We start from the raw sequence: 57,671 nt of genomic DNA on the forward strand, positions 1-57,671 counted from the left end.
CCAGGTGCTGTTCCTGCTGCTACACTTATTGCTCCGGTAGTCGTGTTTAAACTAATTCCCGTTGGCCATGTACCGCTTTGTGCGATTGTAGAGTTGGCTGTTGTACTTGCAACGCCATTGGTTGTGTCATTCGATAATACAGTAGTGATCGCAATTCCGCCAGTTGCAGCGATGCTTCCACTTTCTGTTATCGGTGTGACTACCGATGTTACCGTTACATTGTCTGTTACTGTAGCACAGGTTTTTGGTGTCAGTTTATCACATAACTCGTAAGCAACTGCATATACGCCAGGTGCTGTTCCTGCTGCTACACTTATTGCTCCGGTAGTCGTGTTTAAACTAATTCCCGTTGGCCATGTACCGCTTTGTGCGATTGTAGAGTTGACTGTTGTACTTGCAACGCCATTGGTTGTGTCATTCGATAATACAGTAGTGATTGCGATTCCGCCAGTTGCAGCGATGCTTCCACTTTCTGTTATCGGTGTGACTACCGATGTTACCGTTACATTGTCTGTTACTGTAGCACAGGTTTTTGGTGTCAGTTTATCACATAACTCGTAAGCAACTGCATATACGCCAGGTGCTGTTCCTGCTGCTACACTTATTGCTCCGGTAGTCGTGTTTAAACTAATTCCCGTTGGCCATGTACCGCTTTGCGCGATTGTAGAGTTCGCTGTTGTACTTGCAACGCCATTGGTTGTGTCATTCGATAATACAGTAGTAATCGCAATTCCGCCGGTTGCAGCGATGCTTCCACTTTCTGTTATCGGTGTGACTACCGATGTTACCGTTACATTGTCTGTTACTGTAGCACAGGTTTTTGGTGTCAGTTTATCACATAACTCGTAAGCAACTGCATATACGCCAGGTGCTGTTCCTGCTGCTACACTTATTGCTCCGGTAGTCGTGTTTAAACTAATTCCCGTTGGCCATGTACCGCTTTGCGCGATTGTAGAGTTCGATGTTGTACTTGCAACGCCATTGGTTGTGTCATTCGATAATACAGTAGTGATCGCGATTCCGCCAGTTGCAGCGATGCTTCCACTTTCTGTTATCGGGCAAACAACGTTACCTATTTCTACTACTGATCCATTCGAAGTACAACTTCCTAAAGTTGCCGTTACTGTATAAGTCCCCGCAGGTGCAGTAATTAGACTCCCTGATCGAGTAACTCCTACTGACGGAGTTGTGCTATAAGTATAAGCAGCATCATAATTAGAAATCGCAATACTTCCCGTAGTTTTTACACATGTTGGTTTCGTTACAAGACCAAATGTTGGAACAGGTGGGCATGGTACCGGTGTATTGGTTGATGTGTTATTTCCTGGCGTAGGATCTATTGTGGTGCTGCTTACCGTTGCTGTATTCACATAACTACCTGTTGCTTTTACTGTCGCTACGATATTCAATGTTGTAATACCTGAATTAGCAAGGTTACCTATAGTCCATACTCCCGTGGCTGAAACATAAGCTCCGGATCCATTATCGGATACATAAGTATAACCGCTAGGTAACAGATCTGTTACTGATACTCCCGTCGCTGCACTTGGTCCGTTATTCGTTACTTTCAAAGTGAAGGTTACATTGCTTCCTACATTTGGTGTAGCATTGCTTACCGTCTTAACGATTGCTAAATCTGCTTTTTTAAAAGTAATGGTAATAGTTGCCCGATTAGATATATAATTTTTTACATCTTTAATACTATAACTTATCGGAGTTGGGTCACTTCTAAAGGTAGCTAAAGGAGTAAAAGTTACAACACCCAAAGAATTAACAGTCCAGGTTCCTTGCCCTTGAACAATTAATTGATCTAATGTACCATTGGCATCTGTATCCGTACCTCCTACAAAACTAACAGAACTATAATTTATATCATTATTAGAATCAGTGTCGTTTGTTGTTACATTTAAACTTACTGGTCCGAGATTATTTAATAAACTTTCATCATTATTTGCTACAGGAGCATTATCAAATTTCACTTCTCCAAAACTGATTGAACTTTGCCTATTTGAACCAACTATTCTTCGTCCTATTCTAAAAGTGGCAACATTTACATTAGTAAAACTCACAGTGACTATATATGGAGTATCTGTCAATCTAATAGGATCTACTGAACTAGAAGGACCTTGGAATCTTGTATAAGAACCAACCATTGAAGCAACTAATAGTGTTGGACTGTTCAAGGTGTAGTAATTTGGAGACGCTATAACCGTATCAAAAAACTCATCACCATCGATATCTAATGCTTCTAACACAAAAGAATTTAAGGTAATTAACTCACCTGTTAATGTCAATAAGTTATAAGTACCCGCTTTAAAAAACTCAATTCTCCATTCTACATATCCCCCTGCAGAAGTTGTGTTTTGTACAGGCTGAAATCGGTTTATCAAACCGCCGCCACCATTAGTAGGATTATCGACATCTACAATTACCGCATTAGAAATTGAAACAATAGTCACTACTGCATCTACACTAAAACCATTGGCATTTGTTACATTGTAATATATATATTTGGCCCCAGTAGTTTTATTCGGAGCGCTTGCCGCAATATGAGTTGGATTACTAAATACAGGAGTTTGCGATTGAATAGTAGAGCTATTAAGCAAGAATGAAAACAACAAAATCATTAAATAAATGACATTATTATTTTTACATCCCTTTCTAATAAAGAGAGGAGTAAAGTTTAGTCCCATGGATAATAATTTAAGTAATAAATGGTGGAATTTTGATAAGGAAAGAAAGAAATTGTTTTTCATGAAATAACATAAGAAATGCACATTGATACTTGTTTTTAGAATAATTTAGCATCAATCAAAACTGAATATTCTTATTAAAAAACTCTTAAATAATGCACAAAAGTAATTTTAATAACGCCAAAATTAAAATTTATCCGATGAAACAACTCTTTTACTCGACTAAAACCAATTATTTTTAAAAACCAATTAAACTTAGCCCCATAATTAGTACAAATTGAAAACTTAAAACAATTAACAGTGCTAAAGTTCAGTTATGGCCCTAATTTTAATTCAAATTAATAATTTAAAGGTTTGGTAATACAAAGTGTTTCTTTCCAAAACCTTAGTTTGTGTACCTTTCCCAAAAAAAGCAACCATGTCAATACCGAAGGAGATTAACAATACCCCGAAAACTATTTTGGTTGCGCCATTAAACTGGGGCTTAGGACATGCAACCCGCTGCATCCCTATAATAAAGGCATTGCAAGAAAGTAATCATATACCCATAATTGCATCTGATGGAATAGCTCTTGCTATGTTACGCAAAGAATTCCCTTATCTACAAACAATCGAATTGCCATCTTACCAAATAGAGTATGCTAAAAATGGGAAGAATTTCAAATGGAAGTTATTACAAAATGCTCCAAAAATGCTGAAAGCCATTTCGAATGAAAAAAAACTGGTTGCCTCATGGATTAAACAATACGATATCGACGGAATTATCTCAGACAACCGCCTAGGCGTTTTTAATAAAAATGTACCCTGTGTATTCATAACGCATCAGCTCAATGTGATGACCGGAAATACAACTTGGTTAACGAGCAAACTACATCAAAATATAATTAAAAAATATACAGAATGCTGGGTTCCTGATGTTCCCGGCCAGCCAAATCTGGCAGGGGAATTAAGCCATTCGAACAACTTGTCCTTTACACCTAAATACATCGGCCCACTAAGCCGCATGCATAAAAAAGAAACCCCAAAACAATACGATCTGATGGTTATTCTGTCCGGCCCAGAACCGCAACGAGAACTATTGGAAACTATCCTAAAAACCGAATTAAAGCGTTATCGAGGCGATGTAGTATTCATCAAAGGAATTGTAGAAAAGGAACAAAAAAAGGAACAACTAAAAAACATTACCTATTTTAACTTTATGACTAGCCGTCAACTCGAGCAAACTTTTAATGAAAGTGACATTGTTCTAGCACGTTCGGGTTACACAACGATTATGGATCTGGTAAAGCTGGGTAAAAAAGCCTTTTTCATCCCCACTCCTGGGCAATATGAGCAACTATATTTAGCCAAAAAATTAAAAGAAGACGGTATGGTTCCTTACGCCGAACAAGACGATTTTAAAATAGACAACTTACCAGAGGTGAAAAAATATAGCGGCTTACAATGCTTTAACAACACTCCCGATTGGAAAAAATTATTTGGTGTCTTCGAAATTTAAAAACAGTACCGCATTAAAAAAGCTGATTTTTATATCATTAATTGATATAAAAACCAGCTTTAAAATTTAATTCAATCGTGAATTTAATTATTTCTTATCTGTAAATTTTTCGTGCTTGATAGTCTTCGCATTGATCATAAAATAAACAGATTCTGCAACGTTTGTGCTGTGATCTGCAATTCTTTCGAAGTGTTTCAATGCAATAATTAAATTGGTACCAGAAACAACCGTTTTAGAATTGTTTTTCATTTCTCCAATGATATTATCAATTGCATCGCTACTTTTACTTTTAATATCAGTGTTTAACGTGAAAATTTCTTCAATAGTATTTTCATCCATATTAAGAAAACACTCATTTGTTTTAACGGTAATATCTTCTACGCCTCTTACAATATCAGTAATATCAAATTTTGATATTAGCTCATGCTTCTCTTTAATGCTTTTCGTAAGTTTGATGATACTCATAGATAAATCACCAATCCTTTCGATCTCTCTACTAATTTGCATTGCCGATATGATAAATCGCAAATCGGACGCAACAGGTTGTTGTAAAGCAAAAACACTCTGACAGATATCATCGATTTTTACATCCAATTTATCAATTTTGTTTTCTGTTTTCTTTACTTCTTTACTTTCTAAAACGGGTTCTGAAAGCACTGACTTAACAGCTTCAGCAACCTGACTTTCAGCCAGACCCCCTATTTTTATAATTATACTTCTAAGCTTACCAAGTTCTGTTTCTAAGTGTGATGCCATTTTTTTCTAAAGATTTGAAGATTTAAAGTTAGTAGATTCTGAATTCATATCAAAATCATTTTTATCCAAATCTTCCTGTTATATAATCTTCCGTTTGCTTGATTGCCGGTTTTGTAAAAATAGTTTTTGTTTTGTCGTACTCAATCAATTCGCCCATATAGAAAAAAGCAGTCGTATCACTCACTCGACCAGCCTGTTGCATATTATGTGTAACAATAACGATAGTGTATTTGTTTTTTAGCTCATAAATAAGCTCTTCAATTTTTGAAGTGGAAATTGGATCCAAAGCCGATGTTGGCTCATCCATCAATAATATAGAAGGCTTTATTGCAAGAGCACGAGCGATACATAACCTTTGTTGCTGACCTCCAGAAAGTTCAAAAGCTGATTTTTTTAGTTTGTCTTTTACCTCATCCCAAAGCGCCACTTGTTCAATAGTGGTAACCACACGCTCTTCAATTTCATTTTTATCTGTAATCCCGTTAACTCGCAATCCATAAGCTACATTTTCAAAAATAGTCTTTGGAAAAGGATTTGGTTTTTGAAAAACCATCCCCACATTTTTACGCAAATTATCCACATTGGTGTTTTTTCCGTAGATATCTGTTCCATCAATAACAATACTTCCGGTCATTTTAGTACCGTCGATAAGGTCATTCATTCTATTTAACAAACGCAGATAAGTTGATTTACCACATCCTGATGGTCCAATTAAAGCTGTAACCGTATTTTCTTTCATTGATAAAGAAATATCGCGCAAAGCATGATTTTCTCCGTAGTAAAAATTTACGTTGTTTGATTCTATTTTATGCATGTTAATTCATTTTTACTTTTTTTCCATAATATTTACGAAGTGCATTCGCCAATAAATTAGAAATTAATACAATAATAATTAATATAAGTGCCGTACCGTAAGCCATAGCTCTTGATTTTTCAATATCAGTTCCACTCGTTGCGATCACATATAAGTGATAAGGCAATGCCATCGCTTGATCAAAAATGGATCTAGGCAATTTAGGTAAAAAATAGGCAGCAACGGTAAATAAAATAGGTGCCGTCTCTCCAGAAACCCTTCCTATGGATAATATTAATCCTGTAATAATATTAGGAAATGCTATTGGAAATACAATTTTGCTTGTCGTTTCCCACTTACTTGCTCCTAATCCTAAACTTGCTTGTCTAAAGGTATCGTCTACTGCTTTCAATGATTCCTCTGTTGTTCTAATAATAACTGGAAGCACTAATAACCCTAAGGTTAATCCACCGGCTAAAATCGAATCTCCAAATTCCAACTTATTCACAAATAACGACATCCCGAAAAGTCCAAATACAATAGATGGAACTCCAGCAAGATTATTTGTCATTTGCTTAATTATTTTTTTAGGCCAGCCGTCTTTCACATATTCATTCATATAAATAGCCGCTAGTACACCTACAGGAAACGCAAATATCATACTTGCTATAACCAAACAAAGTGTTCCAACAATAGCAGGGAAAACCCCTCCTTCAGTCATTCCATTTTTTGGCATTTCACTAATAAATTCCCAGCTGATAACACCAATCCCTTTTACTACAATAAAAGCTAATATTACAAATAGAAGTGCTACAATAGCATAGCTTGTCGCTGTAAAAATACCAAAGGCAATATTTTGACTTCTTCTTTTTTTCTTTGCTAAATTATTTTCAGTACTCATCTTAGTGTTTTTTATGGGAATTTCTATTGGTAACTAATTCTACTAACATATTGATCCCAAAAGTGATTATGAATAGAATACAACCCAATGCAAATAAGGCTTCATAGTGCAAACCTCCGTTTGGAGCCTCACCTAATTCTGCCGCAATAGTAGCAGGAATTGTTCGAATAGGTGCTAAAAAAGAATGAGGTATTACCGCAGCATTTCCAGTTACCATTAATACGGCCATAGTTTCACCAATAGCACGACCTATACCTAAAATAGCACCGGCTGTTATCCCAGATGCAGAATATGGAATTACCACTTTATAAATCGTTTGCCAATGCGATGCCCCTAAAGCTAAACTCGCTTCTTTCATAGCACGTGGCGTGTTGCGCATTGCATCCTCTGAAATAGTGATAATTGTAGGCAAAGCCATGATTGCAAGCACGACACTACCCGCCAAAGCAGTTTCACCCACAGGTAAACCAAAAAGACTTTGAATTAAAGGTACGATAACCACCAATCCAAAAAAACCATAAACTACAGACGGAATTCCCGCCAGAAGTTCGATAAGTGGTTTTAATAAATTACGAGTTCTTTTCTTTGCAATTTCACTTAAATAGATGGCTGCTGCCAAAGCGATAGGCAAAGCCAAGAGAATAGCTCCTAAACTCACCCATAGTGTACCATAAATTAAGGGCTTAACTCCCATTTGGGCAACGGGTTCAGCAGTAGGAAACCATTCTTCACCGGATAAGAATTTATAAACGGTAATTTTATTTATGTCTACTTCTTTTCCTTTAAATTCTTTATTTACATACTTATCAGAGAAAAAGGCAATGATGCCAGGCGTTTTAGCCATAAGCTCATTTATTTTGTCAGGGAAATTAACAAAATTCTCCCCAAGCTCTTCTTCAGTATAATAATCTGTTATATCACCAGTTCTGAACAAAACGATAGGTTCATCCTTTCCCCCTAGTTCTTTCCAGTTTGTGATTTTTTGATCAAAAATATCCTTAATCTGTGATGGCTCTAATTTTCCTACGGGATTTGACTCATTTACTGCCAATAAAAAACCCTTGTCTATTGGTTTTTTGGTAAAAACCCCAGCACCTTCTATAAATAGAAAAAAGACAATTAAAATTACTGTAATACTAGTAGCGGCGCTACTTAACATCAAAATAGATTCAATTACCTTCTCTTTAATCTGTTTAAAATTTGTTTTCAAAAGAGTGTTTTTTATTTTTTAGCAAAATTACGTCAGCTCAAGGCGTTGAATGTGTTCGCACCGTTAACCTTAGGTTAACTTAATGTTAAGAGATTATTTAAAATCTAAAATTACAACAAATTTACAAATAAAAAAGGTTGCTCCTAATAGAGCAACCTTTTAAGTATCTAAAAAATTAACCTTTATTAATTCAATGGAATGTAACCAACTTCAGAAACAATTTTTTGTCCTTCAGCAGAAAGCGCATAGTCAACAATTGTTTTTACTTTCGCAGCATTTACCTTGTTGAACATATAGAACAATGGTCTAGAGATAGGATATGATTTATCTTTAGCGCTAGCTACAGATGGCTCAACAAAAGTTTTTCCTTGGTCATAAGATATAGCCAATTGTTTTACTTCTTTAGTTTCATATGCCAATCCGATATATCCAATAGCTCCTTTAGTTTGACCTACTGCTTGAACGATTGCACCAGTTGCAGGTAAGTTCAAAATATCTGTTGCGTAATTTTTCTTATCCATAACCTCATCTTTAAAGAACTCATAAGTTCCTGAAGAAGACTCTCTTGAATAAGCAACTATTTTTGCATCATCACCACCAACTTCTTTCCAGTTTTTGATTTGTCCTGTAAAGATTTTTTCTAATTGCTCACGAGTTAATTTAGAAACCTTGTTTGCTGGATTAACAATTACTGTTAATGCATCATATGCTATTATAACTTCTTCGATCTCTACTTTTTTATCAGCAAATTTCATTTTTTCTTCAGTCTTCAAATCTCTAGAAGCCATTGCGATATCAGTAGTACCATCAATCATTGCCGTTATACCTACACCTGATCCACCTCCTACAACAGTAACACTTACATCAGCATTTGTTTTCATCAATTCTTCAGCTTCTTTTTGTGCCAATGGCAAAACAGTATCACTACCTTTGATAGTTACAGATACTGCAGCACTTGACCCTTCAGTTCCTTTATCATCTGTTTTTGCTTTACCACAACTTAACATACCGATTAAAGGTAAGATTAAAAATAATTTTGATGTTTTCATTTTATTTTTTTATTAGTTTTTTTTAAATTTTTTACAAAAGTAACACTTCAATGTTAACTCTGTGTTAAGCCAATATTATCCAATATTTACCCTTTTAGAGCGCTATTAAATTTTCACAAATAAAAAACCGCAATTCTACGGTTTCTCATTCTGAATTTATATTCCTATTTCTACTTGAAAACGAGCAAACCAGTTATTGTCTACGCTTCCACTATAATTTTGTACATTATCATAAGAAAACTCCCCTTGCACTTTTACCTTATGTCCAAATATATATTTAGATAACCCAATCGTGTACTCATCAACATTTGGACTTATCGTTTGAATATCGGCATCTACTTTTTGGGTAGAAAATCTACCTATTATTTGATAATCAGAAGGAAAAAGATAACTCAATTGAGTATCAATTCCGTGACCTACATAAACCGCTTGTTTTTTAGTTATATCCAACGGATTTACCGTAATAGGATTGTCAGCCATTCTTGACATATAAGCTGCAGAAGCTGCCCATCCATTATACTTTAACATAGTGTCAAAAAACAATGATTGAAGCGTTCTTGACTCATACAAACTACTTCCTAACTGTCCTTGAGATCTTAATGCATTATTGTTTTGACTAAAAGCTCCAGACACCATCCATTTAAGTGTTTTTTCTCTCATCAAATCTGCTTCAAAATTTGATCCGTTTTTAGTAAAAGCTCCTAAAGGAAACAATTCTACTTTACCCGTCAAAGCGATTCCATCATCTTTTGTTTTTACCCAGTTTCTACCTTCTCCTTTAGTAATAGCACCTTTTAATGAATAGGAAAAATGCTCTGGACTTCCTTTCGAATAATCTAAAAATACTCCAAAATCACGATCAATATTGAACTTTGAATTATTAATACTACGATCCGTAAGCTCCAATGAATTTGAGGAAATTACACGTTGATTATTTCCTGGCAATTTAGTTTGACCGAAACCAATTGTAAAATGAGGAGTAGCTTTGTAAAAAAGAACTCCGTCTAAAATCACATTCCCACTATTTCCTACCACTACGGTTCCAATATCTCTCGCTGAAAAACCTAGTTCTACTTTATATCCAAACTTAGGATTATAAACAAAACCGTCTAATTTAAGACGCATTCTTCTAATTTCACCTTCTACAACTCCTGACTCACCATCTTCTTTACCGTAACCTATTCTACTTTGAACTCGGAATCCAATATTCACTTGAAATAAACTATCTTTTTCAGTAAATCCAAACTTCTTCTTTGAATTTAGGTATTGTGATAATTCTGTTTTTTTAACAACTTCCTTTTTCTCTATTTTATCTTCCTGGGCTGACGCAAACATGGTAAACATTAGCACGATACTTAATAAAAATCTTTTCATTTTAATAATTTGTTATTATTTTATTATTTCGGTGCAAAATTAATGTTAATAAATCCTTTTAGTATTAAGACAAGGTTACCATAACAATAATTTAAGGTAATCCAAAAACACTAATTACCTGCTATTTAATAATTTACGCCTAATTTACTTATTTTTCAAATACTAAATAGGATTAAATTTAAATTCTACCTCCTAGAAAAAAAAAACATCAGCTACTCATTAAGAGTCTCTGATGTTTTTTACATTCTTGAATTATATATCTCTAAAAATTAAACTGAGCTTGTAATCTCAATAAATTTCCTTGCTGCCTGTTGTTCTTAAGCACGCTATCTTCAAAAGTTCTGTCCGCGATAACCCAAGTTGCAGTTAACTCAAATGCTTTATAAGGCTGCCATTCTAAACCCAACTCATAATCTCTAACCGTGTAACTTCTAGCATCTTTTTCAAATTTCTTTCCACCATCATAGTATTGGAATTTAGCAAACGGATACAGTAATTGATTTTTTGGTAAATCCCACTTATAGTTTAAGGTAACGTAACCACCTTCTAAACTAGAAACATCTACTGAATTTGTAATTTTATTGTATCGAGGCCCTTTACCAATATTATATTCCGCTTGAACACCAAATGGTTTTGGATACAACACAAAAGAAGCCGCTACTCTTTGGTCAAGAGTATATTGTTTGTCTTTTACAGAAACACCCGTGGAAATTTCGTTTCCAAAAGCCCATTTACCAGTATACGCTTGAAGACCTGGTTCAATAATCTGGCTTCCTATCACAAACGGATAACTTACTCTAGTTACTACGTGCAAGTTTCTATTCCCTTCTGACTTATTAGATGTTTGACCGTTGTATGCTCCAAATGCAAACACACCATAATCTCCTGAACCTTTATATCCATCTTTAATAAGCATAGCGAAACGCTCTCTTATTTTACTTGGTGCCCAATAGAAGAATGCACCCAGATCTCTTTCATTTGCAACAGCACTATTTAAAGCATCATTACGATCTAAGGTCAATCTATTTTGACTTGATTGCATGTTTTCAAAACCAAAAGGAACTTTGCTCTGCCCTACTCTTACACGAAATTCTTTTTTAGCATCAAATGACAAATCGAAATAAGCATCGCGTATCTGTAAAAAATTATTAACCCCTGTACTAGGAGAACTTGCGATATCTGGCTGAATGTAGAAATATACGTTTGGATGTATTTGACCTGAAAACACAATACGAGCTCTTCTAATAAAAAAACCATTATTTGATTTTACATCATCGCCAGTCGTAGTCGTTCCCCATGATTTATCACATTGCTCACACGATACTTTATCATTAGTCGATAACAATCCGTTATACCGCACCTGCGCATATCCTCTAATGCTGATTTTATCATACCATTGCGAATCTTTTTTCGGCTTTGCTTTCTCTTCGGCTGCCTTTACTTTGTTTATGGAATCTAAAACACGGACAACTTCTTTAGAAATTGCGTCTTTGTTAACGTCTTGCGCTTGAAGTACTGCTGTACTAACTATAAAAAGTGCAATTAAAAGTTTTTTCATGGTTAAATGGGTTGCTAAATTTTCGGCAAAGATGAAACCGTAATGTTAAGTTAACGTTAGCAAACCATTAAAAAATTAACCTTTGTTTTACATTTTTTTAACAATATAAAAACCAAAAAATAACCTACAAAAAGCACAAGGCTCCCCTTATAATACAGGCTATTTAATTTTGACAAAAAAAACAGCAAAAATATTTCTACCTAAAACATCAATATTACCCTCAGATATTCATGCATTTTTACTTGAATTATGTTTTATTAAACACAAGTAATGGCACTTTAGCATTAAACGAATAGTACGCTGATTTACTGGGGTGAAATATCTTAGTAAAAAAACTTCTGTTTTGTTGAGTGAACATAATCAACATAGAAGGTTTTGACTTCTTAATTACACTACGTATATTTAAAATCAAACTTTCAGTCAGATCGATTTTCTTGATATGCAGTTTAAAATCACGGCCTGAATTTCCTTTAATCAGTTTATCCAAAGCAATCCTATTTACTGCATCGTCTGTTGGGTATTCGAAATGAAGAATTTCGACTATTGCATTTAATGGTTTTACAAATTCATTCACTTTAACTACTTCTTCCTCAAGATTCACAAGGTCAGACGCATAAATAATTTTGTTTATTTCACTCCTACGATAATTGAAAGGCACAGCAATAACAGGAACTGTTGAATGGGTTATTAGATTTGAAGTGTTTGATCCAAATATTTTTTTTAGTTTTCCAGAACCTCTGGTGCTAATGCATATAAAACTAAAATTGTTTTCTTGGGCGTACTCTCTGATGCTGCTGTCAGTGAAAACAGCACTTTTTATTACACACTTTTTATTTGACAAGCTTGAATCAATGCCTTTATAAAGTATTTCTACAAATTTGTTAAGCTTTTTTTTAATTTTATCCTCTTCTTTATTTTCGAAAGCAACAAGGGCTTCACCACTCATCAAACCTATATTTGCGATATAATAGGAATGGAAAAAAGTCAACTCACACTTATGTTGTGACGCCAATTGAATAGCAAAACGACAAGCTGCTTTTGAATTAGAAGAAAAATCGGTAGTAACAAGAATCCTATCCATCTTAGTTATAAATTTATCTTTAATATATCAAAACCTTTTAATTTCTTAGTGAGTAACCACAGTATTATATTTTCTTACTAGCAGTTAATGAAGCTACTACACTCAAGATTAAAATGACAATAATTACCAACAATGCTATTTGTATTGGTAGCTTATAAAAATCAACCAGCGACATTTTTAGTCCTACGAAAATTAGAATCAAAGCAAGTCCCTTAGACAAATACTGGAATTTATCCATCATCCCTGCTAAAGCAAAATACAAAGAACGAAGTCCAAGTATAGCAAATACATTTGAAGTATAAACAATAAAATGGTCTTGAGTAATCGCTAATATTGCAGGAATACTATCTGCTGCAAAAATTAAATCAGTGACTTCGATTAATATCAATACTAAAAATAAAGGAGTTGCAAATAATTTTCCATTTTGCTTAATGAAAAAATCTCCCCCATGATATTTACTTGTTACGGGAATAATTTTTCTGATAATTTTAATTAATGGATTTTTTTCTGGCTCAATTGCTTTCTCTTTTTGAGCGAGCATTTTATATCCTGTATAAATCAATATCACTCCAAAAACATAGATTGTCCAATGAAACTTTTCGAGTAAGGCCACCCCAGCAAAAATAAAGGCCGCTCTCATTATCAAAGCTCCTATGATTCCCCAAAATAAAATTTTATGTTGATGAATCGTTGGCGTTTTGAAATAAGAAAAAATCAGAACGAACACAAATATATTGTCTACACTTAATGCTTTTTCAATAACGTAACCTGCAAGAAACTCTAAGGCTTTTACTTCTCCCTGCCAATAATAAATAAACACATTAAAGCACATTGCCAGCGATATCCAGACTCCCGTCCAAATCAACGCTTCTTTGATAGTTATTTCATGCGCTTTTCGATTAAAAACCCCTAAATCCAAAGCCAGCATCAACAATACAAACACATTAAATCCAATCCAGAAACTTAAATCCGTTTGCATATCTCGTATTGTTTAATTTAGTATTCGGACATAAATATACGATCTTTTTACGACACTACAATATCATAATTCGCTCAAAATCAATACTTAACAACTGGAGGAAAAGCGTACTGTTTTTATTGTTCAAACCATATGCGAGCGTACGAATATTTGGAACGAAAACCATAATAAACACTAATTGTTTACTGCACAAAACCCAGTTTCTATTCCCGTCCACAATAAATATCTTAAACCGAAAAAGCGCAGTCGATTGACAACTACACTTTCTTACGATTCATATATAAATTTATCCTTGCTGTTCTTAATATACAGCCACCAAAATAGGGGTTCGACTCACTCCATCAATTGTCTGTATTTACGCATCTTGACAAACAACTACACTACACTATAAAAAAATGTGTATCAAGTCCGTTTAGAATCTAACTCCATATGTGCTTCAAAAAAAAAACCCCAATTAAATACTAACTACACCTTTATGATTTAAGTTCTTTATTTCCAGTACCACGATTTCTATCTTTAATCCATTTAAAAGAAGCGTCAATAATTATTTCCTTTTCATTTTGAATAAAATCCAAATAAGCAGTTGCTACCGGCGAAAACTTCTTGCCTTTCAACCATATTAAATTCCAGTTCGACTTTATTGGTAAACCTTTAACGGGAACAATCTGCAAACTGCCATTATTGAGTTCATTCTTAACTCCTATTAAAGGCATAATGGAGCACCCCAACCCAGCTAAAACAGCTTGCTTTACTGCCTCATTTCCAGTAAGCTCAACCTTTTTAGGGACATTCAAATTATTGTTTTCGATAAATTTCTCCATTATATAACGTGTTCCCGAACCTTCCTCACGATAAATAACGGCTAATTCTTCTAAAATAGAAACCTTATAAATTTCTTTTTCGAATACTTGTTCTGCATTTACCATCATATAAAGTTCATTGGGTAACAACTCTACCTTATCGATTTGTATGGAATCAGGCAAAACAGAAACCAAAGAGAAATCAACCTCATTATTCTCTAAACTCTCTAAAACCTGTTTCTTATTGGTAACATCCAAAACCAAATCGACTCCAGGATTTCGTCTTAAAAAATCAGAGAGAAAATAAGGCATCACGTATTTTCCAGTAGACACAATTGAAATTTTCAAGCGTCCACTTAATTCTCCTTTGTAAGCCAAAGTTTTATAGTTAATCGCCTCGACCTCATTTAAAACTTTTTCGGCAGCGATAGCAATTTCCTTACCAAAATCAGTAACATACAGTTTTCTACCGATAACCTCCGTTAACGGAAACTCAAATTGATCTTGAAAATTCTTTAACTGTATAGAAACTGCGGGTTGTGTAAGATGCAACTCTACAGCGGCCTTAGTAATACTCTTATTCTGAGTCACTTTAAGAAAAACATACAGTTGATGCAAAGTATAGTTCATAAAATAATTTTATGTATTCCATTACAAATATAAATAAAAACAAATGAATTAACCGTTCTACATTTGCAAAAAAAATAACAACAATGAAAAAAGAGAAAGACTACCAGTTCAAATTAGTAGAAGGGCAATACACACCATTAGAGGCTAAAAAAATTCTATTAGGATTAATAAACAGTAAAATTAACTTCCATCAATTAGAAAATTTCAGTAACGAGATTCGCTTTAGCGAGAATACTGCTCATTCAAAAATCAGAATTGAATTGCTTACTGATGCTTCTGAAAACATTACAGACTTACTCGCTTACTCCCTTCTAAACGACATGCATTTTAAAATAGACGGAACTATCCAGATTTCCTTAGTCCCAGCAAAAAAACTAAAACCCATAGCTCAAAAAATTTAAAAAAATGGCTTTAATCAGCACTTCATCTCACGATGCCGCAGCACTTCTAAATCAAAATGAAATTGTTGCTATTCCTACAGAAACGGTTTACGGACTAGCAGGAAATGCTTTCAGTGAAAAAGCGATTAAAAAGATTTTCGAATTAAAAAAAAGACCTTTTTATAATCCGCTTATTGTTCATATCAAATCGGTTGCTGATTTGAATCAGATTGCCACTGAAATCTCAGCAAAAGCAATTTTATTAGCGGAAACATTTTGGCCAGGCCCACTGACTTTAGTATTAAAAAGACAAAATACAATTCCAGATTTAGTTACTGCAGGAAAAAACACAGTGGCAGTTCGAGTTCCTAATCATCCAGTAGCATTAGCACTTTTAGAACAATTAGATTTCCCACTGGCTGCTCCAAGCGCAAATCCATTTGGTTCCATTAGTCCGACGAAAGCACAACATGTAGCGGACTATTTTGTCGAATCTTCACTAACCGTTTTAGAAGGTGGCGAATGCCGAAGCGGAATAGAATCTACGATAATTGGTTTTGAGGACGGGTCAGCTGTTTTATATCGATTAGGCTCCATAACTATTGAAGAAATTGAAACTGTTATTGGTCCGCTAAAAATAAAAACAAACAATGAAAAAACACCATCTGCACCAGGTATGCTTTCAAAACACTATGCGCCAAAAACCAAAACCATATTAACAGAAACCGTTACCGAAGAACTGGAGCTATTTAGCACAAAAAGAATTGGGTTACTAACCTATCAAAATCATTTTGAGCATAAAAACATAGTGACAAATGAAGTTCTATCAGCAACAGGAGATTTAGCTGAAGCAGCGTCCCGTTTGTATAATGCCTTGCACAAATTAGATCACTTAAACCTTGATGTAATTATCGCCGAAAAATTTCCTGATCATGGATTAGGAAGAACTATTAATGACAGATTGGAACGAGCAACAAAAAAATAAATCCATCCTAAAAAATAAACTACCCAACAATGAACTTCGATTTACTACTTGAAAACATCACAAATCCAGCCTTACTATTTTTCTTACTCGGTATCATCGCTGTTCGTCTAAAAAGTGATTTAGAAATCCCCAAAAACTCTTCTAAATTTATCTCCCTTTATCTTCTTTTTTCAATTGGTTTTAAAGGAGGACAAGAATTATCACACAGTCATTTCACACTTGACATCATTTGGTCAGTTGCATTTGGAATTTTAATCGCACTCATTATCCCTCTATATAGTTTTTTCATACTCAAAAAACATTTTAGCATCGAAAACTCAGGTGCCATTGCTGCGGCTTATGGCTCTGTTAGTGCCGTTACGTTTGTAACCGCTATTACTTTTTTAGAAATGCAAAACTATACTTTTAGTGGTCATATGGTCGCAGTTATGGCGCTTATGGAAGCTCCAGCGATTATAGTTGGTGTGATTTTAATTCGATTATTCAGTAAAAACGATGTGCATAGCACCAAAATGAGTTCCCTTATCAAACACTCTTTTACCAATGGTAGCGTACTATTAATCACAGGAAGTTTAATTATAGGTTTCTTAGCGAGTGATCAACAAGCCCTGGGTATCAAGCCTTTTACCACGGATATGTTTAAAGGATTTCTAGCCATATTTTTACTTGACATGGGAATTGTAAGCGGTAGAAAATTAAATGACTTTTTTAAAAGTGGGTGGTTCAGCTTCTTTTTTGCAATCATTATCCCATTAATAAACGGAATTGTCGTTGCATACGTCTCCCATTTTATAACAGATGATATTGGTAACCGATTTATTTTTGCAGTACTGGCTTCAAGCGCGTCCTACATTGCAGTTCCTGCGGCCATGAAAATTGCAGTTCCAAAGGCAAACCCTGGAATTTTCCTGCCTATGGCCTTAGCCATAACCTTTCCTTTTAATATAACATTTGGAATGCCTATATATCTTTCCATAGTCTTATGTTCTTAATAATGCAGGGACATTTAAAAAGATAACTCATCACCTAAAGTTCAAAGGCTGTTTCTATAACACTAGAAACAGTCTTTTTTTCCTTATTCCACGTTTGTTTTTCAAGTGTAAATGAAAATTCTGAGCCAATACCAAATTCGCTCTCCACGTATATTTTTTCTTTATGCGCTTCTATAATATGTTTGACAATTGCCAATCCTAATCCAGAACCTCCTTCTGAGCGAGAACCACTTTTATTGACGCGATAAAAACGTTCAAAAAGCCTTGGGATATTTTGTTTCTCTATTCCTTCTCCATTATCACTTATACGAACCAGAACTTTTTTCTTAGTTAAATTCACCACAGCAACTTCGGTTGTACCGCCAGTTTTTCCGTATTTTATTGAATTGACTATTAAGTTTTCAATGATTTGCTGAATCCGGTCTCTGTCGGCTCTTACATAATTAGGTAAGATGTGGTAGTTTTCAAACGCAAGGGTAATATTCTTTTTTTCCGCTTTCATTTCCAATAAGTCGAAGACATTCTGAATTAATTCCACAATATCAAACTCCGAATAATCTAAATTCAAATCACCAACTTCAAGCTTGGTAATCATATCTAAATCTTCAACAATATAGATCAATCGCTCCACTCCTTTTTCGGCACGTTTCAAGTATTTTTTTCGAATCACTTTATCCTCCATCGCCCCATCTAGCAAAGTGGATATGTAACCTTGAACCGTAAATAAAGGAGTCTTTAATTCATGCGAAACATTTCCCAGAAATTCTCTTCGGTATTCTTCGCGCACCTGCAACATTTCAATTTCCAATTTTTTGTCGGTTGCAAATTTCTTTACTTCCCTGGTCAGCGTTTCCATGTCGGTGGTAATGGGCTTGTTTATGAATGTACTGGATTCTAATAATGAAACATCATCATAGATTTTTTTTACGCGTCTGTAAATGAACCGCTCTACTCGATATTGCAATACAATAAATGAAAAAATATATACGATTAACATGAAAACAAACCCAAATAAAAACAGACTGCGGGAAGGCAACTTGAACATATTGGATGCCAATAGCATCACAAATCCCGTTGAAAAAAGACTGATATACAATGCTGATTTTACCGCAAACTTATAGGTTTTTTTGAAACTTATTTTCATTTTTAAGTACGTACGTTACTTATGCAATCTAGCCTTTTGAAGATGACCTTACATTCCACAAATAACCTTTATTAAATCTAATTTAAACCTCAAATTTATAACCAACCCCTTTAATAGTTTTAAAAAGATCTTCTCCTATTTTTTCTCGTAGCTTTCTAATGTGAACATCGATTGTTCTTCCACCTACAACTACTTCATTTCCCCAAACTTTATCAAGAATTTCATCACGTTTGAATACTTTTCCTGGTTTAGACGCTAATAAATAAAACAGTTCAAACTCTTTTCTAGGTAATGAAATTTCGATATTATCCTTTACTATTTTATATTCTTCGCGATTTATTTCTATACCACCTACGTTCAAGGTTTCACTGTCTTGCTCACTTTCTTTTAAGCGGCGCAACAATGCTTTTACTTTACTTACTAATAATTTTGGCTTTATTGGTTTTGTGATATAGTCATCAGCTCCAGCATCAAATCCTGCAACTTGCGAATAATCTTCACTTCTGGCAGTCAAGAAAGTAATAATCACATTACTCAACTCCGGAATTTTTCTAATGTTTTCACAGGCTTCCATTCCATCCATCTCCGGCATCATCACATCCATGATTATCAAATCTGGCAATTCCTTTTTAGCTTTAGCAACCGCTTCTTTTCCATTGGCCGCTGTAAAAATTTGATACCCTTCCTGTGTAAGATTATAACCTACAATTTCTAAAATATCCGGTTCGTCATCGACTAATAAAATCTTGGTGTGTTTCTTTTTCATAGTTGGCAAATTTACGTTTGCTTTTGTAAATATAAGAATAAATGAACAGCAAAAAAGTAGTATTAACCGTAAATTAATTTGGTAACCATTTAGTAATATTCAACAAACCTAATGGTAACCTCGCAATAACGCAAACTTTACAAAGACCCCGTTACTTTGCAAAAAATTAAACAAACTATGAAACTTAAATTATTCATTTTAACGCTTTTTATCAGTACCCTTGCTTTTTCTCAAACTAAAGGTACTATTACTGGAGTACTAACTGATAAGGATTCAAACAACGAAACGTTACCTTTTGCAAACGTATTATTAAAAGGAACACAAATAAATGGCACAACAGATATTGACGGTAAATATGCACTTAATGCTCCCGCAGGTAATTATATAATACAATATAGTTTTATTGGTTACGAATCAATAGAGGTTCCTGTTACAGTAAAAAGTGGAGAAACAATAACACTAAGCAAAGCATTAGGATCATCAAGTTACAAACTAGATGATGTAGTTATCACTACAACCGTAAACAAGCAAAAAGAAACCGCCTTATTAATGGACCAAAAAAATGCAGTTGAAATCAAACAAAGCATCGGTTCACAGGAATTATCTAGAAAAGGGGTTAGCGATGTTGCAACTGCGGTTACTAAAACGAGTGGTATTACAAAACAAGAAGGTTCAGGAAATATATTTGTAAGAGGTCTTGGTGACCGATACAATTCTACCACTATGAATGGATTACCCATTCCCTCAAATGATCCAGAAAAGAAAAACTTAAATCTTGAAATTTTCTCTACCGATATCGTTGAATACATATCTATTGACAAGGTATATAGCGGAAACATTTATGGTGACTTTGCAGGAGGAAATGTTGATATTATTTCGAAAGACTACAAAGGAAAAGGATTTTTAAAAATCGACATTGGCTCTAAAGTGAACACAAATGCAATTGCCGAAGATAACTTTAAATTGCAAAAAGGGTTTGACGGGTTTGGTTTTACAAAAAAATCAATTCCAAACAATCCTCTTACACAATTCAATTATAGCTCTCTTCAAATGAAAGACTATACTCCAATAGCTTCTTCTTTTGGAATCTCTGGAGGAAAATCATTTGACGTAGGTTCAGAGGGCAAACTTAGCTTTTTTGCTACTGCTTCATTCAACAACGATTTCTCAGCTAAAAGTAATGGAACAGCAAAAGCAAGTGTTAATGGTAACGGAATTGCAAATAAAAACTTCGACAACTATAGCGAACTAAAATATGAAACTAATACTACCGGAATGGCTAATATTGGTTACAAAATAAACAATAATAATAAAGTAAGTTTCAATTCACTTTATATCAATACCTCAACACAATCAAAAGAAGAATACTCAGGATACATTGTTGATATTGCTAATGACGGCAACGGTTTAATTCGTCGTTTTAACTATGAAAAAAACAGTTTATGGATTAATCAAATATTAGGAGAAAGTAAAATTGGAGACCGTTCTAAATTGAATTGGGGAGTTTCATACAACATCATTGATGGAAGTATGCCAGACAGAGTCCAAAACATTTTTAGAAAAGAAGCTACTGGTTACCAATTGTCAAGTATCTCAGCTCCTGACAACCACAGATACTTTCAAAAACTGAAAGAAGACGAGCTAGCTGGTAATGCTTCATATGATTACAAATTCAACAAAAATGAAGATGGTGATTACAATGGAAAAATTACTGTAGGTTACAACGGAAGAATCAAATCAAGAGGATTTCAAGCAACGCAATTCAACATTAAAGCGACAAGTGGTAACACAAACACTATTGTTGATCCTAATAACTTAGATTTATTCTACAACCAAGACAACTTCAACAACGGTAATTTCTCGATTGCTACTTTCCGTGGAAATTCACAAGTATACAATGCTTTAGACCCACAAACTTATGGAGGAGATCAAACGATACATGCTGCTTTTGCTAACACAGAATACAAATTCAATAAATTAACTGCGGTATTAGGTCTTAGAGGAGAACAAATATCTCAAAAAGTAAGTTGGTACACGCAATTAGGCGGGACTGGAAATGACAAATTAGAAAAAACTGCTTTCTTGCCAAGTTTAATCATGAAATATGAATTGAACGACAAACAAAATTTACGTTTAGGATTAAGCAAAACTTATACTTTACCTCAATTTAAAGAAAGAGCTTTATTCGTATATGAAGAAGTCCTACAAGTAAAAGTAGGTAATCCATTTTTATACGAATCTGACGATTATAATTTAGACCTTAAATGGGAAATGTTCCCGAAAAGTGACGAGCTAATTTCGGTAACTGCTTTTGGAAAATACATTCTAAACCCAATGAACGAAGTAACAATATCATCTTCTTCTAATGACATCTCTTATATCAACACAGGAGATTACGGTTATGTAGCTGGTGCCGAAGTAGAATACAGAAAACAACTTTTTGATTTCGATTCTAATAATGCTAAGAAATTATCTGCAGGTATTAATGCTTCTTATTTATACAGCAACCAAGAATTGAATGCTGAAAAAGTAAATAGTGAAACAAATTACCAAGTGGATTTCACTAACTCAAAAAGTAAATTTACTGGAGCTTCTGATTTATTGTTGAATGCCGACTTAACTTTATTTAATGAGTGGAATAACAGAAACAGCAATCTTACAACGACTGTAGCTTACACTTACTTTTCAGACAGAGTAAATGCAATTGGAACAAGTAACAAGGGAGATTTAGTTGATAAAGCTTTTGGTTCACTAGATTTCATTGCAAAATCTAAACTAACTGAAAAATTAGGATTAGGATTAGTTGCGAAAAACTTATTAAATCCAGCAATAAATAGAGTACAAGCAAATGCAACTGGTGATGTAAATGTACTTTCATACAAAAAAGGAGCAACCATAAGTCTAAGTTTGAATTACCAATTTTAATCAAACAACACCTTTCAAAACATCTTATAAAAGGGCAGCTAAATAGCTGCTCTTTTTAGTTATAACCCTAAATGAAAAAGATTATTAAAAGGTTTGTTAACCTTCCCGAAACCAAGAACAGCCTTAGCCCTCTAGACGAAACGAGTTAACATTAAATTGATATTGAAATAGCCTTTTAGTAAACAAACATTCATGTTTAGATAACATCAAAAAAAAGTACTTAACGCATCTTTGTATCAGAAAATAAATAAAAATTTTATTAAACAATCATGAAAAAATCAACTGTAAAATTATTCGGGATTTTAACATTAGCTGCAGGTTTAATCACTAGCTGTTCTTCTAACGACAACCCTACACCAACGACTACTCCTTCATCTACTTTTACTGCAGATGCAACCAATTTTCAAGGGACTATCAATGATGGTATCGTTACTCTAGACGCTACTAAAACGTACAAATTAACTGGAAAAATCCAGGTAAACAATGGAGCTACATTAACTATCCCAGCTGGGACGATTATTCAAGGAACAGGCGGAACATCTGCTTACATCGCAATTGCTCAAGGTGGAAAACTAAATGTAGAAGGTACTGCTGCTAAACCTGTTGTAATGACAAGTGGATTAGCTACAAAAGCTGCTGGTGACTGGGGTGGATTAGTTATCTGTGGTAAAGCACCTATCAACCGTGTATCTGGTGGTACAGGAACTGCTCAATCAGAAGTTGCTGATTTAACTTACGGTGGAACCATTTCTAATGATAATTCAGGTTCAATCAAATATTTAAGAATTGAGTATGCTGGAGCTGCTTTTAACAGTGAAAAAGAATTTAACGGACTTTCATTATTTGGAGTTGGTTCAGGAACTACAATTGATTACGTAGAATTTTTCCACGGAGCTGATGACGGAGTTGAATTCTTCGGAGGAACTGTAAATACTTCTAACTTAATTTCTATTGGAAATGAAGACGATCAATTTGACTGGACTGAAGGATGGTCTGGTACAAATACTAACTGGTACGGAAAATTAGGTTTCGAAAAAGGAAACAGAGGAATTGAAGCAGATAACTTTGAATTAGGATATGCTAATACTCCAATTGCTAACCCTTCTATTACTAATTTAACTTTAGTAGGACCTGGAAGCGCACCAACAACTGGAACATGGTTAGAAAATGATGCAATGAAATTAAGAAGAGGAACTAAAGGTATCTTCACAAACGTAGTTTTTAGTGGATGGGCTGTAGGTTTCAATGTTGAAAACACCGAGACGATCGCTTTCATACCTACTGCATTAAAAGCTGTAAATGTTAACTTTATTGCTGATGTTACAACAAAAACTAAAGGTAAATTAAATGCTGTTGCTCCTGCAACAAGTGGAGTAAGTGCTGATGTATCTGCAATTATTACTTCAGAAGGTGCTGCTACTGGTGCTGGAAACGGAGCTGGAATGCCATCATGGGCTGCTGGTTGGTCAGTTGGATTCTAATCAAAAGTATATCATAAAAAATACCCAAAACACCCTTTTTTAAAAGGGTGTTTTTTATTTTGGTACAGTATTTGATTTTTTTTGTATATTTACTAAACAAAATCAAGCTAATGGCAAAAAATTACTTTTATATTGCAATCTTATTGGTTTTTTTCTTTTCTGTGAGTCTTAGTGCTCAAGATACAAAGCAACAACCAAAACTACAGGAAACTTCAGTAATTGAAGGTTTGAACCTGTATCCGAATCCCGTGACTAATGGGAAAGTATATATTTCCACAAAAAATGATTCAAATAAAGAAATAATTATATTTGATCTTTTAGGTAAAAAAGTACTCCAAACATTAATTAGTTCAAAAGAACTAAATGTCTCAAGTCTAAACCCTGGTGTTTACATTATTAAGATTAATGAAGAAAACGCAAGTGCTACCCGAAAACTCATTGTAAGGTAAAAATTACTTTCGAAAAATAACTTAAAAGCTCCAACTTCCATTGGGGCTTTTTTTAATTCAAATTCGAATATCTTTAAATATCTGAAAGAGCTATTAAAATTTATACCTTTGCAAAAAAAATTCTTGATTACAGCTACTGATATATTTGCCATTTCGAGCCAAAAGCAATTTGAAAAAATCGCCTTAAAAATATTTCGTTACCAACACGAAAACAACTTGGTATACAGGGAATTTTGTGACCTCATGAAAGTGGAACCTCAAAAAGTAAAAACACTACAACAGATTCCGTTTTTACCCATTCAGTTTTTTAAAAGTCATGCGGTGGTTTCTAATACTAACCCCGTTCAAAATACATTTACCAGTAGCGGAACAACAGGAATGGTAACGAGTAAACACCTGGTAACCGACACTTCTATTTATGAAGAAAGTTATCGCAAAGGGTTTTCTCAGTTTTACGGAAATATCGAAGATTATGTAGTGTTAGCTTTACTACCTTCTTACTTGGAAAGAGATGGCTCTTCTTTGATTTATATGGTCGAAGATTTGATTCAGCTATCCAATCATGACGACAGCGGTTTTTATTTGCACAATCACGACGAACTGATAACTAAACTAACCACATTAGACCAGTCCGGTCAAAATGTAATTCTGATCGGAGTTACTTTTGCCTTATTGGATCTAATCGAAAAACATCAGTTTCAACTGCAAAATACTATCATCATGGAAACAGGTGGTATGAAAGGCAGAAGAAAAGAAATGATTCGAGAAGAACTGCATCAACAACTTTGCGAAGGCTTTGGCGTGACAGCGATTCATTCTGAATACGGCATGACGGAATTACTCTCTCAAGCCTATTCCTTAGGAGAAGGCGTATTTGAGTGTCCTTCTTGGATACAAATTCTAGTTCGCGATACAGAAGATGCACTTACTTATATTCCGCAAGGAAAAACAGGTGGAATCAACGTAATCGATTTGGCCAACATTAATTCCTGTTCTTTTATCGCCACGCAAGATCTAGGCAAGAAATATCCGAACAACTCTTTCGAGGTATTGGGACGTTTTGATAATTCTGATATTCGAGGGTGCAATCTGATGGTGCTTTAAATATAATACAACCCTACTTATACCGCTTAATCGATGCGTATCATTCTTTTTGTTTTTTTATTTTTTTCAATTTGTAGTTCTGCTCAGAACACTGAATTAGAAATGAAAATTGATTCCATCACTTCAATTGATTCAAGTCCAAAGAAAAGAAAATTTACAATACATTATCATATAGAAAATAGAACTAATACTGTTGTTTCTTTCATTTTAAATACACATGCAGTACGATCTAACGCAACAAATTCTACGTCTTGGATTCCTTCGTACCGCTTACACCAAGAAAATGAAATTATTATCGCTGATAACATTTTTAACAGCACAAATACCGAGGATGTGATTCAAAAATTGAAAGGCAAACTAGAAACTAACAAAGGAAACTTAGAGACCTATTTTACCCAAAAAGAAAAAAAGCTAAAGGAGCAAACAAGTAAAAACATCATTAAAAGCCTCATTAAGTTGAATCCTGACGAAAGTAAAACTTACACCATAACTTTAGACTGGGATAAAAACAGATACATACAATACTTTGATAACGAGTATTATTTAGACGGAAAAACCACTCATTACATTGATTTATTCGTTAATTTATACAAAGAGGAGTTATATGAACGCTTACTTCCCGAAGATTTAAACACAATAAAAGAAGACAAAACCATTACAAAAGGTTGGATTCAATCTAATAAAATGGAAATCAATTTTAAAGAATAACATACATTCAAACCACAAAAAAGTCGCAATAGCTCCTTAGAACTCTTGCGACTTTTTGACCCTTTGATTATTTATTTATACCATTTTATTTTTGAATATACTGCAATAAAACATAACCACAATCTTGTCATTCCGACAAACTAAATGTTAGATTTTGGGTCTGAAAAATTTTACAGTGTTTTCTATGCTGAGAAAGCATTAATCGTTGTTCAACTTGAAAATTAAACTACTCTTACCACAAAATAATTTTTCTTACCGCTTTGCAACAATACAAATTGGTTATTGATTAAATCTTTTGTCGAAAGTGAAAAATCTTCTTTCACTTTTTCTCTGTTCACTGAAATCGAATTAGCCGTCAAAGCACGTCTTGCTTCACCATTCGACTTAAAAAAACCTGTTTTTTCATTCAATACAGCAATAACATCAATTCCAGCTTCAATTTCGTTTCTTGCTATTTCTGCTTGAGGAACACCTTCAAAAACATCTAAGAAAGTAGCTTCGTCAAGTTGTTTCAAATCATCTGAAGTAGAATTTCCAAACAAAATATTTGATGCCTTTATAGCGTTTTCCAAATCTGCTTGTGAATGAACCATTATTGTAATTTCTTCAGCCAAACGCTTCTGCAACAAACGCAAATGCGGTGTTTCTGTATGTTTTTCAGTTAAATCAGCTATTTCTTCTTTCGATAAAAAAGTAAAAATCTTGATGTATTTTTCAGCATCAACATCTGAAGTATTTAACCAATATTGGTAAAATTTATAAGAAGAAGTTCGCGCTGCATCTAACCAGATATTTCCTCCTTCGGATTTCCCGAATTTAGTTCCATCCGCTTTTGTAATCAACGGACAAGTCAAAGCGTATGCTTTTCCCCCGGCAATTCTTCGAACTAATTCGGTTCCCGTTGTGATATTTCCCCATTGGTCAGAACCACCCATCTGTAGTGTACAACTTTTATTTTTGAACAAATGTAAAAAGTCGTACCCTTGAACCATTTGATATGTAAACTCTGTAAATGACATTCCTTCTGCTGACTCAGAAGACAAACGCTTCTTTACTGAATCTTTAGACATCATATAATTTACTGTAATGTGTTTTCCAATATCACGAATAAACTCCAGAAAAGAGAAGTTCTTCATCCAGTCGTAATTATTCACTAGTTCAGCTGCATTTGGAGCATCTGAAGTAAAATCAAGGAAACGGCTCAATTGCGCTCTGATTGCTTCTTGATTGTGACGCAAAGTAGGCTCGTCTAATAAATTTCTTTCATTAGATTTTCCTGATGGATCTCCTATCATTCCTGTCGCACCACCTACAAGAGCTAAAGGCTTATGTCCGGACAATTGAAAATGTTTCAACAACATTACTCCTACTAAATGCCCTATATGCAATGAATCTGCAGTTGGATCAATACCCACATACGCCACACGCATTTGCTCCATCAAATGTTCTTCTGTGCCTGGCATAACATCGTGGAGCATTCCTCTCCAAGTCACTTCTTCAATAAAATTTTTCATCTTTTTTAATCAATTTCCGCAAAGATAGTAATTCAACTGCAAAGGCAATAGCAATTTTAATGGCAATACTACTGAGAAACCTCAAAATAAGTTTGAATTTCTGAATTGAAATTGATTTAGTACATTTACAAAATGATTTTAGTAACAGGAGGAACTGGTTTAGTAGGAGCGCATTTATTGCTGTATTTAATAGAATCCGAAAATATCGGACCTAGAAAAATACGGGCTATCTATCGAAATTCGGGAACTATCAAAAAAACAGAATCACTGTTCCAACTTTATAATAAATCGACTTTATTTAACGCCATAGAATGGATTGAGGGCGACATTATCGACATTCCTACATTAGAGCATGCATTTAAAGGAATTGATTATGTATACCATAGTGCTGCCTTAATTTCATTTGATCCAAAAGACGAAAGCGTGGTACGCAAAACCAATATTGAAGGAACAGCAAACATTGTGAATTTTTGCCTTGCCAAAGGAGTTAAGAAATTATGTTACATTAGTTCGACTGCAGCATTAGGTGATTTAACAAGTACAGCAACAATCATTACGGAAGAAACAGAGTGGAATCCGGAAAAACCACATAGTGATTATGCTATTTCTAAATATGGTGCCGAAATGGAAATTTGGAGAGGTCAACAAGAAGGCTTAGATGTTATAATTGTAAATCCGGGAGTTATTATTGGCCCTGGTTTTGAAGAACAGGGAAGCGGTCTACTTTTTAAAGCCGTTGCAAAGGGATTGCGGTATTATACGCTTGGAAAAACTGGATTCGTAGCCGTTAGTGATGTGGTAAGAATGGCGGTTCAATTAATGAAAAGCGAAATTAGAAACGAACGTTTTGTTTTAATTGGGCAAAACATACCCTTTAGAGATATCCTAAACACCATTGCTGATACATTGAATGTGAAAAGGCCTTCACGTCACATGAAACCCTACTTAATGGAAATAGGCTGGAGAGTAGATTGGATTTTTGCGAACATTTTTAATAAAAAAAGAAAATTAACGCGAGCTACTGCTAAAGCATCCTATTCTAAGCATGACTATTCCAATGAAAAAATTAAAATGACATTAAAGACTGATTTCACAGACGTCCATCAGTATATTAAGGAAATCTCAAGCTTGTAAAATGGAGAGCTTATTGAATTCGCAAAGTATCTTTCTTCTTTTTTCTGGCAATACTTCCCTTTTTTAATGCTAAAGAATCTGTTTTTAAGGGGGTAACTTTGATACGTTTTATGGAGTCTGCTGTTGCCTTTGCTTCCTTTTTCTCTTGTTTTTTTACCAATGAATCCAAGACTGTTTTTTTCGAGTCAATCCTTTTGATAATCTCATCATACATCTCTTTGTAGTCGATATAAGTAGAAGCATAATAAATATTGCTTTGCGCAAATTGAACACTGTCAATTTTATACTTTTTATAAATATACTGAGAAGGATTAATTTTAAAAGTATCTACAGATGCTGGATTTTGATATTTCACCGCGTCCAAAATCGATAAATCATACATTACATCAATCATCTTATCTCTTGCTATAAGATTATCGGGTTTATTTACTGCTTCTTCCTTACAGCTTATAAACCCGACTAAAACGGTTAAAAGTAATAGTGTTTTTTTCATCTATTTTGTCTATTAGCGATCAAACAAGAGTCTTTTTCCTGCACGAATATTTTTTACTTTAAATGCATTATAAACTAATTGCCCATTTACAAAAGTATGTGTAATTCTAGATTTAAATGTAAATCCTTCAAATGGTGACCATCCACATTTAGCGAAGATATTCTCTTTCTTTACACTCCAAGGCAAACCTGAATTTACAATCACTAAATCCGCATAATAGCCTTCTTTAATAAAACCACGCTTTTCAATTTTGAAAATCTTGGCCGGATTATGACACATTTTTTCCACAATTTTCTCTACGCTTATTTTACCTTGATGAAATGCTTCAAACATAGCCACTACAGCATGTTGAACTAAAGGTCCTCCAGAAGGTGCTTGTAAATAAGGTAATTTTTTCTCTTCTAATGTATGTGGTGCGTGATCTGTCGCAATCACATCAATTCTACCATCTAACAAGGCTTCCCAAAGCACTTTTTGGTCATTTGCTGTTTTTACTGCCGGATTCCATTTTATAAGATTCCCTTTGGTGGCATAATCATCATTGGTAAACCATAAATGATGTATACAAACCTCAGCAGTGATTTTCTTTTGTTCCAATGGAATTTTGTTTGTGAACAAATCCATTTCTTTAGCAGTAGAAAGATGAAAAACATGCAAACGAGCACCTGTTTTTTTAGCAAGAGCAATTGCATTTGAAGAAGAAATATAACAGGCCTCTTCACTTCGAATCAAATGATGCGCAGTAATAGGCACGTCTTCACCAAATTCTTCTTTATATTTTTCTAAATTGTTTTTTATTGTAGTTTCATCCTCGCAATGAACCGCAATAAGTAACGGTGTACTTGAGAATATTTTTTCTAGTGTCACTTGATTATCAACCAACATATTTCCGGTCGAAGAACCTAAAAATATTTTTATACCCGCAACATTTTTCGGATTTGTTTTTAGCACTTCCTCCAAGTTATCATTAGTTGCTCCCATCATAAACGAATAATTCGCATACGATTTCTCAGCAGCAAGCTGGTATTTTTCTTCTAGAATTTCTTGAGTAACCGCATTAGGAATAGTATTAGGCTGCTCGATAAAAGAGGTAATTCCACCGGCAACTGCCGCCCTGGACTCCGACTCTATATCCCCTTTATAAGTAAGACCCGGCTCTCTAAAATGTACTTGGTCATCAATAGCACCTGGCATCAAATAATTCCCCTCTGCATCAATGATGACACAATTTGATGATTTGGCACTTATGCTTTCTGAAACCTCAACAATTAAGTCATTTTCAATTAAAACATCGCCCTCAAAAATCACCCCTTCATTTACTATTTTGGCATTCTTAATTAAAACACTATTCATTGTACTTATTATTATAAACTATTAACTAATTTTTTTAATCGTAGAGCAATTACTCCAAAAACAGCTTCAACAATTATTGAATTACTCATTTTTGATTCTCCTTTTGTCCTGTCTGTAAAAATTATTGGCACTTCGACAATATTGAATTTTTTACAAAAGGTTCTGTATTTCATTTCAATCTGAAACGCATAACCAACAAATTTTATTTTATTGAGGTTGATTTCTTCAAGCACTTCCCTCTTATAACAGATAAAACCTGCGGTAGCATCATGAATTTTCATTCCTGTAATAATTCGAACATAAACCGATGCGAAATAAGACATCAGTACCCGGTTTAATGGCCAATTGACCACATTTACCCCTGTAACATATCGTGAACCGATTGCTAAATCAGCATTCCCAAAATGACAGGCATTGTATAACTTCTCTAAGTCATTTGGATTATGAGAAAAATCAGCATCCATTTCGAAAATAAAATCATACTTATTCTCTAATGCCCATTTGAACCCGTGAACATAGGCTGTTCCCAATCCTGACTTCTTTTCTCTGTTTTCCAAAAACAAACGACCACCAAATTCCGTTTGAAGCAATCTGACTTTATCTGCGGTGTGATCCGGAGAATTGTCGTCAACAATAAGAATATGAAATGGTTTATGTTGAGAAAGCACCGACCTGATTATGCTTTCGATATTTTCAATTTCGTTATAGGTAGGAATTATAACAATACAGTCGTTCATATTTCTAGTAATTTCACGGCAAAAGTAACGTTTTTATGGCATTTCATTCATAATAAAATTATAATAAAAAGATTGATATAAAAAATTAGTAATTTTGTCGCGCTATGATTGAACACCTACTTCATCCAAGAATAACAGAAAGCAAAGATTGGGCTACCATTTTATTTGTTCTGGCATTTGCTATTATTGCAATTACTAAATCCGTTTATGAAAATCGATTTGGTGATTTCATGAATTTAATATTTTCAGATAAATACTCTAAGGTGTATCGTGACGGAAGTCATCTGAAAGGCAGTTTTACCATTTCACTATTTTTTGTACAAGTAATTTCGTTTGCCTTTTTTATTCAACTTTCCCTAAGTTTTTTTGGATATGGCTCAAAGACGGACTTGATGCTTTACATTCAGATTATTACTGTTTTAATGTTTTTCGTTTTATCTAAATATTTAATAGAAAAAATCATCGCTACCGCATTCAATATTGAAGAGTTTATGGAACAATTTAACCTTCAAAAGGTTACTTACAGAACCTATATCGGCCTAATTATCCTACCTATCAACATTATATTGTTTTATTACGACACAATATCAAGAAATATTCCAATAATAATTATTTCTATTATTTTGATAATCAATATATTAACATATTTGATTTCAATAAAAAGATATCAAAATCTAATATTCAGTAAGATGTTTTATTTTATTTTATATCTTTGCGCTCTCGAAATAGCCCCCTATTTTTTTATGTTTTTTATGTTTAAAAAAGGGGGCGCTTAGAAAACGTTAAAATATGAAAGTGAAAACAATTTTGGTGTCACAGCCCGAGCCTAAAGTAGAGAATTCTCCTTACTTTGAACTCCAACAGAAGCATAAAGTTAAAATTGATTTCAGACCTTTTATTCATATAGAAGGAGTTAATGCCAAAGAAGTTAGACTTCAAAAAATCGACCTCAATCAGTATACTGCAATTATATTGACGAGTAGAAATGCTGTAGATCACTTCTTTAGAGTAGCGGATGAAATGCGTTTCAAAGTACCCGAAGGATTGAAATATTTCTGTCAATCTGAAGCAGTAGCCTTTTATTTGCAAAAATACGTTGTTTACAGAAAGCGTAAAATTTATGTAGGCCCTAAGGATTTTGCAGATTTATCTCCATTGATAAAAAAATACAAAGACGAGAAATTTCTTTTGCCTGCCTCAGACCAGTTAAATGCTGATGCAACAATCACCCTGAATGGATTAAAAGTAGACTGGACTCCAGGTATTTTTTACAAAACAGTAATGAGTGATCTTTCTGACCTAGCAGATGTATACTATGACGTATTGGCTTTCTTTAGTCCAACTGGAATTAAATCATTATTTAAAAACTTTCCGGACTTTAAACAAAACGATACTAGAATAGCCGTTTTTGGAAGTACTACTCAAAAAGAAGCTTTAGACAATGGTTTAAGAGTTGATATTTTGGCTCCATCACCAAATACGCCTTCGATGACTATGGCCTTAGAAAAATATATTATTGAAGCTAATAAAGGAAAATAATTCCTCGACTCGACTTCAAATAAAAGTTACAAAAAACCATCTGGACAACAGATGGTTTTTTTATACTCAATTCCCACCTAAATTAAATTACCCCCCTATTAAAAGTTTGCCGTTAATGTGTAAAATACTTTAAACCCATTTCTAAATAACGGACAAACACCCTAATATTAGTTGTTTTTGCTTAATTTTGATTTTCAATTACAACTAAACACCTTGGTTTTAGTTCTAAAATAAAACTTATGAAAATAAACTCCATGGTAGTAGAAATAGATGGAATCGATAAAGAAATTTTAAGATTCCTAATGGAAGATGCACGAAAACCAATCCTTCAAATCGCAAACAAAATAGGGATTTCAGGAGCGGCAATTCATCAGCGACTGAGAAAGCTAGAGCAATCTGGTGTAATCTCAGGATCAAAATTTGTAGTAAACCATAAAGTTCTTGGTTACAACACCATGGCTTTTGTTGGAGTTTACCTAGACAAAGCAGCGCGAAACCTCGAGGCAGTTAAAGAACTAAAAAAAATACCAGAAGTACTAGAGTGCCATTACACCACCGGAAACTGGTCTATCTTGATTAAAATTATCTGTAGAGACAACCAACATTTGATGAATTTACTAAATACCAAAATCCAAACAATAGAAGGCGTTTCTAGAACAGAAACGTTCATTTCGTTAGACCAACAAATTGACAGACAAATCCAACTTTAATGAGATAATACGGCAATTAGAAAATGAGATAATTAAAAAAACCGTCTCATTCATAAAACGAGACGGCTTCTATCCATACAGAAAGAATTATCAAATTAACACATTTTCTAATTACCTAATCTCTTCGACTACCGCCTCCCATATAAATGGAAACGTAATATAATAATGTAGCAATAGACCCCAACGCGGCCACTACATAAGTTCTGGCAGCCCATTTCAAAGCATCTTTGGCACCATCATGTTCTTGTGGTGTAAGCATTCTTTTATTCTCTAGCCAAGCCAAAGCACGATGGCTAGCATCATACTCCACCGGTAAAGTTACTATTGAAAAAATAGTGGTTGCTGCAAACAGCACAATTCCAAAAAGTAATAACTGCGGAAAACTATTCATCAATAAAATACCACCTATCAGAATCCATTGCATGTACGACGAAGCCACATTTACAAACGGAACTAATTTAGAACGCATCGTTAACCATTGATAACCCACGGCATGTTGTACCGCATGACCGCACTCATGAGCCGCTACAGCCGCAGCAGCCGCATTGCGTTGATTATATACTGCCTCACTTAGATTCACCGTTTTATTAACCGGATTGTAATGATCTGTCAATTGCCCAGCTACCGAAATCACACGCACATCGCGAATCCCATTATCAGCAAGCATCTTCTCAGCAATTTCAGCACCGCTCATTCCGTTTTGCAGTTGCATTTTAGAATAATGTTCAAATTTACTTTTCAGTCTTGAACTTACTGCCCAACTTGCCAGCATAATTGCACCGGCAAGAATCAAATAACTCATTCCCATATATTTTGTTTTTTAGTTTACTTCTTGTTTAAAGTTACAAATTACAATGCAAATTCTACACCAAATTTTAAGAATGTCAATTTGGCATCAAGGAAATCAAATCCCAAATAGAAAAATCCCAAATTCTAACACAAACAACATTTAGGAAAAAAAATCGGAAACACATAGAATAATAGGCTTCAAAATACTTCATCCTCTTATAGAAAGCTGGCTTTTTAAGGTAGCTCTATAAATTCTATGAAGAATAAAATAACTTCTCACAATCTACTTCCCTATGACTCTACGTGTTTAAAAATTAAAAAAAATCCCAATCATAATGAATTACAATTGGGATTTAGATTTTTAAAGAATAGTGCTTATACGCTTAGCCAACCAAATTAATGATCTTACCGGGCACAATAATCACTTTATTTGGTATTCTACCTTCTAATTGTTTTATCGTCCTTTCGTCTTTCATGATGATTTCTTCGATTTGATCTTTGGTTAAATCCAAAGGCAATTCGATAGTGAAACGCATTTTTCCATTAAAAGAAACGGGATATTCTTTACTGCTTTCTATTAAATGTTTCGGTTCGAAAACAGGAAAAGGCACCGTTGCAATAGAACCTTTATTTCCTAATAACGACCATAGCTCTTCGGCAATGTGTGGCGCATAAGGCGAAATCACGATAGCCAATGGTTCTAGAATAGCGCGAGAATGACAGCCTTGAGTTGACAATTCATTCACACAAATCATAAATTGCGAAACCGAAGTATTGAAAGAGAAATTCTCAATATCATCAGCCACTTTTTTAATGGTTTTGTGTAATGTTTTTAAGTTGTCTTTTGTTGGTACTGCATCAGTAACAATCAAATTGTGTTCGTCAAAATACAAACGACATAGTTTTTTTAAGAATCCAAAAACTCCCGAAATCCCCGCTGTATTCCAAGGTTTCGCTTGTTCTAATGGCCCTAAGAACATTTCGTACAAACGCAAAGTATCTGCTCCGTATTCATTACAAATGTCATCTGGAGTAACTACATTGTATTTTGATTTAGACATTTTCTCTACTTCGCGACCTACAATGTATTTACCATTTTCATCACAAATGAATTCAGCATCTTTATAATCTTCTCTCCATTTCTTGAAAGCTTCAATATCCAATTCATCAGATGAATTTACCATTGAAACATCCGCGTGAATTTTTCTAAACACCACGTAATCGACTTGTTCTTTTGTCAATCCTCTTTTTAGAAATATTTCTTTGTAGTTGTCCCAAAGAATGTTTTTATCAGATGTCAAATCTACAGAGCCTTTAAAATAATTTGAAGACATAAATACATCCAGAGCCCCTTCCTTTTCAAATTGAACAGCTTGATATACAAAAGCACTAGTCCCCAAGATCATTCCTTGATTGATCAATTTCTTGAATGGCTCTTCTGTAGGCGCAAACCCCTTGTCTTTTAAGAATTTATTCCAAAAACGAGAGTACAACAAGTGACCGGTCGCATGTTCGTTACCACCAATGTACAAATCGACACTTTCCCAATAGGCCAAAGCTTCCTTGCTTGCAAATTCGTTTTCATTCTTTGGATCCATATAACGCATCCAGTAAAACGAACTACCTGCCCAACCTGGCATCGTGTTCAGTTCTAAAGGAAATACGGTCAAATGATCTACTAAATCAGTATTAACAACTTCATTTTTAGTCGTGTCCCAAGCCCAAACTTCAGCGTTTCCTAAAGGCGGCAAACCATCTTCCGTTGGTAAATACTTTTCTACTTCTGGTAGTACAATTGGTAAATGCGTTGCATCAATCATTTGCGGCAAGCCATTTACATAATAAACAGGAAACGGTTCTCCCCAGTATCTTTGACGAGAGAAAACAGCATCACGCAAACGGTAATTTGTTTTCCCTTTCCCTTGATTTATTTTTTCTAAGGCTTCAATTGCTTTGTAGGTTCCTTCTTTATATCCTAATCCGTTTAAGAAATCAGAATCTACTAATTTGAAACCGTCTTTAGATCCAAAAGCCGCTTCTGAAATGTCTTTATCAAAAATATTTTTGATTGCTGGCATTCCGCTTTGTCCTTTGAAGAAATTGGCAAAAGCATAATCTCTTTCATCTCCGCAAGGAACAGCCATAACAGCTCCAGTTCCATAACCAGCCAAAACATAATCTCCTATCCAAACCGGAATAGGTTCTTTTGTAAAAGGATGCTCAGCATACGCTCCTGTAAACACTCCTGAAATGGTTTTGACGTCAGCCATACGCTCTCTTTCAGAACGTTTTGACGTTTTCTCTATATAATTGCTAATCGCTTCTTTTTGTTCTGGAGTCGTAATTTGGGCAACTAATTCATGTTCTGGTGCCAAGGTCATAAACGTAACTCCAAAAATAGTATCAGGACGCGTTGTGAAAACCGCAATTTTCGCTTCTGAATTCTGAATATTAAATTCGACTGTAGCGCCAAATGATTTCCCGATCCAATTTCTCTGACTTTCTTTGATGCTTTCGCTCCAGTCAATATCATTTAGTCCTTGCAACAAACGTTCCGCATAAGCAGAGATACGCATACTCCATTGCGTCATTTTTTTACGAACCACGGTGAATCCACCACGTTCCGAAACTCCGTTTACGATTTCGTCATTTGCCAAAACTGTTCCTAATCCTGGACACCAGTTCACTTCAGTCTCCGCTAAATAAGTCAATCTGTATTGCAACAGAACTTTCTCCTGCTGCTCTTTTGCGAAAGCGTTCCATTCACTTGACGTAAAAGGCGCTATAGCATCATCACAAACGGCATTGACTGTAGCGTTTCCTGATTTCTCAAAAATAGCCACCAAGGTTGAAATATCTTCCGCCTTATCATTGTCTTTGTTGTACCAAGAATTAAATAATTGGATAAAAATCCATTGCGTATGTTTGTAATAATCTGGATTAGACGTGCGCACTTCCCTACTCCAATCGAATGAAAACCCAATTTTGTCGAGTTGCTTTCTATATCCAGCTATTTTATTTCCTTCTTTATCATAACCACCATCAATATTCACTGAAGTAGTATCCTCCGGACGCTGCCCAGTTTGAATCGCATACTGTTCAGCTGGCAATCCAAAACTGTCATAACCCATTGGGTGTAAAACATTAAAACCTTGATGTCTTTTATATCTCGCATATACATCAGATGCAATATATCCCAGAGGATGTCCTACGTGCAGCCCTGCTCCTGATGGATAAGGGAACATATCTAACACATAATGTTTTGGTTTCTCAGAGTTATTTACAGCAGCAAAAGTTTGATTTTCTGCCCAATATTTTTGCCATTTGGCTTCTATCTCGTTCGGATTGTATTTCATTTAGGTGACAAAGTTACAAAGTGACAAAGTTTCTTAGACTTTCACTCCTGAATTATAAAGTTGCAAATTTACGTTTATTGTACGAAAATTGAAACTTTGGACGTTATTAACTTCATATAAAGAAATTCTTTATTATTTTTACCCCATAATTAAAGTAAACTATGAGTTCTTCATTTGATAGGTTTCAAAAACGCAGGTTAATTTCCTCTTATTTCTCGGTTGTTCTAAGTGTATTCTTAGTATTATTCCTATTGGGAATATTAGGCCTTTTTATTATAAATTCTAAAAAACTAGCTGACGATTTTAAAGAAAAAATTGCCATGACGGTATTTTTCAAAAACGAAGCAAACGATAGCATTCTAAAAGCTTTTGGAGGTGAATTAAAAGTTGCACCCTATGCAAAATCTACGGTTTATGTAACTAAAGAACAGGCTGCAAAACAACATACAGACATAATAGGCGAAGACTTTATGACATTTTTGGGCGAAAATCCATTGCAAAACTCATTCGACATTCACCTAAAAGCAGATTATGTTGAAAAGGATTCCATTGCTAAAGTGGAGAAAAAATTACGACTAAACCCTATGATCTCCGATATTGTTTATGATAAGCAATTAGTGAATTTAGTAAATGATAATATTAAGAAAGTGAGTATGTGGATTTTAATAATCAGCGGATTCCTGACTTTCATAGCTGTTTTATTAATCAACAGTTCTTTGCGACTGTCGATTCACTCTAACCGATTTATCATTAAAACCATGCAAATGGTGGGCGCGACAAAATCATTTATCAGAAAACCGTTTGTTATGCGCAGCATCAAACTAGGAATGCTAGGTGCTACTTTAGCTATACTTGCTTTGATTGGTGTATTAATTTATGTTGAAACTAGCTTTCCTGATTTAGGAATTCTTGACAACAAAATTCTTATCGCAGGTGTTTTATTAGCCGTCTTAGGAATTGGCATTTTGATTACTTGGATAAGTACTCACTTTGCGACACAGAAATTCTTGAATTTAAGAACAGACGATTTGTATTAATTTTGATTTCAGAATTTAAAAAGTAAAAAAGCATAAATGGACGATAAAGACACAAAACAAGATTTTCTTTTTGGAAAAATAAACTATACCATTTTACTAATTGGTATTGGAGTAATTGCTCTAGGATTCATTCTAATGTCAGGCGGAGGAAGTGATGACCCTAATGTATATAGCGATGCTATTTTTAATTTTAGAAGAATTCGTCTCGCTCCAACAACCGTTTTAATTGGTTTTGGAATTACAGTGTACGCTATACTAAAAAATCCAAAGAAAGCATAAATGAATACATTACAAGCTATTGTCCTTGCTATTATCGAAGGGATTACTGAATTTTTACCCGTTTCTTCTACTGGACATATGATTATCGCTTCTTCCTTTTTTGGGATTGCAAGTGATGATTTTACAAAACTTTTTACCATTGTAATTCAATTGGGAGCTATTCTCTCGGTTGTGGTTTTGTATTTCAAACGTTTCTTTCAGACTTGGGATTTCTATTTTAAATTGTTTGTTGCTTTTATTCCTGCTGTAGTTTTAGGATTATTATTCAGCGATATGATAGATGAATTATTAGAAAGCCCTGTCACGGTTGCCGTTTCTCTTTTACTTGGTGGTATTGTTTTACTAAAAGTAGACGATTGGTTCAATCATTCAGAGGATACTAAAGTCACCTACCTAAAAGCATTTAAAATTGGTTTATACCAATGTTTAGCAATGGTTCCCGGAGTTTCTAGGAGTGGCGCAAGCATCGTGGGTGGAATGTCTCAAAAACTAGCCCGTACATCGGCAGCTGAATTTTCATTCTTTCTTGCCGTTCCTACTATGTTTGGTGCAACTGCAAAAAAATGTTACGACTATTACAAAGATGGTTTTGTCTTGACTCATGACCAAATCAATTTATTGATTATAGGTAACGTTATCGCTTTTATAGTGGCGCTTTTAGCTATTAAAAGTTTTATCGGATTTTTAAGTAAAAAAGGGTTTAAAGTATTTGGTTATTACCGAATTGCTGCCGGAATTATTTTACTGATTATTCATTTTTTCATTCATCCCCTGACTATCATTTAATGACAGACGAAGACTACTTAAACGGACAAATTTTATTGATTGACAAGCCTTTGAATTGGACTTCCTTTCAGGCGGTAAATAAATTAAAATATGCGCTGATTAACAAATTGGGACTTCCTAAAAAATTTAAAATTGGTCATGCAGGAACTTTAGATCCGCTTGCTACAGGTTTGCTTTTAGTTTGCACTGGAAAATTCACTAAACGAATTACAGAACTTCAAGGTCAAGCCAAAGAATATACTGGGACTTTTTTTATTGGAGCCACAACTCCGTCCTACGATTTAGAAACTGAAATAGACGAGACATTCCCTACTTCACATATAGACGAAGTATTAATTCATGAAACGGTAAAGCAGTTTTTAGGAGAAATAGACCAAATTCCGCCTATTTATTCTGCGATAAAAAAAGAAGGCGTTAGACTATACGAACATGCACGTGCAGGTAACACCGTAGAAATCGCATCTAGAAAAACTACCATTCACGAATTTGAAATAACCAGAATTGCACTTCCTGAAATTGATTTCAGAGTAGTTTGCAGCAAAGGTACCTACATCCGTTCTTTAGCTTTTGATTTTGGAAAGGCAATGAATTCAGGATCTCATTTGACGGCCTTGCGCCGTACAAAAATTGGAGACTATGATGTGAAAGATGCTGTGGATGTTGTTGTATTCGAAGATAATTTAGAATCAAAATAATCCTATTTTGAAACGTCTAAAAACGATATTATTCGCACTATTTTTTTGCGGAAGTCTTTTTGCTCAAGACAAGAAAATCACTTATACTCAATTTGACGTCACTGTAGCCTTCACCGGCAATCCTAACAGAGGAGAAGTTGATCCTTACACTAACACAAAAGAATCTTGGTTCCTTCCCGACGGTATTGGATCAAAATTAGGCTATGGTCTACGCTATAAAAAGTGGGTTGGATTAGGAATTCATGGAGGATTGAACTGGGATTGGTCAAACAAATTAGTAGTCGCTCCCGTTTTTGCCAATTTTAGATTAAGTCCAAAAATAGGTGAAGAAACCAGAATTACACTCCAACTTGGACTTGGAAAAGCAATTGCATTAGGTCGCGGCAACTTAACTGGCGATTACAAAAAAATTAGCCTCGGGATACAAAACGACGATGACATTGTTCTTTTTATTGAAGTAAACCACTATGATTTTCCAATCAACAATCAAAGAGATTCAGGAAATATAAGTTTAGGGATTTCCTTAATCAGCTTCTAAAATACAGTTATTCTTCTTCTTTGTCCAAGTCAAGCATCATCCAAATAATTTCTTCTTGCGAAGACAAGCCTTTATCATGTAAGTACCACAATTGCAAATCGGTTTTTGCCGTTTCATCAATAGCGCCGTGTTCTTTTTTATAATTCGCAATTAAATCAGTGGCTCCTTTAGGTCGAGGTCCCCAATGTGCCAGTCCGCCACCTGTTTCTCTACTAATAACGATAAGTTTAGGGATCGCTTTGCCTTTGTTAGTTAAAAACAAATTCATTAACTCTTCATTTTCATCACGCAAAACAATTTTCATCTCTATTTTTCCATCAGAGGCAGCGACCATTTTATCAAATACAGGAAGTAGTTGCGCTGCATCACCGCACCAGCCTTCAGAAATAACCAACCAAATGTAATCGTTTTTTAAGGATTCCAATTTTTGAGCATTCTCTTGCGGTATCTTTAAGGTCTTTTCTAAACGATTCATACGCGTCTCATTTAGATGGCTATAATTAGTTAAAGCAGCTGACTGCTCATTACCGGTAGATTTATCGTCCTTTAATAAATCTGAAACTAATTTTCTATATTCGGAATAGGAATGACTGTTGAATAATGCTTTAGCAATCGATTTTCTCATGATTTCTCTTTATTTATGTAAAGTTAAAACAATTTAATAATTTTTAACATGACAAAAGTCACTTAAAAAGAAGCAAAATAGTAATTTTAGAACAAATAAATAAGGAAATGGATTTCAATTCAAAATCAATTGGGCTTGTACTTTCAGGGGGAGGATCTAAAGGTATCGCTCATGCAGGTGCGATTAAATTTTTAGAAGAGCAAAACATTCACCCCAATCGAATTGCTGGAACAAGTGCAGGTGCAATCGTAGGTGCAATGTATGCCTGGGGAAAGACTCCTGATGAGATTTTAGATTTTTTCAAGTCGGTATACCTGTTTCAGTGGAGGCATTTCACTTTTAAAAAAGCAGGATTGATAGATTCCGAATCCTTTAAAGAATATTTTCACACTATTTTTAAAGATGCTACGCTTGCAGAATTAAAAATACCTACACAAATAACCGCAACGGACATGGTTAGAGGAAGGTTAAAAATATTTGAGTCGGAAACAAAAATTAGTGATGCCCTTTTAGCGTCTTCTGCATTTCCTGGAATCATATCGCCTTTTGCAATTAACGGAGATCTCTATAGTGATGGTGGCATTTTGAATCATTTCCCAACGGATGTATTACAAGGTCAATGTGACAATATCATTGGTGTTTATGTGAGTCCTATTCAAAAAATAGAAGCCAAAGATTTAAATTCGATAAGAGCAGTAACCACCAGAGCTTTTGATATTCTTTCTGCCAATTCGAACCTGCAAAAATTTAATATCTGTGAATGGGTAATCGAACCTAAAGAACTTAGCAATTACAGCACTTTTGAAATGAATAAAGCGAAAATGGATACCATTTTTAAGATTGGTTATCAAGCAGCAAAGACCTCCTTTGAAAAACTAAATTTATAAAAACTAAGCGACACTATTTCAAAAAAAAAGAATATCACTATATTTGCAGCAAACAACTCAACATACACATGAAATACAAAAGAATTCTTCTGAAATTAAGTGGTGAAGCTTTAATGGGCGACAGACAATACGGTATTGACCCAGTAAGATTAGCTGAATATGCCGAAGAAATCAAAAAAATTCACGACAAAGGGATAGAAATAGCCATTGTAATAGGTGGTGGAAATATTTTTAGAGGAGTTGCAGGAGCCAGTAATGGAATGGATCGCGTTCAAGGAGATTACATGGGAATGCTAGCCACAGTTATCAACGGAATGGCTTTGCAAGGTGCATTAGAAGACAAAGGAATGCTTACTCGTTTACAAACTGCTTTAAAAATCGAAGCTATTGCAGAACCTTATATCAAAAGAAGAGCAGTACGTCACCTTGAGAAAGGTAGAATCGTAATATTTGGCGCTGGAACTGGAAACCCATATTTCACAACAGATACCGCAGCAGTTTTACGTGGCGTAGAAATTCACGCGGATGTAATCCTAAAAGGAACACGCGTTGATGGAGTTTATGATTCAGATCCTGAAAAAAATGCAAATGCTGTTAAATTTGATTTTATTTCTTTTGACGATGTAATTAGCAAAGGACTGAATGTAATGGATTCCACTGCATTTACATTAAGCCAAGAAAATAAATTGCCTATCGTTATCTTCGATATGAACAAACAAGGCAATTTATTGAAAATCTGTGAAGGAGAAAACATAGGAACAGTAGTAAATATATAATCCCCTAAATCCCCGAAGGGGACTTAAAAACTGGAAATAATGACTGAAGAAATTGAATTTATATTAGATAGTACTAAAGAATCGATGATTGGTTCTATTGCCCACTTAGAAAAAGAGTTTCTAAATATTCGTGCAGGAAAAGCATCTCCAGCAATGCTAGGAAGTGTTTTTGTAGATTACTATGGCTCGGCAACTCCGCTTTCACAAGTGGCAAAACTAAGTGTTCCTGATGCAAGAACCATCACGCTTCAGCCTTTTGAAAGAAACATGCTTCATGCTATTGAAAAAGCAATTATGGTAGCAAACATTGGGTTCAACCCAATGAATAATGGTGACTTGATTATTATCAGCGTTCCGCCATTAACAGAAGAAAGAAGACGCGATCTTGCTAAACAAGCAAAAGTGGAAGCAGAAGATGCAAAAATAGGGGTTCGTAACGCTCGTAAAGATGCCAATTCTGATATCAAAAAATTAGAAAAAGAAGGAACATCTGAAGACATTTGTAAAAGTGCCGAAGAAGAAGTTCAAACCTTAACTAATAGTTATATCAAAAAAGTAGATGAACTTCTTGTTCATAAAGAAGCTGAAATTATGAAAGTGTAACTTTCAATCAAATAATAGTATAATCCGTCCCGTTTACATAGCGAGACGGATTTTCTTATTCTTATTAAATTCATACCATAATGTAATTGTGGCCGTTTTGTAATAAACCTTTTTTATGAAGCATTTTTGTCTACTGTTGTTCTTTTTTACTTTTTCAATTCAGGCTCAATTTCAGCTAAACGGAATTGTAAAAGAATCCACAGCAAACAAACCGCTTGCTTTTGCCACCATTACTGCTGCTGACGGCGCCACTACCATTTCAGATGTAGACGGAAAATTTAGCATTTTCTCTAAAAACAGCATTGCCTTTTTTGATGTTTCTTACATTGGACATTTTAAAACTACGGTTCCTGTTTTAAAAGAAAAGAATTATTATGCCGTTTTCCTGACACCTAAAAGGGATGACTTAAAGGAAGTTTTTATTTCGAATAAAAATCCTGCCTTGGCCATTATAAAACAGGCCATTGAAAATAAAAACAAGAACAATCCCCAGTTAAGGCTAAAAACTTTCGAATTCAAATCCTATAACAAGCTAATTGTCTCCGCTAACCCTGACTCGTTAAAAGGAGAAATTGATTCGGTATTTATTGAAAAATCGATTGGCAAAACCTTCTCTAAAATCGATTCCTCAGCTTATAAATTTAAAGAGATTGTAAGCAAGCAACATTTGTTTCAAACGGAGAAAGTATCGCAGTATCAGTTTGGCAACCAAAAATTAAAAGAAACGATTTTAGGAACAAAAATGGCCGGTTTTAAACAACCTATTTATGAGATTTTAGCCTTCAATCTACAATCTTTTTCAGTCTACGATTCCCGCTACGAGCTTTTTGAAACAAAGTACAACAGTCCGATTGCTAATGACGCCTTAAACGATTACAATTATAAATTACTTGACACCATAGCGATAGATGGTAGACGATCGTACATGATTTATTTTAAAAATAAAAAGAAAAGTAAAGCCTCAGGATTGGAAGGAGTACTATATATAGACCAAAGTAATTTTGCCGTTTCTAAGGCTATTATGCGAATAAAAGGAGTTCTTGACATCAGTGGAATCCATGAATTCCAATACATTCCTCAAGAAGAAATTTGGTTCCCCATTCGGAAAACGTTTAAAATTGTAAAAGGAAAAAATGACGATGATATAAAAATTCTTGGAGGAACCGTTCAATTTGAAGGTGACGTTGAAAAAGATTTCAAAGCGAGAAAAAAAACAGCTTCGGATTTCACCTATCTATTGTCTAAAACGGATAATTTCGACATCCAATATAATACGCCAATCAAAATAAAGCAAAGTTATATTTCTGTCGAAATAAAAGGAGATGCGATTAATAAACCAGAACGTTTTTGGGATTCCTACCGGAAAGACAGTTTGGACATTCGAAGCCAAAAAACCTATTTAGCGTTAGATAGTATCGCCGTTAAAAGAAGAATAGCAAGTCGAATTCGTTTTGGCAGAAAAATCATCAACGGGTTTTTACCTTTAGGTTTTTTTGATATGGACTTACGTAAAATTATAAGTTACAATAACTACGAAGGGTTTCGATTGGGTTTTGGAGGTATTACGAATGACCAGTTTTTAAAAAATTTCAGAATCGAAGGCTATTCTGCTTACGGTACAAAAGACGGGAATTTCAAATATAATGCAGGTTTATCCGCACGTGTGGGTAAATTATCTGATTCCTGGATTGGCATATCTTATACTGATGATGTTAGGGAGATTGCAAATACTTTATATGTTGTCGAAAAAAGACCCTTTAAACTATACGATCCAAGACCTATAAACATCAGTACCTTTTATAATTACGTGAGTTGGAAAGCCTCTTTGAAAACCCAAATTATTCCTAAAACAGAAAGTATTTGGACGCTCAATCGCTCTGAAATCGAACCCAAATTTAATTATGTCTATAATTTAAACGGAAAATTATACTCGAATTACATCATGACAACAGCTATGGTTTCCCTGCAGTGGAGCCCTTTCAGTGACTATATGCAAACGCCAACGGGTAGAGTTGAAGTGGAAAAACGTTTTCCAAAATTCACTTTTCAGTTTACACAGTCTTTACCGAAAGTATTAGACAATGACTTTGAATTCAGTAAAATCGATTTTAAAACAGAATTTGAGAAGAAATATTTGAATGGCCAAAAAACAAATTTGCTTTTCGAAGCAGGCTATGCCATAGGTGATGTTCCGTTAACCCATTTATACAACACCTCGCCAAATAACATTACGAAAGAAACCATTATTCAAAGAATCACCTTTGCGGGGAAAAATAGTTTTGAAACGATGTACTTCAATGAGTTTTTCTCGAATGAGTTCGTCTATTTCCAATTTAAACATGGCTTCAACAGAGTTACTATTTTCAAGAAAGTCAAACCTTCCTTAGTTCTAGTATCTAGAATGGCGTGGGGAAATTTACAAAAACCAGAGCAGCATGCAGGATTGAATTACAAAACCCTAAATGAGGGTTACTTTGAATCTGGAATAGAACTTAACCAAATTTTTAAAGGACTTGGACTTACCGCATTTTACCGTTATGGCCCTAATCAATTGCCTCAACTTGAAGACAACATTGCCGTAAAACTAAGCTACGTTCTTAACCTAGGACTTTAGTGACTGGAAACAAACTTTAAGCCAATAATAGAAGCTATTAAAGTCGTCAAAAAGAATATTCTCCAAAAAGTAGCTGGTTCTTTGAATACAAGAATTCCAACCAAAACCGTTCCTACTGCTCCAATACCAGTCCATACCGCATAAGCAGTACCAATAGGCAATTCTTGGGTTGCCTTATACAGCAACAACATGCTTATAGTTAGGCAAACTACAAAACCCAACATCCAATACGTCGATTCAACACCTTTTGTTTCATTGGCTTTGCCTAAACAAGAAGCAAAACCTACCTCGAATAATCCTCCAATGATTAATAAAATCCAATTCATAAATTACGGCTTAATAATTAAAACAGAGGGAACGCCAATCAACCAATCGCTATCTGAGTCAAGTACTGACTTCCAACTTTCAAGGCTAATAAGCATCAAGTCCTGCTTTTCTAGGAAAGACAAACTTACCACCTTATCAGTAACTATCGATAAATTATCCGGGTGAATTTGTTCTAAAGACGTCACTGCACTTTGAATAACAAAATTATTCTTTACATGTCCGTTTACATCCAAAATGGTAATCTTTGAATTATTATTGTAAATTAATTTTTGGGCATAGTCAATTAAAAAAGAATCATCCGATTTGAAAATTGGAATAAATACATGATCTATATCTTGAAATTCTTTATCAATCAAAATCCCCAATGGCATTTTTGTTTTGGCAACAATTTGGCGGGTTCTTTCGTCAAAAGGAGAGTTTTCAAACAAGCCTTCCTTACCTGTAAATTTGTCTATTAATCGGTCTGGATTTATAATTCTCGTCGTAAAACCAATTACTTTACCCAGAATAGTTCCTTCAAAAATAGACTTTCCTAAACCTACAAGCAACAAGTCATAATCCCCTTGGTTAGCCACATCAGCAATCTCAGATTCGATATCAATCGTTGCTTTAAAAATAGTGTCGATTTCAATATTCAACAGCTCTGATTCTTCAAAAATAGGTAAAAAACTGTCTTTTTCTTTCTCGTCCATATTGAACGTATGCAATTCATCACTAAGCGAAAGATGCATTGCGGTCACAATAGAATTACTTTTTTGTTTTTTTGTCAAGCTATTCGCTAATCGCAATAGCGATTTCCCTTTTTCGTTGTTTCCAAATGAAAATAGTATTCTATATTTACTATGATTGATTATTTCTTCGGCATCAGGCAAACTCTTGTCTTTAAACAAATAATTAATTAGATCTAAAGCGGGACCGGTCATAAAAGTGGTTACCAGCGCCATAATTACCATCATGGTAAAAACTTCAGGAGTTAAAACCTTAAGTTCTAAGCCTATATTTAATACAATTAATTCCATTAACCCTCTGGTGTTCATTAAAGCACCAATAGTTAAGCTGTCTTTCCAGTTTTGCCCCACAAATTTTGCCGCCAATGCACTTCCTAAGAACTTGCCCACAACAGCAACCATAATAATTGCTCCAGTAACTTTCCATAAATACGGATCATTGATAAGTCCGATTTCTGTCTTCAATCCCGTGAACACAAAAAACAAGGGTAACAAAAGAATCACCGCAACATCTTCTACTTTCTCGATAAATATCATTCGGAATTTAGTAACGTCTGGCATAATGGATCCCATCATAAAAGCTCCAAAGAGAGCATGAATTCCAATTACTTCTGTAGCATATGAGGAAAGAATTAGAAAAAGAAAGAAAATAGCCATTACTGGTTTTCCAATACTATCCTTAGAACCATACAAATCACCTATTCTTTTCAAGAAAGGTTTGACGATAAAAATCATTGCCACAACATAAATAACGGCAAGCGAAATAACATATAGTGAACTTAAAAAATCGCCCGCTTTCACTATTGCGATTACCACTGCAAGCAAGCACCAAGCTGTAATATCGTCAGCCGCTGCGCATGTAATTACAATAGCTCCAAGTTTAGTTTTGTGAATTTCTCTTTCCTGCACGATTCGCGCTAGAACTGGAAAAGCCGTTATACTCATCGCAATTCCCATAAATAAACTAAAAGAAAGAAATTGAACACCTTCTGGCGCAAATTGGTTAAATACAAAATAAGACAAACCAATACCCAATGCAAAAGGAATGACAATACTGGCATGACTTATAACAATTGCTTCACTGGCTTTGTTTTTTAGCACTTTAATATCGAGTTCCATACCAATAACGAACATGAAAAGGATAAGTCCTATCTGACTAAGAAACTTTAAATTTCCTAAAGATTCCACAGGAAACAAAGCCGCCGAAAAACCAGGGAAATACATTCCCAATAATGATGGTCCCAGAACAATTCCCGCTATAATTTCACCAATAACAGTTGGCTGACCAATCTTTTTGAAAATCCAGCCAAAAAGACGAGCTACTAGGATAATCATTACAATTTGAGCTAATAGTATTGCCAAAGGATCTTCAAAATTATGTTCCATGGAAGATATGAAATCATTCCACGAACCATTTCCCGTCTCTGAAACCGCTAGATTGTTTCTTCTTTCCAGTAATTTCCCCTTAGTAATAATCCAATAAATCAATGCCGTAAAACCACCGGTCACCCCTATATAAAACAAGGTATTTTTATATTTTTTCAAGTCCATTTTACAGTAGTGTATTAATTTAAAAAATCATACAAAGATGTAAAATTCTATAATACGTTTTACAAGGCGAAAATTAATTTTTAAGCGAAATAAAAACGCGAAATAAAACAGTTAAAAATCAAGTCTAAACCAGCTAAAAAGATTCCTTTAATTCATAGCTTTTATGGTGGTATTCACTACCTTTGCACCCATTTTTAACACACTTATGAAAAAGAAATTAAAAGTAGGATTTTGGGAATTTATTGCCCGTATCGTACTTAAAAACAGAATCGTTATCCTTGGTGTTATTGTTTTTATAACACTCTTTTTAGCACTGCAATGGAAAAACATACAGTTTTCATTTACGGAGGCTAACCTACTTCCAGACAACCACATCATCAATAAAGAATACAATGCCTTTCTAGACAAGTTTGGGGAAGAGGGAAATCTAATTGTTGTAGGTGTTAAAGATGATGCTTTTTTTACTCCAAAAGCCTTTGCTGCCTGGACTAAATTAATGAGCGAACTAAAAGCACAAAAGGCAGTGGATCTGATTATTTCAATCAGCGACTTGAAGAAATTGCAAAAAAACGAATCTCTTCAAACTTTTGAATTAGTACCGTTTGTTGACCAAAGTCAAACAGTTAACAAAGCTTACCTAGATACTATCAAAAAAGATTTGTTCCAAAACATGCCTTTTTACGAAGGTTTGCTTTTCAACAAGAAAAATGGAACGATACGCTCAGCCATTTATTTGGATAAAAAAATCGTAAACACAGCACATCGTAAAGACTACATTGTCAATGATTTTATCCCAAAAATTGAAGCTTTCGAAAAAGAGACCGGAATAGACTTACGTGTTTCCGGAATGCCTTACATCAGAACGCTTAATGCGATGAGCATTATGAACGAAATTAGTTTATTCATAGGGGTTTCATTACTGCTGACTTCTTTGATATTCTTTTTCTTTTTCCGTTCCTACAGAGCTACCTTAATTGCAATTATAATTGTAATCATTGGTGTTATGTGGACGTTTGGACTACTTGGATTATTCCATTATCAAATTACGGTTCTTACTGCTCTAGTGCCTACACTGGTTATCGTAATTGGAATACCCAACTGTATTTTCTTGACTAATAAATACCAACAGGAATACGTTGCTCATGGAAATAAAGCTCGTGCATTACAACGTGTAATTACTAAAGTAGGAACAGCAACTTTGATGACCAACTTAACCACAGCTGCCGGTTTTGCCACTTTTATTATTACCAATAGTGAGTTATTAAAAGAGTTTGGTATCATCTCCTCGTTAAGTATTGTCGCCCTATTCTTTTTATGTCTTATCATCATACCAATTTACTACAGCTATCAACCTGTTCCAAAAGAAAAACACCTGAGACACTTGAGTCGCAATTACACAAAAGTGTTCATGGCTTGGATCGAAAAAATGGTAAAATACAACAGACGACATGTCTATCTTGTAGCTATATTTTTATTTCTAATAAGCAGCATTGGTGCTTTCAAAATTAAAACTTCCGGAAGTTTGATCGAAGACATGCCGAAAAACACTGGATTTTATCAAGATATTCTTTTCTTCGAACAAGAATTTGATGGTATTATGCCATTGGAAATTACGATTGACACCAAAAGAAAAAAAGGAGTCATGAAACTCTCTACCTTGAGAAAGATGGATGAACTTCAAGAGACTATTGAAGAAATTCCCGAACTTTCAAAACCAATCTCCATTCTAAATTTAGTTAAATATTCTAAGCAGGCGTACTATAATGGTAATCCTGAATATTATGATTTACCTACTTCTCAGGAGCAAAGTTTCATTCTGGGTTATGCCAAAAACGCAACTAAAAATACCCAAAACAACATCATGAAAAGTTATGTAGACAGCACGGGTCAAGTGGCTCGTATCACGACTTTCATGAGAGATATTGGAACTGGAAACATGGCGACAATCGAAAATAAGCTTTGGACCAAAATCAATAAAATCTTCCCTTCTGATCGCTACAAAGTGGTGATGACCGGAAAAGCATTAGTTTTTGAAAAAGGAACAAAGTACTTACTTGACAATTTATTGATGTCCCTGCTTTTTGCAGTCTTTCTGATTTCTTTATTGATGGTATTTATGTTTCGCTCTTTCAAAATGGTGGTCGTTTCCTTAATCCCTAATCTATTGCCGTTAATGATTACCGCTGGATTAATGGGTTATTTTGGCATTCCGCTAAAACCATCCACTATATTAGTTTTTAGTATTGCGTTTGGACTTTCAGTGGATGACACGATACATTTCTTAGCACAGTACCGTCAGGAATTAACTCGAAATAACTGGAAGATAAAAAAATCAGTTTTTGCTACCATAAGAGAATCAGGATTGAGTATGTTCTATACCTCGGTCGTTTTATTTTCAGGATTTTCTGTATTTATGCTTTCAGATTTTGGTGGTACCGTTGCCCTTGGTGGATTAATCGCCATTACATTGGCTTTCGGAATGCTGTCTAACTTGATGTTATTGCCTTGTTTAGTATTAACTTTAAACAAATCGTTAACCAACAAACAGGAGTTTATCGAACCAAAAATTGATGTTTTGAGCAAGCCTGAAAAAGAGACCAAAGATTCAGATAAATAATCGGTACGTCTTTTTTAAAACACACCATATAAAACTCAAAAAGCTTCCCTCTTTCCAGACGGGAAGCTTTTTTTTTAAACCTGAAACCCTTGTTTATTATGAGTTACTTTTTAAAATATGTATATTTGGAAATCATGACAATTCAAGTAAAAAAGAGCTAACTCTATCAATTACACGTACTGATTTTACCAAAAAGACTGCGAAAACAATCAAATTAAACGTTAGTTTAAAAAAAAACAGCAAATAAAACTTAGGCCATTCACTCACGTGATGTTAATGCTAAAGTGGAGTCCAGTGACCACTAAAAAAACGGGGCGAAATCGAAAAGCCTAATGAGTAGAAAAACAAAAAATAAATAAAATGGAACAACAAGCTACAGTTGTAAACAATTACCTTGACAAGATAATCGACTTCGGTTTTGAATACGCACCTAAATTAATCGGCGGCATACTAGTGCTGTTTATCGGTTTATGGGTTACCAATTTAATTACCAAAGCGGTTGGAAAATCATTGCAAAAGTCGAACATTGATCAGTCTCTTGTCCCTTTTTTAAGAAGTATTACAAACATGTTACTGAAAGCATTATTAGCTATTACCGTAATGGGAATGATAGGTATTCAAATGACTTCCTTTGTTGCTATTATTGGTGCTGCAGGTCTAGCTGTTGGTCTTGCATTATCCGGGACGCTACAAAATTTTGCCGGAGGTGTCGTTATTTTAATTTTAAAACCTTTTAAAATAGGCGACATGATTGAAGCGCAAGGCTATACAGGAATCGTAAAAGAGATTAGTATTTTTTCTACTATGTTGAATACTCCAGATAAGAAATTAGTAATAATTCCTAATGGGCCGCTCTCTACGGGTGCGCTTACCAATTTTTCTGCTGAACCACTGCGAAGAGTAGACTGGACATTTGGAATAGCCTATGGTGATGATGTTGAGAATTTCAAAAAGGCAATTAATGACTTCATTGCTGAAGACAGCCGAATTTTAAAGGACCCTGCTCCTTTTATGGGCTTATCTGAACTTGCTGATAGCTCTGTTAATTTCACTGTTAGAGTATGGGTTGACGGCCCTGATTATTGGGGCGTATTTTTTGATATGAATGAGAAAGTATATACCCGTTTTGGCGATTACAAACTCAACATCCCCTTCCCTCAAATGGATGTTCACGTCCAAAGCAATAAATAATAACGAACTTACATTCCTTAATTTTTATAAAACAACTAAAACTTCCGTCATTCTAACGGGAGTTTTTTTTAAGGTCAATCCAAAAAAACACAATGTCAGTTCATCAATGAATAGTACTAATTTTTACGAGATAACAAAAGAATCTTAACAATCTTAGACAATTAAGCAATAGTAACCAGTTGCTTAAGCAGTAATTAAAAATAAACCTTATTTTTACCAACTCACTTTAAAGAAAAGAGACTTTATTAAAATCTTTTCGCTTTTAGTAGATCGTTTTACAACAAAGGCTTTATTTTTATTTTAAGTCTAAAACAATAATTATTACACCTCAATATATGACTCATAATCTTTCTGAAGCAGAAAAATTAGCTGTTTCTGATAGCTATAGAAATTGGAAAAAATGGGGCCCTTACTTAGCCGAAAGACAATGGGGAACTGTTCGAGAAGATTACAGCGACAATGGAGACGCTTGGGAATTTATCAACCACGACAAAGCACGCAGTAATGCGTATCGATGGGGAGAAGAAGGAATTGGTGGTTTTTGCGATTCTCGTGAAATCCTATGTTTGGCTCCCGCCTTTTGGAACGGAAAAGACCCTATTTTAAAAGAGCGTTTATTTGGTCTTACTAACAATCAAGGAAACCACGGAGAAGATGTTAAAGAACTTTATTTTCACCAAGTTTCAACGCCCACGCATTCCTACAACAAATACCTTTATAAATATCCTCAAAACAAATTTCCTTATGACGATTTGGTAACAAAAAACCAACGCAGTCGTGAAGAAACTGAATTCGAATTATTAGATACGGATAGTTTTAAAGACAATGCCTATTTTGATTGTTTTATCGAATATGCAAAAGCAGGTATTGATGATATATTAATGAAAGTTACCGTTGTCAATAGAGGAAAAGATACAGCCGAAATTCATGTACTTCCCCACCTATGGTTCCGTAATTTCTGGAAACACAACAACAGGCATCCACGCCCTAGTGTGGAATCTGTTTCAGACAACACTATCCTTTCAAAAAGCAGTCGAAATGACGACTATTATCTTTATCATAATGAAGGGGTACAATTATTTTGTGAAAACGAAACTAACAACAAGCGTATTTATAACTCAGCTAACGAATACGAGTACGTTAAAGATGGAATTAACAACCATGTTGTAAGCGGAGAACCTACTGTAAACCCCGAGAAATTTGGAACCAAAGCTGCTGTTTGGCATCAATTTAATTTAAAAGCGGGCGAAGAAAAAAGCATCAAAATTCGCTTGAGCAATGTCGCACTTGAAAACCCTTGGACCGACTTCGACACGATATTTGAATTAAGAAAAAAAGAATGTGAAACTTTTTATGACGAAATCATAAGTAAAAAAATCCCCAAAACACACCAAGCGATTGCAAGAAGTGCTTTTTCAGGTTTGTTATGGACAAAGCAGTTTTACTATTATGATGTACACAAATGGCTGTTTGGAGGTGTTGACGAAAAATCAACAACCCACAGGAGAACAGATTCACGTAATTTTAGTTGGCAACACCTTAATAACCGACATGTTATTTCCATGCCCGATAAATGGGAATATCCTTGGTATGCTGCTTGGGACCTTGCTTTTCATATGGCATCCTTTGTAGAAATCGACCCTTATTTTGCTAAACAGCAACTTTTATTAGTATTACAAGAAAGCTATATGCATCCTAATGGTCAAATTCCAGCTTATGAATGGAACTTTAGTGATGTAAATCCACCTGTTCATTCTTGGGCAGTTTGGAATGTTTATGAAAAAGACAAAAAACGAACTGGCAAAGGAGATACCCCATTTTTAGAAAAAGCATTCCAAAAACTCCTAATCAACTTTACTTGGTGGGTAAACCAAAAAGATAAGAGCGGTACCGATTTATTTGAAGGAGGGTTTTTAGGCTTAGACAACATTGGTGTTTTTGATCGCAATCATATGCCAGAGGGAATTAAAAAAATGCAACAGGCAGATGCAACGAGCTGGATGGCAATGTTTTCTTTGAATATGTTGCGTATGTCACTCGAATTAGCAAAAACTAATGAAATTTACGAAGAAATATCGGCTAAGTTTTTTAGGCATTTTTTAAATATCGCTTGGGCCATGCATCATATTGGAAAGAAAGATCTTTCGCTTTGGGATGATAAAGACAATTTCTATTATGACGTTGTTGAAATGTCTGATGGAACTAATGAACGTCTAAAAGTACGTTCCTTGGTTGGTGTTATTCCAATGTTTGCTGTTGAAATCATGAATATTGATTTATTCAAAGAACTAAAAGAATTTCAAAAACGAGCAAACGAAATCATCAGAACACGTCCCGATCTAGCTTCATTAATTTCAAATTTAGAGAACGCTAATAAAGATGGTAATTTTCTTTTCTCGATTATGCGCGGTTTTAGACTAGAGCATCTTTTAAAACGCTTGTTGGATGAGAATGAATTCCTTTCAGATTACGGAATTCGTTCCCTTTCTAAATATCATAAAGACCATCCCTTTGTTTTTGGTAACGAAGGACATCACAAAATTCAATACGAACCTGGTGAAAGCCGTTCCGGTATGTTTGGCGGAAACTCTAACTGGCGTGGCCCTATCTGGATGCCTTTGAATTATATGATTATTCAGTCATTGCGTAAGTATTATACTTTTTACGGGCCAACTTATTTATATGAATTCCCTACTGGTTCTGGCACTAAGTTGAACTTAAACGAAATTGCCAACGAGTTAACAAAAAGATTAATTAAACTTTTTGAACCAGATGAAAATGGCAAATTCGTATACCACTCTGATGATCCGAACCATGTTTTCTCTGAAGAAGAACATTTTAAAAAACAGCATTTCTTCTATGAGTTTTTTGACGGTGATACTGGAAAAGGACTTGGCGCTTCGCATCAAACAGGATGGACAGCACTAATTGCCAATTTAATTATGGAAATGGAAAACAATCAATAAATGTACAGATACTATTCCCGTCATTCTTGGCGGGAATTTTTTTTACCCAATAATTTGAGCATTTGTATATTCGTTTAATTCTCTAGCTATTATTAATCCTTACTCGCTTTCGCTAAAGCAACTTCAAGACTTTTACTATCAGAAAGCACTTTGACAATAAGCCCTTCTTTATTAATGATAAAATGGGTAGGAAACGCATTGAGTTGCAGTGTCAAATTCATATACGTCTTCATATTGGGAACAACCGAATAAGAAAGCGGGCTTCTAACTAAAAACGGCTTCAATTGCTCTGGCGAATCTTCGGCTAGACTTATGAAAACGATGTCTTTTCTATTTTTATACTTTTCAACTAATTGATTGACATCTGGAAATTCTTTAAGACAGGCTGCACAATGAATGTACCAGCATTTTATAACTACAATCTTTCCTTTTAGATTTTCATTTGTAATCAAATTGCCGTTTAAATCTTTGAATGAAAATTCTGGAAATGGTTCAGCTTCTTTTTTATAATTTTGAATCTCATTGAATGCCACTTCTGAAATGGAAGCCTTAATACTTGTATCTGATGTTGCTTCAATTTTAAAAAGCTTGTAATAAAAAACGTCCATGTCTGATTCTAAGCGAATGGGGATGTAGTTTCCTTCACTTAACACATTCAGAAAAGTCTCTTTAGTAATTTCTTTTGAATTTGTATCTAATGGTACAAAATCTTGAGATAGCATGATATTATCCTTTTGATAGTTGCGCCAATCCAAATAGGTTTTTTGAACTTCAATAGAATTTACCTCTGGTTTCCCTAATTTAGTTTGACTAGTACACGATGCGAAAATCAAAACTAAAGAAAGGGTATAAATATTTTTTTTCATTACGAATAAATAAGCCTCTAAATTAAGTGATTTAGAGAACAAACAACGATCTAATCTTCGTTTATTAAGCTGGAGCGCACGCAAAGTCATTACGTCAATGAATTGTTTTTTGAATTTTTACTGTTTCCACCATTTTCTAGCCCCGATAGCAGCGGCATCCTTTTACTTTTTTCTTTAAAAAGTAAAAGATATAGCGAATAGCGGGAAAAAGCTCCATATTGACACATTCCCTATAATGACAATTAAAACAAATCAATTATATTTGCATTTACTATTCTTCGATACCCTTTGATATCATCAATGGTATAGTTAAAAATCTAAAATTAAAATGAGACATACAAAAGTTAAAGACTTACTAAACAGTACAACGGCGCTTCATGAAGTAAATGCGAAAGGATGGGTGCGAACTTTTAGAAACAATCAATTTATTGCTTTAAATGATGGATCAACCATCAATAATATACAATGTGTTGTCGATTTTGAGAACACTCCTGATGAAACTTTAAAAAGAATTACTACTGGTGCTGCTATTTCTGTAACAGGAACTTTGGTCGAAAGTAAAGGTGCGGGACAAAAATTTGAGATTCAAGTTGCAAAACTAGAAATCCTTGGAGATTCAGACGCTGAGAAATTCCCGATACAACCAAAGAACAAACCAAGTTTAGATTACTTGCGTGAAAATGCACATTTACGTGTTCGTACAA

General features: G+C 34.5%; 49 protein-coding genes (1 of these 49 running past the window's edge). 26 read left to right on the forward strand and 23 right to left on the reverse strand.

What is annotated here, in order from left to right; genetic code table 11:
* The coding region (locus BLV35_RS12680) for a DUF11 domain-containing protein (RefSeq protein WP_176980621.1) at window positions 1-2,693 on the reverse strand (2,693 nt) is incomplete at its 3' end.
* 418 nt (window positions 2,694-3,111) lie between these two features.
* Between BLV35_RS12680 and BLV35_RS12685 the strand changes: the two genes are divergently transcribed.
* On the forward strand, window positions 3,112-4,191 hold the full coding sequence (locus BLV35_RS12685) for a glycosyltransferase (RefSeq protein ID WP_091090722.1): 1,080 nt from the start codon (window positions 3,112-3,114) through the stop codon (window positions 4,189-4,191).
* A gap of 87 nt (window positions 4,192-4,278) precedes the next feature.
* Here the strand turns inward: BLV35_RS12685 and phoU are convergent, their stop codons facing one another.
* The 10 genes from phoU to BLV35_RS12735 all read right to left on the reverse strand — a co-directional run bounded on the left by phoU (window position 4,279) and on the right by BLV35_RS12735 (window position 15,322).
* Complete coding sequence (phoU, locus tag BLV35_RS12690) at window positions 4,279-4,947, reverse strand: phosphate signaling complex protein PhoU (RefSeq protein WP_091090726.1); 669 nt, start codon at window positions 4,945-4,947, stop codon at window positions 4,279-4,281.
* 61 nt (window positions 4,948-5,008) lie between these two features.
* A complete protein-coding gene (pstB, locus tag BLV35_RS12695) occupies window positions 5,009-5,761 on the reverse strand; it encodes a phosphate ABC transporter ATP-binding protein PstB (protein WP_091090730.1) in 753 nt (250 codons plus the stop codon).
* Window position 5,762: 1 nt separating this feature from the next.
* Window positions 5,763-6,641, reverse strand: coding sequence for a phosphate ABC transporter permease PstA (pstA, locus tag BLV35_RS12700; protein ID WP_091090734.1), 879 nt, complete (start codon window positions 6,639-6,641; stop codon window positions 5,763-5,765).
* A gap of 1 nt (window position 6,642) precedes the next feature.
* Window positions 6,643-7,851, reverse strand: a complete 1,209-nt coding sequence (pstC, locus tag BLV35_RS12705; protein WP_245712057.1) for a phosphate ABC transporter permease subunit PstC — start codon at window positions 7,849-7,851, stop codon at window positions 6,643-6,645.
* Window positions 7,852-8,036: 185 nt separating this feature from the next.
* Window positions 8,037-8,900 (reverse strand): PstS family phosphate ABC transporter substrate-binding protein, encoded by an 864-nt coding sequence (locus BLV35_RS12710; protein ID WP_091090738.1) that lies wholly within the window; start codon window positions 8,898-8,900, stop codon window positions 8,037-8,039.
* A 156-nt stretch (window positions 8,901-9,056) separates the two neighbouring features.
* Window positions 9,057-10,274, reverse strand: a complete 1,218-nt coding sequence (locus tag BLV35_RS12715; protein ID WP_091090741.1) for a porin family protein — start codon at window positions 10,272-10,274, stop codon at window positions 9,057-9,059.
* 262 nt (window positions 10,275-10,536) lie between these two features.
* The gene (locus BLV35_RS12720; RefSeq protein WP_091090745.1) at window positions 10,537-11,832 is read right to left on the reverse strand and encodes a porin; all 1,296 of its coding nucleotides are present in this window, start codon (window positions 11,830-11,832) and stop codon (window positions 10,537-10,539) included.
* Window positions 11,833-12,079: 247 nt separating this feature from the next.
* Window positions 12,080-12,913 (reverse strand): universal stress protein, encoded by an 834-nt coding sequence (locus BLV35_RS12725; protein WP_091090749.1) that lies wholly within the window; start codon window positions 12,911-12,913, stop codon window positions 12,080-12,082.
* Between the two features lie 64 nt (window positions 12,914-12,977).
* Entirely contained in the window at window positions 12,978-13,892 is a 915-nt protein-coding gene (locus tag BLV35_RS12730) for a TerC family protein (RefSeq protein ID WP_091090752.1), read from the reverse strand.
* Window positions 13,893-14,365: 473 nt separating this feature from the next.
* Window positions 14,366-15,322 carry a LysR substrate-binding domain-containing protein gene (locus BLV35_RS12735; RefSeq protein WP_091090754.1) on the reverse strand — a complete coding sequence of 319 codons (957 nt, stop codon included), beginning with the start codon at window positions 15,320-15,322 and terminating at the stop codon, window positions 14,366-14,368.
* Between the two features lie 83 nt (window positions 15,323-15,405).
* Between BLV35_RS12735 and BLV35_RS12740 the strand changes: the two genes are divergently transcribed.
* The 3 genes from BLV35_RS12740 to BLV35_RS12750 are packed head-to-tail and all read left to right on the forward strand — an operon-like array spanning window position 15,406 to window position 17,679.
* Window positions 15,406-15,723 (forward strand): hypothetical protein, encoded by a 318-nt coding sequence (locus BLV35_RS12740; protein ID WP_091090758.1) that lies wholly within the window; start codon window positions 15,406-15,408, stop codon window positions 15,721-15,723.
* Window positions 15,724-15,727: 4 nt separating this feature from the next.
* Window positions 15,728-16,687 (forward strand): L-threonylcarbamoyladenylate synthase, encoded by a 960-nt coding sequence (locus BLV35_RS12745; RefSeq protein ID WP_091090762.1) that lies wholly within the window; start codon window positions 15,728-15,730, stop codon window positions 16,685-16,687.
* 29 nt (window positions 16,688-16,716) lie between these two features.
* Window positions 16,717-17,679 (forward strand): sodium-dependent bicarbonate transport family permease, encoded by a 963-nt coding sequence (locus tag BLV35_RS12750; RefSeq protein ID WP_091090765.1) that lies wholly within the window; start codon window positions 16,717-16,719, stop codon window positions 17,677-17,679.
* Between the two features lie 34 nt (window positions 17,680-17,713).
* On the opposite strand, the gene BLV35_RS12755 is transcribed toward BLV35_RS12750, so the two are convergent.
* Entirely contained in the window at window positions 17,714-18,823 is a 1,110-nt protein-coding gene (locus BLV35_RS12755) for a sensor histidine kinase (RefSeq protein WP_091090767.1), read from the reverse strand.
* A gap of 82 nt (window positions 18,824-18,905) precedes the next feature.
* Window positions 18,906-19,589: a response regulator transcription factor gene (locus BLV35_RS12760; protein ID WP_091090770.1), complete on the reverse strand. Its 684-nt coding sequence runs from the start codon at window positions 19,587-19,589 to the stop codon at window positions 18,906-18,908.
* 177 nt (window positions 19,590-19,766) lie between these two features.
* Here BLV35_RS12760 and BLV35_RS12765 point away from each other — a divergent pair, with 177 nt between their 5' ends.
* The 5 genes from BLV35_RS12765 (at window position 19,767) to BLV35_RS12785 (ending at window position 26,256) form a co-directional block, all read left to right on the forward strand.
* Window positions 19,767-22,514, forward strand: a complete 2,748-nt coding sequence (locus BLV35_RS12765) for a TonB-dependent receptor (RefSeq protein ID WP_091090773.1) — start codon at window positions 19,767-19,769, stop codon at window positions 22,512-22,514.
* Between the two features lie 269 nt (window positions 22,515-22,783).
* Complete coding sequence (locus BLV35_RS12770) at window positions 22,784-23,995, forward strand: hypothetical protein (RefSeq protein WP_091090777.1); 1,212 nt, start codon at window positions 22,784-22,786, stop codon at window positions 23,993-23,995.
* A 110-nt stretch (window positions 23,996-24,105) separates the two neighbouring features.
* Complete coding sequence (locus BLV35_RS12775; protein ID WP_091090780.1) at window positions 24,106-24,444, forward strand: T9SS type A sorting domain-containing protein; 339 nt, start codon at window positions 24,106-24,108, stop codon at window positions 24,442-24,444.
* Window positions 24,445-24,567: 123 nt separating this feature from the next.
* Complete coding sequence (locus BLV35_RS12780; RefSeq protein WP_091090782.1) at window positions 24,568-25,548, forward strand: LuxE/PaaK family acyltransferase; 981 nt, start codon at window positions 24,568-24,570, stop codon at window positions 25,546-25,548.
* Between the two features lie 102 nt (window positions 25,549-25,650).
* A complete protein-coding gene (locus tag BLV35_RS12785) occupies window positions 25,651-26,256 on the forward strand; it encodes a hypothetical protein (protein WP_143031861.1) in 606 nt (201 codons plus the stop codon).
* Window positions 26,257-26,477: 221 nt separating this feature from the next.
* On the opposite strand, the gene tyrS is transcribed toward BLV35_RS12785, so the two are convergent.
* Window positions 26,478-27,770: a tyrosine--tRNA ligase gene (tyrS, locus tag BLV35_RS12790; RefSeq protein WP_091090788.1), complete on the reverse strand. Its 1,293-nt coding sequence runs from the start codon at window positions 27,768-27,770 to the stop codon at window positions 26,478-26,480.
* Between the two features lie 132 nt (window positions 27,771-27,902).
* On the opposite strand from tyrS, the gene BLV35_RS12795 reads away from it, so the two are divergent.
* Entirely contained in the window at window positions 27,903-28,904 is a 1,002-nt protein-coding gene (locus tag BLV35_RS12795) for an NAD-dependent epimerase/dehydratase family protein (RefSeq protein WP_091090791.1), read from the forward strand.
* 10 nt (window positions 28,905-28,914) lie between these two features.
* Here the strand turns inward: BLV35_RS12795 and BLV35_RS12800 are convergent, their stop codons facing one another.
* Genes BLV35_RS12800 through BLV35_RS12810 form a run of 3 tightly spaced genes read right to left on the reverse strand, consistent with a single transcriptional unit; the run spans window position 28,915 to window position 31,487 of the window.
* A complete protein-coding gene (locus tag BLV35_RS12800) occupies window positions 28,915-29,397 on the reverse strand; it encodes a DUF4296 domain-containing protein (protein WP_091090794.1) in 483 nt (160 codons plus the stop codon).
* Between the two features lie 12 nt (window positions 29,398-29,409).
* Window positions 29,410-30,750: a dihydroorotase gene (locus tag BLV35_RS12805; RefSeq protein ID WP_091090797.1), complete on the reverse strand. Its 1,341-nt coding sequence runs from the start codon at window positions 30,748-30,750 to the stop codon at window positions 29,410-29,412.
* An 11-nt stretch (window positions 30,751-30,761) separates the two neighbouring features.
* Window positions 30,762-31,487, reverse strand: a complete 726-nt coding sequence (locus BLV35_RS12810) for a polyprenol monophosphomannose synthase (protein WP_091090801.1) — start codon at window positions 31,485-31,487, stop codon at window positions 30,762-30,764.
* A 104-nt stretch (window positions 31,488-31,591) separates the two neighbouring features.
* Between BLV35_RS12810 and BLV35_RS12815 the strand changes: the two genes are divergently transcribed.
* The 3 genes from BLV35_RS12815 (at window position 31,592) to BLV35_RS12825 (ending at window position 33,736) form a co-directional block, all read left to right on the forward strand.
* Complete coding sequence (locus tag BLV35_RS12815) at window positions 31,592-32,263, forward strand: DUF4271 domain-containing protein (RefSeq protein WP_091090804.1); 672 nt, start codon at window positions 31,592-31,594, stop codon at window positions 32,261-32,263.
* A gap of 13 nt (window positions 32,264-32,276) precedes the next feature.
* Window positions 32,277-33,026: a uroporphyrinogen-III synthase gene (locus BLV35_RS12820; RefSeq protein WP_091090807.1), complete on the forward strand. Its 750-nt coding sequence runs from the start codon at window positions 32,277-32,279 to the stop codon at window positions 33,024-33,026.
* A 239-nt stretch (window positions 33,027-33,265) separates the two neighbouring features.
* A complete protein-coding gene (locus BLV35_RS12825; RefSeq protein ID WP_091090810.1) occupies window positions 33,266-33,736 on the forward strand; it encodes an Lrp/AsnC family transcriptional regulator in 471 nt (156 codons plus the stop codon).
* A 115-nt stretch (window positions 33,737-33,851) separates the two neighbouring features.
* Here the strand turns inward: BLV35_RS12825 and BLV35_RS12830 are convergent, their stop codons facing one another.
* A complete protein-coding gene (locus BLV35_RS12830; protein ID WP_091090813.1) occupies window positions 33,852-34,544 on the reverse strand; it encodes a zinc metallopeptidase in 693 nt (230 codons plus the stop codon).
* 364 nt (window positions 34,545-34,908) lie between these two features.
* Window positions 34,909-37,881, reverse strand: coding sequence for a leucine--tRNA ligase (locus tag BLV35_RS12835; protein WP_091090816.1), 2,973 nt, complete (start codon window positions 37,879-37,881; stop codon window positions 34,909-34,911).
* Window positions 37,882-38,042: 161 nt separating this feature from the next.
* Between BLV35_RS12835 and BLV35_RS12840 the strand changes: the two genes are divergently transcribed.
* From BLV35_RS12840 to BLV35_RS12860, 5 genes are read left to right on the forward strand one after another with little or no spacing between them, the layout of a single operon-like run.
* Window positions 38,043-38,918: a cell division protein FtsX gene (locus BLV35_RS12840; RefSeq protein ID WP_091090820.1), complete on the forward strand. Its 876-nt coding sequence runs from the start codon at window positions 38,043-38,045 to the stop codon at window positions 38,916-38,918.
* A 36-nt stretch (window positions 38,919-38,954) separates the two neighbouring features.
* Window positions 38,955-39,197, forward strand: a complete 243-nt coding sequence (locus BLV35_RS12845) for a DUF3098 domain-containing protein (RefSeq protein ID WP_091090823.1) — start codon at window positions 38,955-38,957, stop codon at window positions 39,195-39,197.
* Window positions 39,198-39,983, forward strand: coding sequence for an undecaprenyl-diphosphate phosphatase (locus BLV35_RS12850; RefSeq protein ID WP_091090827.1), 786 nt, complete (start codon window positions 39,198-39,200; stop codon window positions 39,981-39,983). It abuts the gene before it with no gap.
* Window positions 39,983-40,678, forward strand: a complete 696-nt coding sequence (truB, locus tag BLV35_RS12855) for a tRNA pseudouridine(55) synthase TruB (protein WP_091090831.1) — start codon at window positions 39,983-39,985, stop codon at window positions 40,676-40,678. Before BLV35_RS12850 ends, truB begins: the two co-directional genes overlap by 1 nt.
* A 7-nt stretch (window positions 40,679-40,685) precedes the next feature.
* Window positions 40,686-41,216, forward strand: coding sequence for a hypothetical protein (locus BLV35_RS12860; protein ID WP_091090834.1), 531 nt, complete (start codon window positions 40,686-40,688; stop codon window positions 41,214-41,216).
* A gap of 7 nt (window positions 41,217-41,223) precedes the next feature.
* Here the strand turns inward: BLV35_RS12860 and BLV35_RS12865 are convergent, their stop codons facing one another.
* Complete coding sequence (locus BLV35_RS12865; RefSeq protein WP_091090837.1) at window positions 41,224-41,841, reverse strand: thioredoxin family protein; 618 nt, start codon at window positions 41,839-41,841, stop codon at window positions 41,224-41,226.
* Between the two features lie 107 nt (window positions 41,842-41,948).
* Between BLV35_RS12865 and BLV35_RS12870 the strand changes: the two genes are divergently transcribed.
* The 4 genes from BLV35_RS12870 (at window position 41,949) to BLV35_RS12885 (ending at window position 46,721) form a co-directional block, all read left to right on the forward strand.
* A complete protein-coding gene (locus BLV35_RS12870) occupies window positions 41,949-42,728 on the forward strand; it encodes a patatin-like phospholipase family protein (protein ID WP_091090841.1) in 780 nt (259 codons plus the stop codon).
* Between the two features lie 68 nt (window positions 42,729-42,796).
* The gene (gene pyrH / locus BLV35_RS12875) at window positions 42,797-43,504 is read left to right on the forward strand and encodes a UMP kinase (RefSeq protein ID WP_091090844.1); all 708 of its coding nucleotides are present in this window, start codon (window positions 42,797-42,799) and stop codon (window positions 43,502-43,504) included.
* Between the two features lie 39 nt (window positions 43,505-43,543).
* Entirely contained in the window at window positions 43,544-44,107 is a 564-nt protein-coding gene (gene frr, locus BLV35_RS12880) for a ribosome recycling factor (RefSeq protein WP_091090847.1), read from the forward strand.
* A gap of 115 nt (window positions 44,108-44,222) precedes the next feature.
* On the forward strand, window positions 44,223-46,721 hold the full coding sequence (locus BLV35_RS12885; RefSeq protein WP_091090851.1) for a DUF5686 family protein: 2,499 nt from the start codon (window positions 44,223-44,225) through the stop codon (window positions 46,719-46,721).
* Here BLV35_RS12885 and BLV35_RS12890 read toward each other — a convergent pair.
* Both BLV35_RS12890 and BLV35_RS12895 read right to left on the reverse strand, forming a co-directional pair.
* Window positions 46,718-47,047, reverse strand: a complete 330-nt coding sequence (locus tag BLV35_RS12890) for a DMT family transporter (RefSeq protein WP_091090854.1) — start codon at window positions 47,045-47,047, stop codon at window positions 46,718-46,720. The genes BLV35_RS12885 and BLV35_RS12890 overlap by 4 nt on opposite strands.
* A gap of 3 nt (window positions 47,048-47,050) precedes the next feature.
* Entirely contained in the window at window positions 47,051-49,321 is a 2,271-nt protein-coding gene (locus BLV35_RS12895) for a cation:proton antiporter (protein ID WP_091091324.1), read from the reverse strand.
* A gap of 211 nt (window positions 49,322-49,532) precedes the next feature.
* Here BLV35_RS12895 and BLV35_RS12900 point away from each other — a divergent pair, with 211 nt between their 5' ends.
* The 3 genes from BLV35_RS12900 to BLV35_RS12910 all read left to right on the forward strand — a co-directional run bounded on the left by BLV35_RS12900 (window position 49,533) and on the right by BLV35_RS12910 (window position 56,101).
* Window positions 49,533-51,944: an efflux RND transporter permease subunit gene (locus tag BLV35_RS12900; RefSeq protein ID WP_091090858.1), complete on the forward strand. Its 2,412-nt coding sequence runs from the start codon at window positions 49,533-49,535 to the stop codon at window positions 51,942-51,944.
* Window positions 51,945-52,304: 360 nt separating this feature from the next.
* Entirely contained in the window at window positions 52,305-53,135 is an 831-nt protein-coding gene (locus BLV35_RS12905) for a mechanosensitive ion channel family protein (RefSeq protein WP_091090862.1), read from the forward strand.
* Window positions 53,136-53,470: 335 nt separating this feature from the next.
* A complete protein-coding gene (locus BLV35_RS12910) occupies window positions 53,471-56,101 on the forward strand; it encodes an MGH1-like glycoside hydrolase domain-containing protein (RefSeq protein WP_091090866.1) in 2,631 nt (876 codons plus the stop codon).
* 92 nt (window positions 56,102-56,193) lie between these two features.
* Here the strand turns inward: BLV35_RS12910 and BLV35_RS12915 are convergent, their stop codons facing one another.
* The gene (locus BLV35_RS12915; protein WP_091090870.1) at window positions 56,194-56,967 is read right to left on the reverse strand and encodes a TlpA family protein disulfide reductase; all 774 of its coding nucleotides are present in this window, start codon (window positions 56,965-56,967) and stop codon (window positions 56,194-56,196) included.
* A 328-nt stretch (window positions 56,968-57,295) separates the two neighbouring features.
* Between BLV35_RS12915 and asnS the strand changes: the two genes are divergently transcribed.
* Window positions 57,296-57,671, forward strand: the start of a protein-coding gene (gene asnS / locus BLV35_RS12920; protein ID WP_091090873.1) for an asparagine--tRNA ligase. It continues 1,061 nt past the right edge of the window; only the first 376 of its 1,437 coding nucleotides appear in the window; the start codon lies at window positions 57,296-57,298; its stop codon lies off the right edge, out of view.

Source organism: Flavobacterium gillisiae (assembly GCF_900107635.1).
GTDB lineage: Bacteria > Bacteroidota > Bacteroidia > Flavobacteriales > Flavobacteriaceae > Flavobacterium > Flavobacterium gillisiae.

Bases quoted from the DNA above. Each gene is read 5' to 3' on its own strand.
- BLV35_RS12685 (WP_091090722.1), top strand. From the start codon at position 3,112: ATGTCAATACCGAAGGAGATTAACAATACCCCGAAAACTATTTTGGTT.
- phoU (WP_091090726.1), bottom strand. From the start codon at position 4,947: ATGGCATCACACTTAGAAACAGAACTTGGTAAGCTTAGAAGTATAATT.
- pstB (WP_091090730.1), bottom strand. From the start codon at position 5,761: ATGCATAAAATAGAATCAAACAACGTAAATTTTTACTACGGAGAAAAT.
- pstA (WP_091090734.1), bottom strand. From the start codon at position 6,641: ATGAGTACTGAAAATAATTTAGCAAAGAAAAAAAGAAGAAGTCAAAAT.
- BLV35_RS12710 (WP_091090738.1), bottom strand. From the start codon at position 8,900: ATGAAAACATCAAAATTATTTTTAATCTTACCTTTAATCGGTATGTTA.
- BLV35_RS12715 (WP_091090741.1), bottom strand. From the start codon at position 10,274: ATGAAAAGATTTTTATTAAGTATCGTGCTAATGTTTACCATGTTTGCG.
- BLV35_RS12720 (WP_091090745.1), bottom strand. From the start codon at position 11,832: ATGAAAAAACTTTTAATTGCACTTTTTATAGTTAGTACAGCAGTACTT.
- BLV35_RS12725 (WP_091090749.1), bottom strand. From the start codon at position 12,913: ATGGATAGGATTCTTGTTACTACCGATTTTTCTTCTAATTCAAAAGCA.
- BLV35_RS12730 (WP_091090752.1), bottom strand. From the start codon at position 13,892: ATGCAAACGGATTTAAGTTTCTGGATTGGATTTAATGTGTTTGTATTG.
- BLV35_RS12735 (WP_091090754.1), bottom strand. From the start codon at position 15,322: ATGAACTATACTTTGCATCAACTGTATGTTTTTCTTAAAGTGACTCAG.
- BLV35_RS12740 (WP_091090758.1), top strand. From the start codon at position 15,406: ATGAAAAAAGAGAAAGACTACCAGTTCAAATTAGTAGAAGGGCAATAC.
- BLV35_RS12745 (WP_091090762.1), top strand. From the start codon at position 15,728: ATGGCTTTAATCAGCACTTCATCTCACGATGCCGCAGCACTTCTAAAT.
- BLV35_RS12750 (WP_091090765.1), top strand. From the start codon at position 16,717: ATGAACTTCGATTTACTACTTGAAAACATCACAAATCCAGCCTTACTA.
- BLV35_RS12755 (WP_091090767.1), bottom strand. From the start codon at position 18,823: ATGAAAATAAGTTTCAAAAAAACCTATAAGTTTGCGGTAAAATCAGCA.
- BLV35_RS12760 (WP_091090770.1), bottom strand. From the start codon at position 19,589: ATGAAAAAGAAACACACCAAGATTTTATTAGTCGATGACGAACCGGAT.
- BLV35_RS12765 (WP_091090773.1), top strand. From the start codon at position 19,767: ATGAAACTTAAATTATTCATTTTAACGCTTTTTATCAGTACCCTTGCT.
- BLV35_RS12770 (WP_091090777.1), top strand. From the start codon at position 22,784: ATGAAAAAATCAACTGTAAAATTATTCGGGATTTTAACATTAGCTGCA.
- BLV35_RS12775 (WP_091090780.1), top strand. From the start codon at position 24,106: ATGGCAAAAAATTACTTTTATATTGCAATCTTATTGGTTTTTTTCTTT.
- BLV35_RS12785 (WP_143031861.1), top strand. From the start codon at position 25,651: ATGAAAATTGATTCCATCACTTCAATTGATTCAAGTCCAAAGAAAAGA.
- tyrS (WP_091090788.1), bottom strand. From the start codon at position 27,770: ATGAAAAATTTTATTGAAGAAGTGACTTGGAGAGGAATGCTCCACGAT.
- BLV35_RS12795 (WP_091090791.1), top strand. From the start codon at position 27,903: ATGATTTTAGTAACAGGAGGAACTGGTTTAGTAGGAGCGCATTTATTG.
- BLV35_RS12800 (WP_091090794.1), bottom strand. From the start codon at position 29,397: ATGAAAAAAACACTATTACTTTTAACCGTTTTAGTCGGGTTTATAAGC.
- BLV35_RS12805 (WP_091090797.1), bottom strand. From the start codon at position 30,750: ATGAATAGTGTTTTAATTAAGAATGCCAAAATAGTAAATGAAGGGGTG.
- BLV35_RS12810 (WP_091090801.1), bottom strand. From the start codon at position 31,487: ATGAACGACTGTATTGTTATAATTCCTACCTATAACGAAATTGAAAAT.
- BLV35_RS12815 (WP_091090804.1), top strand. From the start codon at position 31,592: ATGATTGAACACCTACTTCATCCAAGAATAACAGAAAGCAAAGATTGG.
- BLV35_RS12820 (WP_091090807.1), top strand. From the start codon at position 32,277: ATGAAAGTGAAAACAATTTTGGTGTCACAGCCCGAGCCTAAAGTAGAG.
- BLV35_RS12825 (WP_091090810.1), top strand. From the start codon at position 33,266: ATGAAAATAAACTCCATGGTAGTAGAAATAGATGGAATCGATAAAGAA.
- BLV35_RS12830 (WP_091090813.1), bottom strand. From the start codon at position 34,544: ATGGGAATGAGTTATTTGATTCTTGCCGGTGCAATTATGCTGGCAAGT.
- BLV35_RS12835 (WP_091090816.1), bottom strand. From the start codon at position 37,881: ATGAAATACAATCCGAACGAGATAGAAGCCAAATGGCAAAAATATTGG.
- BLV35_RS12840 (WP_091090820.1), top strand. From the start codon at position 38,043: ATGAGTTCTTCATTTGATAGGTTTCAAAAACGCAGGTTAATTTCCTCT.
- BLV35_RS12845 (WP_091090823.1), top strand. From the start codon at position 38,955: ATGGACGATAAAGACACAAAACAAGATTTTCTTTTTGGAAAAATAAAC.
- BLV35_RS12850 (WP_091090827.1), top strand. From the start codon at position 39,198: ATGAATACATTACAAGCTATTGTCCTTGCTATTATCGAAGGGATTACT.
- truB (WP_091090831.1), top strand. From the start codon at position 39,983: ATGACAGACGAAGACTACTTAAACGGACAAATTTTATTGATTGACAAG.
- BLV35_RS12865 (WP_091090837.1), bottom strand. From the start codon at position 41,841: ATGAGAAAATCGATTGCTAAAGCATTATTCAACAGTCATTCCTATTCC.
- BLV35_RS12870 (WP_091090841.1), top strand. From the start codon at position 41,949: ATGGATTTCAATTCAAAATCAATTGGGCTTGTACTTTCAGGGGGAGGA.
- pyrH (WP_091090844.1), top strand. From the start codon at position 42,797: ATGAAATACAAAAGAATTCTTCTGAAATTAAGTGGTGAAGCTTTAATG.
- frr (WP_091090847.1), top strand. From the start codon at position 43,544: ATGACTGAAGAAATTGAATTTATATTAGATAGTACTAAAGAATCGATG.
- BLV35_RS12885 (WP_091090851.1), top strand. From the start codon at position 44,223: ATGAAGCATTTTTGTCTACTGTTGTTCTTTTTTACTTTTTCAATTCAG.
- BLV35_RS12890 (WP_091090854.1), bottom strand. From the start codon at position 47,047: ATGAATTGGATTTTATTAATCATTGGAGGATTATTCGAGGTAGGTTTT.
- BLV35_RS12900 (WP_091090858.1), top strand. From the start codon at position 49,533: ATGAAAAAGAAATTAAAAGTAGGATTTTGGGAATTTATTGCCCGTATC.
- BLV35_RS12905 (WP_091090862.1), top strand. From the start codon at position 52,305: ATGGAACAACAAGCTACAGTTGTAAACAATTACCTTGACAAGATAATC.
- BLV35_RS12910 (WP_091090866.1), top strand. From the start codon at position 53,471: ATGACTCATAATCTTTCTGAAGCAGAAAAATTAGCTGTTTCTGATAGC.
- BLV35_RS12915 (WP_091090870.1), bottom strand. From the start codon at position 56,967: ATGAAAAAAAATATTTATACCCTTTCTTTAGTTTTGATTTTCGCATCG.